General features: G+C 65.1%; 53 protein-coding genes and 2 pseudogenes (2 of these 55 only partly in view). 29 read left to right on the forward strand and 26 right to left on the reverse strand.

Features of this window, described 5'->3' with window-relative positions:
• The 4 genes in view from IEX88_RS15585 to IEX88_RS15600 are tightly spaced (each overlapping or abutting the next) and all read right to left on the reverse strand, a layout consistent with a single transcriptional unit that may run on beyond the window.
• Nucleotides 1-950 carry the 5' portion of a GcrA family cell cycle regulator gene (locus IEX88_RS15585; protein WP_188852318.1) on the reverse strand. The gene continues 1 nt to the left of window position 1, outside the view, so only the first 950 of its 951 coding nucleotides appear in the window; its start codon is at nucleotides 948-950; the stop codon is cut by the window's left edge — 2 of its three bases fall inside, at nucleotides 1-2.
• Nucleotides 947-1312 (reverse strand): hypothetical protein, encoded by a 366-nt coding sequence (locus tag IEX88_RS15590; protein ID WP_188852320.1) that lies wholly within the window; start codon nucleotides 1310-1312, stop codon nucleotides 947-949. The genes IEX88_RS15585 and IEX88_RS15590 overlap by 4 nt, the downstream gene beginning before the upstream one ends.
• Nucleotides 1309-1596, reverse strand: coding sequence for a hypothetical protein (locus IEX88_RS15595; protein WP_188852322.1), 288 nt, complete (start codon nucleotides 1594-1596; stop codon nucleotides 1309-1311). The genes IEX88_RS15590 and IEX88_RS15595 overlap by 4 nt, the downstream gene beginning before the upstream one ends.
• The gene (locus IEX88_RS15600) at nucleotides 1593-1943 is read right to left on the reverse strand and encodes a helix-turn-helix domain-containing protein (RefSeq protein ID WP_188852324.1); all 351 of its coding nucleotides are present in this window, start codon (nucleotides 1941-1943) and stop codon (nucleotides 1593-1595) included. Before IEX88_RS15600 ends, IEX88_RS15595 begins: the two co-directional genes overlap by 4 nt.
• Before the next feature lie 200 nt (nucleotides 1944-2143).
• Between IEX88_RS15600 and IEX88_RS15605 the strand changes: the two genes are divergently transcribed.
• Both IEX88_RS15605 and IEX88_RS15610 read left to right on the forward strand, forming a co-directional pair.
• Complete coding sequence (locus IEX88_RS15605) at nucleotides 2144-2761, forward strand: hypothetical protein (protein ID WP_188852327.1); 618 nt, start codon at nucleotides 2144-2146, stop codon at nucleotides 2759-2761.
• 315 nt (nucleotides 2762-3076) lie between these two features.
• Complete coding sequence (locus tag IEX88_RS15610) at nucleotides 3077-3829, forward strand: hypothetical protein (RefSeq protein ID WP_188852329.1); 753 nt, start codon at nucleotides 3077-3079, stop codon at nucleotides 3827-3829.
• A 952-nt stretch (nucleotides 3830-4781) separates the two neighbouring features.
• Here IEX88_RS15610 and IEX88_RS15615 read toward each other — a convergent pair.
• Nucleotides 4782-5210 (reverse strand): hypothetical protein, encoded by a 429-nt coding sequence (locus IEX88_RS15615; RefSeq protein ID WP_188852331.1) that lies wholly within the window; start codon nucleotides 5208-5210, stop codon nucleotides 4782-4784.
• 96 nt (nucleotides 5211-5306) lie between these two features.
• Here IEX88_RS15615 and IEX88_RS15620 point away from each other — a divergent pair, with 96 nt between their 5' ends.
• The 3 genes from IEX88_RS15620 to IEX88_RS15630 all read left to right on the forward strand — a co-directional run bounded on the left by IEX88_RS15620 (nucleotide 5307) and on the right by IEX88_RS15630 (nucleotide 7861).
• Nucleotides 5307-5723, forward strand: coding sequence for a hypothetical protein (locus tag IEX88_RS15620; protein ID WP_188852333.1), 417 nt, complete (start codon nucleotides 5307-5309; stop codon nucleotides 5721-5723).
• Nucleotides 5724-5897: 174 nt separating this feature from the next.
• Nucleotides 5898-6770 carry a hypothetical protein gene (locus IEX88_RS15625; protein ID WP_188852335.1) on the forward strand — a complete coding sequence of 291 codons (873 nt, stop codon included), beginning with the start codon at nucleotides 5898-5900 and terminating at the stop codon, nucleotides 6768-6770.
• 503 nt (nucleotides 6771-7273) lie between these two features.
• A complete protein-coding gene (locus tag IEX88_RS15630; protein WP_188852337.1) occupies nucleotides 7274-7861 on the forward strand; it encodes a hypothetical protein in 588 nt (195 codons plus the stop codon).
• Nucleotides 7862-8142: 281 nt separating this feature from the next.
• Here IEX88_RS15630 and IEX88_RS15635 read toward each other — a convergent pair whose 3' ends face one another.
• The 4 genes from IEX88_RS15635 to IEX88_RS15650 all read right to left on the reverse strand — a co-directional run bounded on the left by IEX88_RS15635 (nucleotide 8143) and on the right by IEX88_RS15650 (nucleotide 15315).
• Nucleotides 8143-11352 carry a bifunctional DNA primase/polymerase gene (locus IEX88_RS15635; protein ID WP_188852339.1) on the reverse strand — a complete coding sequence of 1070 codons (3210 nt, stop codon included), beginning with the start codon at nucleotides 11350-11352 and terminating at the stop codon, nucleotides 8143-8145.
• Nucleotides 11353-12125: 773 nt separating this feature from the next.
• Complete coding sequence (locus tag IEX88_RS15640) at nucleotides 12126-13100, reverse strand: quinone oxidoreductase family protein (RefSeq protein ID WP_188852341.1); 975 nt, start codon at nucleotides 13098-13100, stop codon at nucleotides 12126-12128.
• Nucleotides 13101-13130: 30 nt separating this feature from the next.
• Nucleotides 13131-14405, reverse strand: coding sequence for an epoxide hydrolase family protein (locus IEX88_RS15645; protein WP_244640219.1), 1275 nt, complete (start codon nucleotides 14403-14405; stop codon nucleotides 13131-13133).
• 79 nt (nucleotides 14406-14484) lie between these two features.
• A complete protein-coding gene (locus IEX88_RS15650) occupies nucleotides 14485-15315 on the reverse strand; it encodes an NADPH-dependent F420 reductase (protein WP_188852472.1) in 831 nt (276 codons plus the stop codon).
• 21 nt (nucleotides 15316-15336) lie between these two features.
• On the opposite strand from IEX88_RS15650, the gene IEX88_RS15655 reads away from it, so the two are divergent.
• The 4 genes from IEX88_RS15655 (at nucleotide 15337) to IEX88_RS15670 (ending at nucleotide 19912) form a co-directional block, all read left to right on the forward strand.
• Nucleotides 15337-15714 (forward strand): winged helix-turn-helix transcriptional regulator, encoded by a 378-nt coding sequence (locus IEX88_RS15655; protein ID WP_188852343.1) that lies wholly within the window; start codon nucleotides 15337-15339, stop codon nucleotides 15712-15714.
• A 107-nt stretch (nucleotides 15715-15821) separates the two neighbouring features.
• Complete coding sequence (locus tag IEX88_RS15660; RefSeq protein WP_188852345.1) at nucleotides 15822-16568, forward strand: NADPH-dependent F420 reductase; 747 nt, start codon at nucleotides 15822-15824, stop codon at nucleotides 16566-16568.
• A gap of 98 nt (nucleotides 16569-16666) precedes the next feature.
• Nucleotides 16667-17989: an NtaA/DmoA family FMN-dependent monooxygenase gene (locus IEX88_RS15665; protein WP_188852347.1), complete on the forward strand. Its 1323-nt coding sequence runs from the start codon at nucleotides 16667-16669 to the stop codon at nucleotides 17987-17989.
• Nucleotides 17990-18121: 132 nt separating this feature from the next.
• Nucleotides 18122-19912 carry a tannase/feruloyl esterase family alpha/beta hydrolase gene (locus tag IEX88_RS15670; protein WP_210319285.1) on the forward strand — a complete coding sequence of 597 codons (1791 nt, stop codon included), beginning with the start codon at nucleotides 18122-18124 and terminating at the stop codon, nucleotides 19910-19912.
• 396 nt (nucleotides 19913-20308) lie between these two features.
• Here IEX88_RS15670 and IEX88_RS15675 read toward each other — a convergent pair whose 3' ends face one another.
• From IEX88_RS15675 to IEX88_RS15685, 3 genes are all read right to left on the reverse strand, one after another.
• A complete protein-coding gene (locus IEX88_RS15675; protein ID WP_188852351.1) occupies nucleotides 20309-21229 on the reverse strand; it encodes an EthD domain-containing protein in 921 nt (306 codons plus the stop codon).
• Nucleotides 21230-21345: 116 nt separating this feature from the next.
• Nucleotides 21346-22347: an LLM class oxidoreductase gene (locus IEX88_RS15680; RefSeq protein ID WP_244640223.1), complete on the reverse strand. Its 1002-nt coding sequence runs from the start codon at nucleotides 22345-22347 to the stop codon at nucleotides 21346-21348.
• The gene (locus tag IEX88_RS15685) at nucleotides 22337-23545 is read right to left on the reverse strand and encodes an MFS transporter (protein WP_188852353.1); all 1209 of its coding nucleotides are present in this window, start codon (nucleotides 23543-23545) and stop codon (nucleotides 22337-22339) included. Before IEX88_RS15685 ends, IEX88_RS15680 begins: the two co-directional genes overlap by 11 nt.
• 187 nt (nucleotides 23546-23732) lie before the next feature.
• Between IEX88_RS15685 and IEX88_RS15690 the strand changes: the two genes are divergently transcribed.
• Nucleotides 23733-24629: a LysR family transcriptional regulator gene (locus IEX88_RS15690; protein WP_188852355.1), complete on the forward strand. Its 897-nt coding sequence runs from the start codon at nucleotides 23733-23735 to the stop codon at nucleotides 24627-24629.
• Nucleotides 24630-24960: 331 nt separating this feature from the next.
• Here the strand turns inward: IEX88_RS15690 and IEX88_RS15695 are convergent, their stop codons facing one another.
• The 7 genes from IEX88_RS15695 to pcaDC form a co-directional block, all read right to left on the reverse strand.
• Nucleotides 24961-26037 (reverse strand): 3-carboxy-cis,cis-muconate cycloisomerase, encoded by a 1077-nt coding sequence (locus IEX88_RS15695; RefSeq protein ID WP_188852357.1) that lies wholly within the window; start codon nucleotides 26035-26037, stop codon nucleotides 24961-24963.
• Nucleotide 26038: 1 nt separating this feature from the next.
• On the reverse strand, nucleotides 26039-27244 hold the full coding sequence (pcaF, locus tag IEX88_RS15700) for a 3-oxoadipyl-CoA thiolase (RefSeq protein WP_188852359.1): 1206 nt from the start codon (nucleotides 27242-27244) through the stop codon (nucleotides 26039-26041).
• A 1-nt stretch (nucleotide 27245) separates the two neighbouring features.
• A complete protein-coding gene (locus IEX88_RS15705; RefSeq protein ID WP_188852361.1) occupies nucleotides 27246-27917 on the reverse strand; it encodes a 3-oxoacid CoA-transferase subunit B in 672 nt (223 codons plus the stop codon).
• Nucleotides 27914-28648, reverse strand: coding sequence for a 3-oxoacid CoA-transferase subunit A (locus tag IEX88_RS15710; protein ID WP_188852363.1), 735 nt, complete (start codon nucleotides 28646-28648; stop codon nucleotides 27914-27916). Before IEX88_RS15710 ends, IEX88_RS15705 begins: the two co-directional genes overlap by 4 nt.
• Before the next feature lie 83 nt (nucleotides 28649-28731).
• A complete protein-coding gene (gene pcaG, locus IEX88_RS15715; protein WP_188852366.1) occupies nucleotides 28732-29358 on the reverse strand; it encodes a protocatechuate 3,4-dioxygenase subunit alpha in 627 nt (208 codons plus the stop codon).
• Nucleotides 29358-30074, reverse strand: coding sequence for a protocatechuate 3,4-dioxygenase subunit beta (gene pcaH, locus IEX88_RS15720; protein ID WP_188852368.1), 717 nt, complete (start codon nucleotides 30072-30074; stop codon nucleotides 29358-29360). Before pcaH ends, pcaG begins: the two co-directional genes overlap by 1 nt.
• The gene (gene pcaDC / locus IEX88_RS15725; RefSeq protein ID WP_188852371.1) at nucleotides 30071-31264 is read right to left on the reverse strand and encodes a bifunctional 3-oxoadipate enol-lactonase/4-carboxymuconolactone decarboxylase PcaDC; all 1194 of its coding nucleotides are present in this window, start codon (nucleotides 31262-31264) and stop codon (nucleotides 30071-30073) included. Before pcaDC ends, pcaH begins: the two co-directional genes overlap by 4 nt.
• Before the next feature lie 102 nt (nucleotides 31265-31366).
• On the opposite strand from pcaDC, the gene pcaQ reads away from it, so the two are divergent.
• The 3 genes from pcaQ to IEX88_RS15740 all read left to right on the forward strand — a co-directional run bounded on the left by pcaQ (nucleotide 31367) and on the right by IEX88_RS15740 (nucleotide 35204).
• Nucleotides 31367-32287, forward strand: a complete 921-nt coding sequence (gene pcaQ / locus IEX88_RS15730; protein WP_188852373.1) for a pca operon transcription factor PcaQ — start codon at nucleotides 31367-31369, stop codon at nucleotides 32285-32287.
• A 113-nt stretch (nucleotides 32288-32400) separates the two neighbouring features.
• Nucleotides 32401-33240 (forward strand): cyclase family protein, encoded by an 840-nt coding sequence (locus IEX88_RS15735; RefSeq protein ID WP_188852375.1) that lies wholly within the window; start codon nucleotides 32401-32403, stop codon nucleotides 33238-33240.
• A gap of 71 nt (nucleotides 33241-33311) precedes the next feature.
• Complete coding sequence (locus IEX88_RS15740) at nucleotides 33312-35204, forward strand: bifunctional sugar phosphate isomerase/epimerase/4-hydroxyphenylpyruvate dioxygenase family protein (protein WP_188852377.1); 1893 nt, start codon at nucleotides 33312-33314, stop codon at nucleotides 35202-35204.
• A 51-nt stretch (nucleotides 35205-35255) separates the two neighbouring features.
• Here IEX88_RS15740 and IEX88_RS15745 read toward each other — a convergent pair whose 3' ends face one another.
• Nucleotides 35256-35921, reverse strand: coding sequence for a TetR/AcrR family transcriptional regulator (locus IEX88_RS15745; RefSeq protein ID WP_373289603.1), 666 nt, complete (start codon nucleotides 35919-35921; stop codon nucleotides 35256-35258).
• A gap of 330 nt (nucleotides 35922-36251) precedes the next feature.
• Between IEX88_RS15745 and IEX88_RS15750 the strand changes: the two genes are divergently transcribed.
• The 4 genes from IEX88_RS15750 (at nucleotide 36252) to IEX88_RS15765 (ending at nucleotide 40161) form a co-directional block, all read left to right on the forward strand.
• Nucleotides 36252-36818 carry a TRAP transporter small permease gene (locus tag IEX88_RS15750; protein ID WP_188852379.1) on the forward strand — a complete coding sequence of 189 codons (567 nt, stop codon included), beginning with the start codon at nucleotides 36252-36254 and terminating at the stop codon, nucleotides 36816-36818.
• Between the two features lie 13 nt (nucleotides 36819-36831).
• Nucleotides 36832-38115: a TRAP transporter large permease subunit gene (locus tag IEX88_RS15755; RefSeq protein WP_188852382.1), complete on the forward strand. Its 1284-nt coding sequence runs from the start codon at nucleotides 36832-36834 to the stop codon at nucleotides 38113-38115.
• Nucleotides 38116-38221: 106 nt separating this feature from the next.
• Nucleotides 38222-39232 carry a TRAP transporter substrate-binding protein gene (locus tag IEX88_RS15760; protein WP_188852384.1) on the forward strand — a complete coding sequence of 337 codons (1011 nt, stop codon included), beginning with the start codon at nucleotides 38222-38224 and terminating at the stop codon, nucleotides 39230-39232.
• A gap of 68 nt (nucleotides 39233-39300) precedes the next feature.
• On the forward strand, nucleotides 39301-40161 hold the full coding sequence (locus IEX88_RS15765) for a shikimate dehydrogenase (protein ID WP_188852386.1): 861 nt from the start codon (nucleotides 39301-39303) through the stop codon (nucleotides 40159-40161).
• Here the strand turns inward: IEX88_RS15765 and IEX88_RS15770 are convergent.
• Nucleotides 40122-40313: a hypothetical protein gene (locus IEX88_RS15770; protein ID WP_188852388.1), complete on the reverse strand. Its 192-nt coding sequence runs from the start codon at nucleotides 40311-40313 to the stop codon at nucleotides 40122-40124. The two genes, IEX88_RS15765 and IEX88_RS15770, sit on opposite strands and share 40 nt — an antisense overlap.
• A 269-nt stretch (nucleotides 40314-40582) precedes the next feature.
• Here IEX88_RS15770 and IEX88_RS15775 point away from each other — a divergent pair, with 269 nt between their 5' ends.
• Both IEX88_RS15775 and IEX88_RS15780 read left to right on the forward strand, forming a co-directional pair.
• On the forward strand, nucleotides 40583-41488 hold the full coding sequence (locus IEX88_RS15775; protein WP_188852390.1) for a tyrosine-type recombinase/integrase: 906 nt from the start codon (nucleotides 40583-40585) through the stop codon (nucleotides 41486-41488).
• A gap of 3 nt (nucleotides 41489-41491) precedes the next feature.
• A pseudogene (locus IEX88_RS15780) lies at nucleotides 41492-42520 on the forward strand (IS91 family transposase); the annotation flags it as partial.
• 76 nt (nucleotides 42521-42596) lie between these two features.
• On the opposite strand, the pseudogene IEX88_RS15785 reads toward IEX88_RS15780, so the two are convergent.
• Nucleotides 42597-42746, reverse strand: a pseudogene (locus IEX88_RS15785) (SDR family NAD(P)-dependent oxidoreductase); the annotation flags it as partial.
• 227 nt (nucleotides 42747-42973) lie between these two features.
• On the opposite strand from IEX88_RS15785, the gene IEX88_RS15790 reads away from it, so the two are divergent.
• From IEX88_RS15790 to IEX88_RS15830, 9 genes are all read left to right on the forward strand, one after another.
• The gene (locus tag IEX88_RS15790) at nucleotides 42974-43906 is read left to right on the forward strand and encodes a helix-turn-helix domain-containing protein (protein ID WP_188852393.1); all 933 of its coding nucleotides are present in this window, start codon (nucleotides 42974-42976) and stop codon (nucleotides 43904-43906) included.
• Between the two features lie 284 nt (nucleotides 43907-44190).
• Entirely contained in the window at nucleotides 44191-44553 is a 363-nt protein-coding gene (locus IEX88_RS15795; RefSeq protein ID WP_244640226.1) for a nuclear transport factor 2 family protein, read from the forward strand.
• A 28-nt stretch (nucleotides 44554-44581) separates the two neighbouring features.
• On the forward strand, nucleotides 44582-45235 hold the full coding sequence (locus IEX88_RS15800; RefSeq protein WP_188852395.1) for a hydrolase: 654 nt from the start codon (nucleotides 44582-44584) through the stop codon (nucleotides 45233-45235).
• Between the two features lie 5 nt (nucleotides 45236-45240).
• Complete coding sequence (locus IEX88_RS15805) at nucleotides 45241-46380, forward strand: amino acid ABC transporter substrate-binding protein (RefSeq protein WP_188852397.1); 1140 nt, start codon at nucleotides 45241-45243, stop codon at nucleotides 46378-46380.
• A gap of 362 nt (nucleotides 46381-46742) precedes the next feature.
• Complete coding sequence (locus tag IEX88_RS27295) at nucleotides 46743-47003, forward strand: DUF1127 domain-containing protein (protein WP_188852399.1); 261 nt, start codon at nucleotides 46743-46745, stop codon at nucleotides 47001-47003.
• Entirely contained in the window at nucleotides 47000-47515 is a 516-nt protein-coding gene (locus IEX88_RS15815; RefSeq protein ID WP_188852401.1) for a cupin domain-containing protein, read from the forward strand. The genes IEX88_RS27295 and IEX88_RS15815 overlap by 4 nt, the downstream gene beginning before the upstream one ends.
• An 11-nt stretch (nucleotides 47516-47526) precedes the next feature.
• On the forward strand, nucleotides 47527-47901 hold the full coding sequence (locus IEX88_RS15820) for a DoxX family protein (RefSeq protein ID WP_188852403.1): 375 nt from the start codon (nucleotides 47527-47529) through the stop codon (nucleotides 47899-47901).
• Between the two features lie 133 nt (nucleotides 47902-48034).
• Complete coding sequence (locus tag IEX88_RS15825; protein WP_188852405.1) at nucleotides 48035-48985, forward strand: helix-turn-helix domain-containing protein; 951 nt, start codon at nucleotides 48035-48037, stop codon at nucleotides 48983-48985.
• Nucleotides 48986-49387: 402 nt separating this feature from the next.
• Entirely contained in the window at nucleotides 49388-50509 is a 1122-nt protein-coding gene (locus IEX88_RS15830; protein WP_188852407.1) for an FAD-dependent monooxygenase, read from the forward strand.
• A gap of 676 nt (nucleotides 50510-51185) precedes the next feature.
• Here IEX88_RS15830 and IEX88_RS15840 read toward each other — a convergent pair.
• Both IEX88_RS15840 and IEX88_RS15845 read right to left on the reverse strand, forming a co-directional pair.
• A complete protein-coding gene (locus IEX88_RS15840; protein WP_244640228.1) occupies nucleotides 51186-52286 on the reverse strand; it encodes an FAD binding domain-containing protein in 1101 nt (366 codons plus the stop codon).
• A gap of 2 nt (nucleotides 52287-52288) precedes the next feature.
• On the reverse strand, nucleotides 52289-53476 hold the full coding sequence (locus tag IEX88_RS15845; protein ID WP_244640230.1) for an MFS transporter: 1188 nt from the start codon (nucleotides 53474-53476) through the stop codon (nucleotides 52289-52291).
• A gap of 314 nt (nucleotides 53477-53790) precedes the next feature.
• Between IEX88_RS15845 and IEX88_RS15850 the strand changes: the two genes are divergently transcribed.
• Nucleotides 53791-54318: a Dps family protein gene (locus IEX88_RS15850; RefSeq protein ID WP_373289600.1), complete on the forward strand. Its 528-nt coding sequence runs from the start codon at nucleotides 53791-53793 to the stop codon at nucleotides 54316-54318.
• A 271-nt stretch (nucleotides 54319-54589) separates the two neighbouring features.
• Here IEX88_RS15850 and IEX88_RS15855 read toward each other — a convergent pair whose 3' ends face one another.
• Together IEX88_RS15855 and IEX88_RS15860 are read right to left on the reverse strand one after the other, a co-directional pair.
• Nucleotides 54590-54928 carry a response regulator transcription factor gene (locus IEX88_RS15855; protein WP_210319286.1) on the reverse strand — a complete coding sequence of 113 codons (339 nt, stop codon included), beginning with the start codon at nucleotides 54926-54928 and terminating at the stop codon, nucleotides 54590-54592.
• A 109-nt stretch (nucleotides 54929-55037) separates the two neighbouring features.
• Nucleotides 55038-55513, reverse strand: the 3' portion of a protein-coding gene (locus IEX88_RS15860; protein ID WP_188852414.1) for a response regulator transcription factor. It continues 172 nt past the right edge of the window; 476 of the gene's 648 nt are visible here — the last part of the coding sequence; its start codon lies off the right edge, out of view; the stop codon is at nucleotides 55038-55040.

The raw sequence follows: 55513 nt of genomic DNA on the forward strand, positions 1-55513 counted from the left end.
CATGCGGCTCTCCTCGCGCTGGTTCGGTAAGCAAGCGCGACATGATGCGCGCAGTAAGTCTGAGACCCGCAGGACACGCCGCAGACCCGCTTGTCGTCCAACTTGTCGTCGGCGGACCACATGGGCCACCGGCATCCGGAGGCGCCGGCGAATGGGATGAGATCGAACGTCATCGCGGCCGAGACAACCGGTGTCGGCTCGGACGGCAGGCGGGCGAGCATGATGCGTGGCCGGACCGTTGTCGGACGAGGCTTCCGAACCCTCGGCTTCGGCGGCGCCTTCTCCGCGACCGGCTTCTTCTCCCTCGGAGGCCGCTCGACCCCTTTCAGATGACGGGCCACAAGACCGGCGATCGCATTCCTCGTCGTGCCGAGGCCGGCGCCGATCTGGCTATATGACAGGCCCGCCTCTATCCCACGCCGGACCTCCGCGACCGCCGACGGCTCGGCGGTCTTCCGTGGCTGGTTCAACACGACGATGCGCTTCGGGCGCTCCAGCACCCCGATGTGTCGGGCAACGGTCCATTGAACGGTGCCTGCGGACAGACCGAGCCGCTCACCGATTTGCGGATACGTCAGGCCCTGAGCGACGGCCAGTTTGATCGCGTCGAGCCGCTCTTGGGTGACGGGCCTGACCCGACGGAGGTCCGGGCAATGCCTGCAAGCGATGTCGGTGACCCTCGACAGGGTCTCGCCAAGCTCGAAGGCGATTTCCTTGAATAGCTTTCCGGCTTCGAGACCTTCACGGACCTTGCGGATCACGTCGGCGGGTATCGAGTGTTTCGAAGCGTACGGCGACCGAGGCAGGTCAGCGAAACGCTTCCGGACGATCCTAGCGACGGAGTGTCGGTGAAACCCGATCTGTGCGGCGATCTCCGAGGTCGTCAGGCCTGCGACGACGCCAACCCGGATCCGATCGAGCTGTTCGGCGGTGGCGGGAGGGCGTCTCATGCCGCGTCTCCTTCCGCCAGCTTCCTTATCTCCTCTAGAAGACCGGCCCGGCCGGCGCGCTTTCCAAAATCGAAAGCGGAACCGCGATCGCGCTCGCCGACACTCATCTGCTTGACGACGGCGCATGGCAGGCAGCGGACTGACCGCTTTGCTCCGTCTACCTGCCCACCGCAGTCCGCGCACGAACCGCCCGTGTAGTGACCGGGAGCCCACCCGCAGATCGGGAACTTCACGCCGCGTGCTATGAGTAAGGCTTCCATGGCGTCATGCTGGGCGTACTGGACTGGATCCCTCTTTGGCGGACTTACCTGCGGCATCGGCGTCGTGAACGGACTGGAGGGGAGAATGGATATCCTGCTCATGCCGCCTCTCCCGATGCTTCGAGAAACCGCCGGTCCTCCTCCTCGTCCGCCAACACCTTCTCAGTGATCTCTTCGACTGACATCTGGCAGTCCAGCTCGTCATACCCGTGTCGGGTCACGCCCGCCGCGAATGAAGGAGGACACCAATTATTCTCTGGGTCGTCAGGCCCTCCGTCCGGCCGGTCGCCGTAGAGATGGTCGATCAACGCGGTCATAGGAACCCATCCGTGGCGGGCGATCAGATTGACCAGTCTCTGTTGCTGAGTGAGCGGAGCTGTGGTCATGCCGCCCTCCGGTCGAGGATGGACGCGATGCCGCTCAGGTCCTCGTCCGTGAGGTGATGCAGATCGACGAGAAGCCGGGCGACGATACGGCGGCTCGCCGCATCCTCGATCTCGATACGGAACCTCCTGTTGTCTGCGGACCATGCGTCGGTGAGGCCCATCCGCTCTGCCGCCGTCATCGGTATCGAGGCCCCTAGGCCCTGAAGCGTGGCCACGGTCGCCGGGGCGCGGCCGCACTCCAGAGCATACAGATGAGCGACTGAGACACCGAGGCGACGCGCAACCTCGGCTTGATCAAGCCCGGCCTGCTTCCGCAACTCCCTCAGTCGCTTCCCGAACTGGGACATGTCGGCCTCTCCGATAGCGAGACCGTCACTCCGATCTCCGTTAAGTCCTATTTACCATGTCTAATTTATCCTGTATATATGTACGTACGATTTTTCTTCGACTTCCGACTTTCCGGAAGCCAGGCGAGGATCGGGAACCGGAAAAGGAGAAGACGATGTGGAATTCAATTAAACGGCTACTCGCGGCCCTTCGCGCCTCGATGTCGGCGATCGCGGGGTTCGGCCAGTCGCTGTTCGAGGAATTTATGGCGCGTATCGCCGAGCTACGGGCGATGCCGATGCGTGCGGTCCGCAACGGGGTGCCTCGCGTGACGGCCGCTCAGGACGCTACAAGGCAGATCATCGCCGAACCGGCGCAGGCCCCGGCGATGGCCCCGGCGATGGCCCCTGTCGAGGAGCCGGAACCGCCGGAGAGGTCGACGGAGCGGGTCACGGAACTCGGCGCCCTCGTTCGCCTCGCTTGTGAGCGGTTGCTCGTAGACATGCCGATCCGAGACCTTCGCCTCGACGGACCAGTAGAGCTATTCCTGCTCTCGATGTCGACGGAGGAGCTGCGGCGCCTGCACAAGGCCTCCGACCTCGACGTCGGCCGCCACGTTCTCGGAACCCCTATGATACAGGCGGTTTGCGGGGCAATGATGCGGACGCCGGACGCCGAGCGAGACGGACCGAGGGCGGAGGATATGGCAGCGATCCGAGCCGACAGGGTCGAACGGCGCCAGGCGGCCTACGTCGACAATCTCGTCCAAGCGGAGATCGATGCTTACTACGAGCGGGAGGGAGCCGACGAGCTGGAGCCGTCGGCACCTAGGCCGTGACGTCTAGCGGTTCCGGATCCGATCAAGCCGGAGCCGCGTCACCTCTGCCGCAAGGCGATCCGCCCTCGCCTTCTCCCGAGCCGCGTCGGCCTTCGCAACCCTGAGAGCGTCGACGAGCATCAGATAAGCGGCCACTTCATCGTCCGCGACCCGGTCGGCGTGGACCTCTGCTTCGTAAGCACGGCGCCGGTTCTGAGCGATCACCCGGCCGTTATGAAGCGTGTGAAGCAAGCTGGAAAACTGCGACGTAACGACTGTCATCGGACCCATGAGAAACCCTTGCAATTCGTGTCTAAATCACACTGAGGTACAGAGATGAACAATTCGCTAACGACAGAACGAGAGGGGCCTCTCTCCCCGGCCGAGCGGCAAGCCCGGCGACGGATCCGACGCGCCGAGGAGCGGGCCATCCAAGAGGCACTGGAGGCCCAGGCAGAGGCCGAACGGATCGTTGCCGAGGAGGTCGAGCGGGTTCGGGTCGATCAAGCCAAGCATGATCAGGAGATGACGCTACATGTCGCGGCGACGCTGGCCGACGTCCTGTGCCACCCGAAATATTCGCCGAGTAGGAAGGTTCAAAACGAGGCGTTCGAGGAGATTCGCCGTCGACTGGAAGAGACGATGTCCGAAGAGGAGGTCGAGGAGCGTCTTCGATCCCGTTTTGCGATCATCAAAGCCGATCGCATCCGTCGCCGGACCGCGACTGAGAGCGGGTCCAACGGTCACGCCGGATCGACCCCCTCCGACACCTGCGTTACTCCGCAAGTCCGAATCGCTGTCACGTCACAGAGAATCGCCGATCCGTCTCGTGACGGTCACGACGGCGCTCTGGACGACGGCACCCTCGGCGGCACCGTCACCACCCCTTCCGCGACTTCCCAGGCGTCCGTCGGCACCCCCGCATTTTTGCGTTCACCAGCGAACCAGAACGGCGACGGCGACGACGAGGAAGGAGGCCTTGCGGACTACCTCGCTGGAGAAGCTTGGCGCGCTCACGACCCGGACCCGGACTACGAGCGGATGATAGCAGAGGAGCTTGGGGCCGACCGAAACGGCTACATCCGCTGACACCCTCACGAGACTACCGAGATAGGCCGCCCGAAAACCCGTGGCGGCCTTCTTCGTTCCTGCCGACACCGATTAGTCAAGACGACCGTAGCCGTCACGAGCCTCCCAGATCGATCCAGGCCAGCCGGAGCCAATGGTTTGGATACGGCGCATATTTGCGCAGGACATCGAAACAGCCGACGATACAGGGGTTTCGAGCGTGACTGTCACGCCGGTAGCCGGAAATGGACCGTGACTGTCACGAATTGGGGGCGAGATGGCTAGGCGACGGTCGTTGTGGCCGAGGCGGACGTTGGCGGTGACATGGAGGTTGGCGGGGCGAGGCAGGCCAGGGGCGCCCGGGGAGCGTCGGAGAGGCCGAAAAGTTAACACCTCAAGCCACTGGATACATTGACCGATGGGCCGATTACGGACCGAAAAGTTAACACCCCCTCAGGCCGATTATAGTTGACGGTCGAGGAGGGTGACGGGCCTCGGGCATGTGGCGAGCGTGGAGGGTCAGCGGGTCAGATGGAGGAGACCATGGCCTTTCCCTTCCTTCTTCGATTCGTGACGTCAGAACGAATTCTGGTCGGTTCGATAGAAACCCTCTTGACAGCCTGTCCGTCGAGGTGCGTATAATCTGCCTAGAGCTAACCTTGAACCGTAAGCGGAGCTGAAGGTTCTGAACAATAGATATCATACTTCACCTTCGGTTCAGTATGGTACGTACCTCAGAGATTCGAGTTGGTGGACACGTCACGAATCGAAGAAGGAAAGGGGATGACGATGGATGATCACTCCGGAAGGGTATGCACCAAGCTTCGTCTCATCCTTCATCGACGGTCGAGCCATCCAGACAGACCGTAGACTATAATCGGCCCTCTCAGGCTTCCGGAGACGACCCCCGCTCCCTGCCCTCGCCACCGGTCCTCAAGACCCATTCATGAAGGACCGTCACATGTCTCAGCCCTCACCAGCCTCTTCCTCTCCTTCCCCTTGGCTTGCCGTCTCCGGTGCCGATCTGATGCCTGGAGACGCAATCCTCGTCATGCACAAGCGCAGGATAGCCTCCGGCCTCCGGTACCCGAAGTGGGTTATGGAGCCTGTCGGCAAGGGCCGCTACCCTGGCAAGCCGATGGCAAAGCTCGTCGACGTCCGCATGGCCGGTCGGGTCGTAGAGATCCAGGACCGTCCGCCGACACCTACCCGTCCGGCCGGTCGATATGCCGTCGTCGAGTTCACCGACGTGGGCAACAAGGCATCGATCCCAGGAGACACCGATGTCGCGTCTCTCTATGTCCGCCATGACTACGCCGTCGGTGATCTGGACGTTTCTGTCGTCCAGCTCCGCCGCCATGTCGGTCACGGCCCGGCTACGCGAACCGTGGAGGCCGGTCATGCGTATCTCCGCTCTCTCCTCGTCTCCGCCGCCGAAGCCCGTGGGCTCGATCCCGTCGAGGCTCTGGCGTCAACGGTAGACCCTCGGGAGGAAAGGATGCGCCTGCCCGGTCGTCGATACGAAGGAGCGTCGCTCTTCGACCTCGGCTCCATCCATGCTCGTGCCGTTCTGGAGGGCACGCTGCCCTACCACGAATGGATGCTGCGCCAGATCGACGAGCGGCTCCCCACACCTGCCTCTCTGCGCCGCGACGACTACGACCCCGAGGAGATCGAGGCTCACCTCGCATCCGGTGAGAACGAAGAAGGTCTTGCCGAGGTCGAGGCGATCCTGGAGGCCTTCCCTGGCTCCCGTGTCACGGATGTCCGTCGTTCTGGCCCCGTCCTCGTCGTGGACAACGCCCCTACCCCGGCGGCTCCGGAAGCACCCGAGCGGACCTCCGGCGTCTCGCCTATCAAGAAGCTTCCCCCGGTCGTCTACGACGGCGACGACGATGACGATTTCGCCGCCTAATCCTCTGACTCCTATGCGATTTCGGCCCTTCTGCCCTTGTCGGTAAATCATGCCTGCGGTATATTGTCGGCATGTCCTGAGGGTCTCGGCCCTGGCATAGCGAGCTTCAAACTTAAGGCCGGCGAGGTGCCCCCTCGACCGGCCATTTTTCTATCCAGGTCGGGGGACACGGGGATGGCTAGAGACGGACTGGTCGGCATCGATGCGGGGGAGCTGAGACGCTTCCAGAGGGGCTTCGAGCGCGCCGGCGCCGATTTCCCAGACGTCGTCCGTCGGTCTCTGAATGACGTCGCCCGTGATGCCAGTGAGCGGATGAAGACCGTCTTCGAGAGGGAGATCGAGGGCGGGCCGTCCAGGTTCTCGCAGGTCAAGCCTGGCGCCCGGTCCGGCTCGGTGATCTCCAACTTCGCTCGCAAGGGAGGCTCGCTCGGCGATCTGGAGTCGTCGATCGCGGTGAATAGGCTCCAAAGCACGTATCTGAAATACTCGCTTGGCGAAGAGACGGTCCGCGAGCTTGGTGATGCCGGCGCGGCGAGCGAGTTCAATTTCCTCTTCTCCGGTACCCGCCGCCAGGCCAACTCGTTCGGCCTCTCACCGGACGCGCATGGCAACCTTCCCCGGAATAGCCTCAGGAAGCTGGTCCGCGCCGCCCAATCTCAGAGGGCCAGGGATAAGGCGAACGTCGCCAAGAAGGCCCAGAAGCAAGGCCGGGACGTCCAGGAAGGTGAGTTCGAGGCACTGCGGGCGGGACGGAAGGCGAAGGGGAAGACGAGGCGGGTCGATCAGCGTGTCGGTGCGGCTCAAGGGAGCAACGTCTTCTTCGGCACCCTCCGTCGGGGTCGGGGCGCCGTTGGCTTCTGGCAGCGACCGGACGACCGGAAAGACAAGCCCACGCTCCTCGTCCTGGGCGTCAAGCGATCCACGTACCGGTCCGACAAGCTCCTCAGAGGCTGGAACAGGGCGGTGTTGGCGGCGTCGGAGGAGCTGCCCCGGTCTCTCCAGAAGCGCCTGGCGGCCGCCCTCGCAGGGCGTGGCACCACGCCGTAAATACAGATCTGTATGCACGGGCACGATGCGACGTCTCATGTCGCACGTCGATATAGAAGGCCCGTGACGGCCAAGGTCGCGTAAGACGTTGGGGATGCCGCCGAGGGCGAAGGAGGCACCTCACGCGCCTCCAGGATCGACGGCGGCGAAGGCGGGGGCCGGGGGACCCCACGGGAAAACGACGGTAGGTGGGTAGTTCGCGCTTGCCGGCTTCGCGTACTTACGAGATTTTCGGAATCGACCCACCAACCCGGCAGGTAAGGCCCCTGTGGTGGCCCGCCAGTACCCGGCTTCGATCGCCGGTTCTCTTCTGACTCCGCCTTCGGCATATGGCTTCCTGGCCCATCTGTCGGCCTCGTCTTCTCGTTCTCACTTCCAAGAGACCTGCCGGAAATGCCGGGTAACTTTCAATAACGGACCCATCAGGTTTGGGTCGAGACACCACTGGCGAGCTAGGACTCCGACCAGGGAAACCTGTCGGGTCTTCACCTGATGGGTTCCATATGTCCGACCTCGACTATCACGACCCGATCCGCGACGCCGCCGACCGAGCCGAGCGGCTCATGTCGATTTCCAAGGCCGCCCAACTCATCGGCAGGAACCGGGGGACCCTTCAGGACTGGATCAAAAAAGGCATGCCCGTCGCTCGCAAGGGCGAGACCGGATCCGCCCACATGGTGGATCTGAAAGAAGTAATCGTCTGGCGAGAGGAGCAAATCCGCCGCGAAGAGCGGTCCCGGTTTCCAGAGTCGGAGGACACCGTCTTCGGTGGCGTGAAGCTGTCGCCGGGCGACCTTCTCAAGCTTGAGAACCTCAAGCTCACGCGTCTCAAGGTTGGGCAGGCTGCGGATGTCCTAGTCGTCCGATCGATCCCCGAGGCGGCGTGGGAGCGCGCCTTCGGCATTCTTCGCCAGTCCATAATTTCTCTGCCCGACCGTATCACGAGAGAGATGGCCGGTTTCCCGGAAGACCGTAAGCTCGCGTGGCGCACCAAGGCGCAGGGATACTGCCGGGACGGCCTCAAGCAGGCGGCCAAGGTGGTCTCCGACGCTATGTCGACGGTTCCGATAAGGCCCGAAGATGCGTCATGAAGCTTCTTGCTCACTGCATCGACCTGACATCATCCAGACTTCTCGGACGAGGTGAAGGGGTCGTCTGCGGTGCCGTTACGGTTCACGTTGGACCCGCCCGTCCCGCTGGTCACCAAGGTCATCGCAGGCCAGACCCAGCGGGCTCGAAACGAGTCGATCGTACAGATGAGCGGCAGGACGGCGATCTGTGGAAGATCGTCGTTTGCCGTGGCCGAGCTGGATGAAACCGGCAGCTACGTTCAGGTTGGGCCGGACGAAGAGCCGGCAATCGACGAGGGGTTCTAGGCGACCGCTCTGATTCCAGGCTTGAACCGGGCCGGCCTCTCCGTCGTCACGGTTTCGACTACCGGTTTCGGCGTCGCAGCAAGCACCCGCTCAGGCGTCGTCACGACATCCACGATCGTGCCGACCGGGACGTAATCCCCGACGACATAGACGCTGACCGGCTCCTGCCGATGCACCTGCCGCGAGCGGGCAACGCACTGCACGAGGTCCTCGTCACGCGTCTGCGTGAGCATCCTCTTGTGCCACTCGCCCGAGGTCGACGGCGCCTCGAATGCCACGTCACCGCCATCCCGCATCGGCACCGTCACCATCTCCCGCGTCCACGCCGGACGGCCATCCCGCCCGACCAGAGACAGCTCCGGATAGGCGTCATCGTACGACAACGCTGCGGCGAGCGAGTCGAGCTGATCGGGCGACGGGAACACGCTCCCGATCATGACGACGGCCTCGACCCGAGCATAATCGTTGAGCCCTTTCAAGCCGTTATGATGCCCCCAGTGAATCCGTGACGGCCACTCGCGCATGCCCCGCATCGCCGCTTCGGCGACACCACGGACGACCACCAGGATTTCGCCCGGGTGCTGCTGAGACACCCGCTCCACGATGCCAGCAAGCTCGTCGAGGAGGTCCGACGGGCGGCCGGCGGAGCGCTCGGTGACTGCGTTTCGGAGCCGGGTTTGAGAGACGCCGGTGTGCCGGACGAGAGCGACGTGCTGACGGAGGGGGGCCGACACGTGGGTCGTCTTAATGCGGCATCCGAGGATGCGCTCGTTGATGTCGTTGTCGGCGGATCCGTCGAGAAGGAGCCAAGGAACCGATCGAAAATTCAGGTCGTCGCGCCAAGCGAGGTGAATGGTCTCGCCAGCGAGGCGAATCCGTGGATCATGCGACGGAACGACGAAATCGGGGTCGGCGCGGCTAGCGAGGATGAGACGCCTCCTCTCGTCGACGATCTTCCAGAAACGCGTCTCTTCGCGACCGTGGTACTCATCGATTCCGAGGATGCTCTGCAACCCCGCTTCGTCGGTATATGGGTGCACTCGTGCCGAACGGCTGTCCCCGCGAGACGATACGGCGATCGCCCCGGAGACGAGCGCCTCGCCATCCTTCCGGTCCGCGAAAACAGTCGCGAGATCGGCCCCGGCTTTGAGCGCGGACACGGCAAGTCGGCAAGCTCGAATGCGATTGTCGAGAAGCGTGTCGGCGGTTCGTCCGACGGCCTGGTCTCCGGGCGAGACCGGAGGAGCCCTCCGAACTCGAGCAAGCGTATCGACCGGGAATGTCGCGCTCTGGAGCACGACGCCGTGGAAAGCTTCATCGACGACGACCGCTCGCACCGCAGCTTTCAGCCCTGGGTCGATCTTTGGCATCGTGAGAAAAGCATGCGGCGCGAGAATCAAGTCTGCTGTTTCGAGGCCGGTGTATTGATCGAAAGCCGGACAACCGTCACGGCGAGGGCAGACTACGGTGACGAGTGCGCCGGAGGAGCTTCGGACCCGTGACTCGCATGCGCCGGCGGGCGAGATGCCTCTAGCTTCGAGCAACGGCACGATTGGATTATCGCATAGCGATGACCGGCCTCGTAGGATCCGAACTTCTAGACCGGAAGCGCGTGCGTCGGCCGCGATCTGATCGATGTTGCGATGAGCCGGCGGGGCCATGAGGTATCCCAGCGGTCCGGTGCCGAAGTCGCTCTTCGCTGCATCGAGCGCGGTGACCAGAGACGTTGTTTTGCCAGTCCCTGGCAGGCCTCGAAGACACGAGACCGGCGGCACTGAACCGTCGGTCGGCGACCAGGACAGCATGTCGATGACCCCCTGCTCGATTGCCGTTTTCGTCTCCTTCCCTACCCGCTCCGACGTTTCCCCGACCGTTGACGGGAACGAGCGACCGGCAGCCAGAGTAGCGTCATCCTTCGTCATCGTCACACCAGCGACCGACCCCGTCTGGCCAAGCCATGCGAATGCTCCATCCGACCGGTATGCCTCGGTCTGTTTCGCCGACGCTGGGCGCCGAGGTGCTAGGACGACCTTGCGGTCCGGACGGCCGACGGCGCCGGAGCGGGTTCCATAAGCTTTCCCGTTCTGGATCGGCGGGATCCGCCCGGACGCGACTTCACGAGCGACACGAACGACCTTGTCCCTGACGTCCTTCATGATGTCATCGTCGGATTCGAATTTCCCCGACGGTGTCGTCACGTGCGTCACCGCTCGCCGGACGAACTCGCCGTACACGGTCGACTCGAGTTCGTGGATGCCCTCCTCGCTCGTCGCCAGGTCGTGCCGCGTCCTGACGATCGAGCGGACCAGATCGAACAGAAAACCCTCGCGGCCATCCTCGACCCTGCCCTGGTCGTCGAGCACGACGCTCGACCGCATGATGATCGGGTAGTCGCCAGACGGGGCATTCGAGACGACGAGACGTGGCATCGACGGCTCGCCATGGCCGACGATGCCGAACTCGCGGTCGATGGCGTCGAGAATGGCCTCGATCTGCTCGGCGGTGACGAGAGGAGCGCGACCTGGACCGGCCGTCGTCGGCTGCGTCACCTCGAAGTGCCCGTTGGCATGCAGCGTGGGGAGCCATTCGTACGAGGGGCAGTAACCCTCATGACGATAGCCATACGCCATCACATGCTGGCCGTCTTTGAGAAGCTCGATTTTCGATGTCGATGGCGACCCGTCCTCGTTTCGGAGAACGAACGCCGTGCGCCGGGGCAAATCGTCTGGATGTGCTCGATAGAGAAGCGCCTCGTGCGGGCTGCCGGGGCGCGTACGGATGAACGGCGTCGGTCCGGCGATCTCAGCGAATATCTCTCGGACCCGACACGACCGGAGCGCGTCGTTGATGTCGAGATCGGCGCAGAACACGCTCTGGCTCGGAGCGCCTAGCAGGATCGCGGTGTTGGCGCCTGGGGCACGGGGCACCCAAGTCTCCACTTCGGCGAGCGTCGGGCCCGAAGGCTGGCCAATCCAGCGGCGCCACTCCAGCGGCTTCCTCGGCGTCGTCTCGTCAAACTGGTAGTCGCCGACCAAGGCGGGGGATCGGTCGACGAGGCATGGAAGGACTGCCCAACCGAACGCGGCCATGATCGGTCCGGCGTGCTTGAAGCGGGTCGGTTGGCGACGCTCTTGCCAGTCGACCTGCGGCGGGGGCGTCGGCAGGTCCTCGGCCAGGGGCGCGAAGGCACGGATTTCGGGCTTCATGATGCGTAGTCCGGAATGAATGCAAGGAGCTTGCGGGCGATCTTCGTCGCCTCGTCTCTATAAGCATGTGACCGATTCGATCCGCCGTCTACAGCTCACCGAAAATAAATTGGAGGTTCACCCACTCTGGGGCGAAGTTCCCCCAATCCTCCCCCCACACTTTCGAAATAACGTCGGCACACTCCTGTTTAAGAAATTCCTGACCGCCTGAACGCGCGTTCGCGCCTCCGGACATTAACGATTCGGTATCACCTCCCGTTAAGTAGCTAAAATACCCTCGAAAAATCCTTCCAGCCCCTTCCCACTTGCACCGAAACAAGCATGCTAGATTCGTGGGACGGCGGGGCTTTTCCAAGAGACTATTCTTCAGCGATTCCGTCCGTTGCTTCGGTCGGATCGTGCGAAAATTCGAGTAATGGGCTAGCCACGGCTAGGCCGAAACGGCTTCGCGCACTGATTCGTTCGTCGAGGGGAATGGACTGGTATGAACGAAGCCGAGGAGGAGTAGGTCTAAGCGAACGTTCTCGAGGAACGGCCGCTCAGACCTTCAAACGTGTGATGAAAAATGCGAAGGGCGATTCCGCTATCGACCCACTGCTGCCCTACCCGAGTAAGTTGGCAACGATCATAGGCGGACATACCTGTTGGCCAACCGATCGATGCCAGAGAAGGTCCGTGTCCTCGACAACGAGATCGACGTGACCGACAGGGCCGACCTGGGCGTCGCACCTGACTTTCGGTCCTGCCCCTCAACCGTCAGTGACCGAGATCCACTACGGAACGAGGACGATCGGGCCGTTCGACGTGCCGCTGTCCATCGCCTCGTGCGCCTGCGCGACCTGCTCGAGGGGATAGGTCTTCCAGATCTCCGGCTTGATGATCCCAGCCGCGGCGGCCTCGTATACGTCGCGCGCCCGTTCCCTGTATTCGGCGAGATCGGCCGCGTAGGCGGCGATCGAGGGACGTGTCAGGTAGAGCGACCCCTTCGCCTGAAGTGTAGCGACGGAGACCGGGTCCGGCAGGCCGCTCGAGGCACCGAGCGAGACCATCAGTCCCCTCGGCCGCAGGCTGTCGACGGAGGCCGCGAACGTCTCGCGCCCGATCCCGTCGTAGACGACGTCCGCCTTGCGTCCGTCGGTGAGACGGGACACCTCCCCGGCCAGGTCACACGAACCCCAGACGAGGACGGCGTCGCAGCCCCTCGACTTGGCGATGGCCACGCTCGCCTCCTTCGACACCACGCCGATCACGAAGGCGCCGAGCCGCTTGGCCCAGGGTGCCATGACCTGCCCGAGCGCGCCGGCCACGCCGTAGAGCACGACGACGGTGCCGGGACCGACAGGGTACGTGTTCTTCAGGAGGTACTGGGCGGTGATGCCCTTGAACGTGATCGCCGCGGCCTCCTCGAAGCTCAACCCCTCGGGCAATCGGACCAGTCGTTCGGCTGGATAGGCACGCACTGCGGCGTAAGCTCCGACGGGACCGAGCGCGTAGGCAACGCGATCGCCGACGGCGACGTCGCTGACCCCGCTGCCGACCGCGACCACGGTCCCCGCTGCCTCAAGTCCGATGCCCCCGGGGACGGGGATCGGAACGGCGCCCTTGCGGTGCATGGCGTCGAGGTAGTTCACGCCGACGGCACGCTGCTCGACGATCGCCTCGCCCGGGCCGGGCGACGGAACCTCGACTTCATGGGGCACCAGGACGTCGGGGCCGCCTGTCTGCGTCAGTTGGATCGCGATGGTCATCGGTCGTGCCTCCTCTCGGGGTTAAATGCACTAGCGCAGGCCGCGGAACGTCCTTCGGACCTCGTTGACGAACGCCGTCGGCTGTTCCCACGCGGCAAAGTGACCGCCCTCGGCCACTTCGTTGAAGTGGACCAGATTGGCGAACCGCGGCTCCGCCCAGCGCTTCGACAGGCGCAGCTTCTCGCCCGGGAACATGCTGATGCCCGTGGGCGTCGGCATCGGCTCGTCGATCGTCGCGATGCGAGGGGTCTCGCGGGCCGTCTCCCAGTAGAGACGCGCAGAGCTCGCTCCGGCGTTCGACAACCAGTAGAGCATGACGTTGTCGATCATGCCATCGAGCGTGAAGACGCGCTCCGGATGGCCATCGCTGTCCGACACGTCCTGAAGCATCTGGTAGATCCAGGCCGCCAGCCCTGCGGGCGAGTCCGCCAAGCCATAGGCAACGGACTGCGGATGCCTGCTGTGGATCTGGGCGTAGCCGGAAAGCCGATCCACGTAGAACTGGAGGTCCTCCAGCATCTTGCGCTCGTCGGGCGTCGCGCTGGCCTTCTCGGCATCAGTCAGCTCGAACTCGACGAGGTTGAGGTGGATCCCGATCAAGCCGGGCGGCTTCATGAAGCCGAGCCTCGTGGCGATCTGCGCACCGCGGTCGCCACCCTGCGCCGCCCATCGTTCGTAGCCGAGCCGCTCCATCAGGACGATCCAGGCCTTGGCGATGCGCTCGTTGTTCCAGCCCACCCCGGTCGGCTTCTCGGAGAAGCCATGGCCGGGTAGCGACGGCACCACGACGTGGAAGGCATCCGATGCCTGGCCACCATGAGCGACCGGATCGGTCAGCGGACCGATGACATGCCGGAACTCGAGCACCGATCCCGGCCAGCCGTGGGTGAGAAGCAGCGGCACGGCATTGGGCTCGGGGGAGCGAACATGCAGGAAGTGGATGTCGAGGCCGTCGATCTCGGTGACATGCTGGCCGGAGCTGTTGAGCAGCCGTTCGCAGGCCCGCCAGTCGTAGCCGTCCCTCCAGCGTTCGACCAACGCCCGAACGTCTTCCAAGGGCGGCCCCTGGCTCGTGTCGTCGACCGTCTCCCGGTCCGGCCACCGCGTCCGCGCAAGCCGAGACTGGAGGTCGTCGAGATCGGCTTGGGGAACGGCCAACCTGAAAGGGCGCACGAGAGTGCCCTTCGCACCGGATGCGCCGATCGCAGGCGAAGCGGGCTCCCTCGATGCCGCGCGGGCCATACCCGGCACCAAGGCGATGCCCGCAGCGGTGGCGAGCGAGTGGATGAACTGTCGGCGGTCCATGGCAACTTTCCTCGGACGGTGTCGGCGCGGCGCTAAGCCCTTCGGTTCGGCAGGCGATGATCCGGTCGCGATAGGACCGCTACATGTTGATCGCGCGAACCAGACGGACGCCCCAGTCCTCGTCCGGGTTCGTGGTGCCGTCCCCAAGACGCTCCTGCATGACGGCGACGCCTAGGTCGCGGCGCTTGGGCAGGCGAGGCCTGTCGGCAGCCGCCAGGGCCGGCCCCATCTCCTCCCGCGTCAGGTCGGTGCAGTAGGCCGGGGCACCCGGCTGCTGGCGCCACGAGTCCGCGAGCGTGCCGGCATCGAAGCCGGCGAACCCGGTATCCTGAACGAGCGCCATCGCGACCTCCCGGTCCCGGTCCCGGTCCGCCGCGACGGGGATGGCGATGCGGCCAGGAGCTCCCGCTGGCTGGCCCTTCTTGGCGAGCGAAGCGGAGCCGATGGCGTTCCAGGCCTTGGCGATGGGACGGCCCAACTGCTCGGCGACCCAGAGGCTCTCGACCTCGCCTTGATCGATCGCCTCGATCCGCTCGTCGCGGAACGGGTAGTAGTTGGACGTGTCGATCACGACCGTTTCGGTTGGGAGGTTCGCGATCCGGGGCGAGATATCGGGCAGTCGGTTGAGGGGAATGGAGAGAATGACGACTTCGACGTCGACGAGCGCTTCCTGCTGCGTAACCGCACGGGCGCCGGACGACAGGAGTTCGGCAGCAATCGTTTCCGGCCCGCGGGAGTTGGCGACCTTCACGTCGTGCCCGGCGGCACTGAGTTTCTGGACCAGCGTCTTGCCGATGTGGCCCGTACCGAGAATGCCGATCTTCATGGTGTTCGTCCTGCTAGCTGTTGCGTCGCCGTCATAACTACGAGTAGGTAGAGGTGTCGGCAAGAACCGACCAAAAACTGACATACACACCAAAAGGTAACTGCAATGGTGGATCGTGACTGGCGATGCGAGGACCCGAAGGCACAGCTCGTTTGGGCGGCAGCGACGAGCGAGGCGATGCGCGTGCTCGAGGGCAAGTGGAAGATCGTCATCATCTTCCAGCTCTTCGCCGCCAAGGAACCCCTGCGGTTCTCGGAGCTGGGACGCCGTGTCGAGGGCGTGAACCAGAAGATGCTGATCCAGCAACTGAAGGAGCTGGAGAAGGACGGGATCATCGTCCGGACGATCTACCCGCAGGTGCCGCCGAAGGTGGAGTATGCGCTCAGCGAGATGGGTCTCGCCCTTGGCCCGGCCATCGAGGCCCTGATCGACTGGACGTTCATGCGCCGCAGCGCGTCGGAGGAAACGACTAAGGCCGCCTGACCGACGCGGTTACCTTTTGGTGCGTATAACACCAATCGGTGTGTTCTTGCCGATGCGTCAGCATCCGCTTAGCTTCGCCCCGTGGCATCAGCCTACGGGAGCGGAACATGAAGATCGGCATCATCGGCATCGGCAACATCGGCGGCACCCTTGCTCGCAAGCTCGTTGCGGCAAGCCACCAGGTTCGCGTGGCGAACTCCAAGGGAGCCGAAGCCGTACGACCCTTCGCTGACGAGATCGGGGCCACCGCCACCGACGCCCAGGGAGCCGTCGACGGCGTCGACCTCGTCATCCTCTCGATCCCCTTTCCCGCAGTGGCCAACTTGCCGAAGGACCTCTTCGACGGCCTTCCCGACTCGGTCTCCGTAGTGGACACGGGCAACTACTATCCAGGCCTGCGTGATCCGCAGATCGCCGAGCTCGACGCGGGCAAGACCGAGAGCGTCTGGGTCACCGAACAGATCGGCCGACCCGTCATCAAGGCGTTCAACAACATCCTGGCGCACTCGCTCGCCGAGCTCGGCCGTCCCGCAGGATCGCCGGAACGCCTGGCCGTGGCCGTCGCGGGCGACGACGCCGCCGCGAAGCAGACAGTGATGGGCATCGCGAACGACGTCGGTTTCGATGCCGTCGACGGAGGGACGTTGCAGGAGTCGTGGCGCCAGCAGCCGGGAACGCCGGGCTACTGCTGCGACTACGATGCCGCGACTATGCGGAAGGCCCTGGCGGCCGCGGTGCCGGGCGAGGCCCCCGCCATCCGCGACAGGCTTCTCGAGAACATGAGCACGTCCGGTCCGCGGCTGACGCATGACGACATGATCGCCATGAACCGCTCGGCCAATCCCCTGAACTGAGGGTCGCCGAAAGGCATCCGGCCGCTCGATCGCGGTCGCCAACGGCGGACCGAGCGGGCGACTTTACCCCGCCTGCCAACTCGCACCCGAGGACTGTCATGACAAAGCCGAAGATGATCGTCGGGATGCATCTCGGGAACGGCTACGGCACGCATGGGGCATGGCGCATGCCCTGGGTCGATCCGACGAGCTACACGAGCTTCGACGCCAAGGTTCGCCATGCTCAGGCAGCCGAACGCGGCAAGCTCCAGTTCTTGTTCCTGCCGGACGGGCCGAGCTACGTCGCCGACGTCGACAACGAGCCTCCGCACTACAATCTCGACGTGATGCTTACCCTTGCGGCGGTCGCCCGCGAGACCAGTCGCATCGGCCTAGTCGCGACGGGCTCCACCACCTTCAACGAACCCTTCAACCTCGCACGGCAGTTCAAGGCGCTCGACGTCATGAGCCATGGCCGGGCCGGATGGAACGCGGTCACCTCGAGCGGCGAGGACGTGGCGGCGAACTACGGAAAGCGCGTACCCGCCCGTCCGGAGCGCTACGCCCGGGCGCACGAGAGCATCCAGCTCGTGCAGGCCCTGTGGGGTAGCTGGGGCCGGGACGCATGGGTGCACGACCAGGCGTCCGGCCAGTTCGCGAGGGGTGACGAGGTCGTGCCGATCAACCTCAGCGGCGAGTTCGTCGCCTCCCGCGGTCCCCTCTACATCCCGCCGTCCGAACAGGGTCAGCCGATCATCTTCCAGGCAGGCGGCGGTGGGAACGGCCTCGAGCTGGCAGGCCGCTACGCCAGCGGCGTCGTCGGGGCGACCTTCAGCATCGAGGACGCCCGCAGCCAGCGGGCCGCCATCCGCGAGGCGGCGGAGCGCGCCGGGCGCGATCCGGACGAGGTGAAGTTCTTCGCCGGCCTGATGACGACGATCGCCGACGACAAGCGCTCGGGCCTTGATCGCCGGATCAAGCTGACCGAGCACACCTTCGCGCAACGTATCCCTTATCTCGGCCAGATGCTCGGACTGCATCTCGACCCTGCTCGCCTCGACGAGCCGCTGACGCAGGAGCAGTTGGCGGCCGCGAGTCCCTCGCCGAGGGATCCTCGTTCCGCGCTGGCCCTGAAGGTTGCCCGGGAGGGTTGGAACCTTCGCGACATCCTGGCCCACGGCGTGATCGACTACCATCCGGTGATCGCAGGCCCGCCTGTCGAAGCTGCGGACCACATGCAGGAATGGTTCGAGGCCGAGGCCGTCGACGGGTTCTGGGTATCCCCGGACGTCTACGACGACGGGATCGATGCCTTCGTCGATGGCGTGATCCCGATCTTACAGGACCGCGGCCTGTTCCATCGCGAGTACGAGGGCACGACCCTCCGCGACCATCTCGGGGTGCCCGCGCAGTACGGGCTCGATCCCCGCATCGCCGGCTGAGCCGACAACAACATCAAGGAGGAGGAAACAACCATGACCCAGCGCATTACCAACATCGGAAACCGCGGAAACGAAGCCTTCGCTCATCACCGCAAGCTCGCGACGCTTCTGGCATCTGGAGCCATGCTGGGCATGGCGCTCACCGGGCCGGCAGCGTTTGCCCAAGCCGCCGACAACGGAGGGCCGACCCCTTCCGCCCCGCTGGCCTGCGACGACGGATTGAAGACCGCCCTGAGCGGCTCTGCCGACACCACTGTCCTGCTCGTGAAGGCGTTCAAACAGGGAGAGCCTCTGCTTCTCGAGGGAGCCGCGAACGGAGCGGCTTCCAGCAGCACCGTCGAGGGCGCCGCGGGCGCTCCCCCTCCGACGGTCGGAACGGACATGTGCCTCGTGAAGCTGTTGGTTGGTCCCGGTAACCCGGGTCCCGCTGAAGCGCGATCGACCTCGGCGGGCATCGGGATCGAGGTGCTGCTCCCCAGCCACGACGGGTGGAACGGACGCATCCGGGCCTACGGCAACAGCGGCTGGTCGGGAACTCCGCAGGCGAGCGAGACTCAGATCGCCAGCGACGATCTCCATTCGGCTGCCGCGGCGAAGGGCTTCGTGGTGGCAACGTCCGACAACGGGCATATGGGTTCGCCGATCGATCCCTCCTTCGCCATGAACCCGGACGGCAGCGTCAACACGGTCGGCTGGAAGGACTTCTCCGAGCGGAGCCTGCACGAGGTGGCCGAGAAGACGAAGGCGCTGACAAAGCTCTACTACGGTCGCCCGCACGAGTTCGCATACTGGGACGGCTTCTCCACCGGGGGCCGTCAGGGCCTCAAGATCGCGCAAGCGTTTCCCGGCGACTTCGACGGGATCCTGGTCGGCGCGCCTGCCATCAACTGGAGCCGCTACCACACGGCGGGGCTCTACGCCCAGGTTGCCATGAAGCAAGACCTCGGCAGGCTCGTCGCGCCGGAGAAGCTCGCCACTGTCACCAAGGCGGCGATCGCAGCTTGCGGCGGTGCCGAGCTCGGTTTCCTGATCGACCCGCTGTCATGCCGATACGATCCCACGCAGGACGCCGCGGCCCTCTGCAAGGAGCCGTCCGGCCAAGCTGGCAGTGGCGCGGCGGGCGATCCACAGGCTTGCCTCACCAAGGAGGAAGCGACCGTCGTCAACAAGATCTGGTACGGCCAGACCGTCGACGGTTCGGCGCCCGCTCCCCAGAGCGACAACGGCAGTGCGAACGTGCTGTCAGACCAGACGCGGCTGTGGTTCGGCTGGACGCGCGGCACCGACCTGAAGGCCACGCCCGCAGGCGGCGCGCCGGGCATCTTTCTCGCGGCGGATCAGGCTGCCCTCGAGATGCAGGACCCCACGTTGGGGAGCCAGTTCTTCGTGAACGCCACGGGCAAGGGCGCGAACCGCTGGCTGGAGACGCTGGACTACGCGGGCCTTGCCGCCGCGCAGGCTCGGGGCGTCGAGCTCCAACCGCAGTTCAGTGCCATCAACACCGACGATCCCGACCTGTCGGCCTTGGACGCCGCGGGAGGCAAGGTGGTGATGTACCAGGGCCTGGCGGACGAGTACATCCCGGCCCAGGGATCGATCGGCTACTATGAGAGCGTCCTGTCCCGCATGGGCGGCGCCGAGGCGGTCCAGGGGTTCTTCCGTTCCTACCTCATCCCCGGTTTCACCCACAGCGGGCGCTCCGAGGGGCTGCCGAACGTGCCCGTGCCCCAGCCCGTGTCCGGTCGCGACGAGATGTTCACGGCACTTCAGGACTGGGTCGAGAACGGCAAGGCGCCGGGAACGATCAAAGTCACTTCGAGCGACGGCAGCGTCTCCCTGCCGCTCTGCGTCTATCCGATGAAGACGACCTACAAGGGCGCGGGTTCGGTGAAGTCAGCAACGAGCTACGCCTGCGAGTTATGACGTTATGGAACGTACGCTGAAGTAGGAACCCGTAAGCCGTCGCTTCTTCACCAACGGATGGCGACGGAAACCCTTGCCGACTTCTGAGTTCGCGAAGGTCCGCTTCTTCAGTCTCCACGCTCGAAGCTGAATGGCTCCTTTCCACCCCGTCCGGTCTCAAGCGGCTATTGAAGCAGCCGTCCGGAAGCGGTCGGACGGCTCTCGACCCGGTGCAGCCGTCCGGCGTCGTTGTTAGGCTGCTCGGAAGCGGTCATGCGCTGATACCGTCGCTTCTACGGGGGCCCTCGTGCGTATGGCGCTGTGCCATCAGTGGATGCAGCGTACAGCGGTCGACCAGCACTTAATTTAGCCGATCCGAAATGGAGATCTTGGCACCCGACTGTTCTTCAGGCCGTCTCAATCTTGTAACCGCCCTGTCAGCAGGAGACGGCGCACGTCCTCCTTGACCTGGTTGAGGGCGCCGATCTGCTCGATCAACTGGGCGGGTCGGCTGCCGCGCAGACCTGCCAGCGTCAGCGTCCTGTCACGCACGTAGGTGTAGACACCACTGACCGCGAAGCCCGTAGCGTAGGCGACATAGGCCTCCAGTCCCGCAACCGCGGTGCCGAACGCGTTGGACGCGAAGTAGGTCCGGCGCTCCAGCGGGGATGCGAAGGCCAGTTCTAGCACCGCCACCAAGCGCCGTTCGGGAGGGACCTGGTGATCGACGTTCGGGGCTGGCGGCGCAGGCTTGGCATTGTCGTAGGCCTCCGGAAGATGGACGCGCACCTTGAGGACGGCCTCCTCGGTGGCGAGCGAACGGGCCAGCGTGGTCATGCGCTCGCCGAACGCCGCGGCGTCGTCGTGCCTGGCGCCGAAGTGGACGTGGATCCTGTCGAGGCCGTCGTCCCCGTTCGGCGAGGGCTCGGCCGAGTAATCGACCAGCGTCGTCGACCCCTTCGGCAACGCGTAGGCGACGGTGGCGGCAAACATGTTCTGCTCGTCCGCGAAGAGGATCGGGCAGGCCTCGTTGAACAGGACCTGATCCTCGGCAGACTGGAAGCCGATCTCGACGCCCCCGTCCAGCTCGTAGTCGGGGAACGGCTCGATACCCTCGATCACGGGCCACAGATGGGCGTCCTGCTCGCGGTCGAAATGGTTCTGCACGTACCAGCCTAGACCGGGAATGCGCGAGCACAGCGGCCCGTGCACGTCCCGCCAGTAGGTCGCGAACAGCTCGTGCGGCACCCGCGGGCGTCGCAGGACGGTCGTGTAGGAGTTGATGGCAATAGCGGTATCGCGTTCGGCATGGTCGATGGCGGTCGAGATCTTGGGCATGGGCTTGTCCTTGGTGACGGGTGAAGCATTGGCTTGATCGCCTGGTAAGGCGAGCTCGTCAGTGGCCAATGCCTTTGAAAGGAAACGGGCAGGTCTGAGCGGCCTGCTGACGAAAGTCAGTCCTGCGAGAAGACAGGCAGAACGTGATCGGCGAGCTCGGCGACCGCGTCCTCGAAGGGGCGCCGCAGCGGCTTCATGTTGAGCGCGACGTGGTTCACGCCCTCGTCGCGCTGCCGCTTCCAATGCTCGACGAGCGCCTTTCGGCCACCTCGCATCGCGCCGCCCTGGAACCCGAGCGGTGCATCCGGATCGGCGAGGAGGTCGAACATCGTTCCGTAGCCGTAGGGCCGGAACCGTCCTTCGCTGCCCAGACGCCATTCGGCGACGACCGACGCCAACATCTTCGGATTGCTGAGGTGCCAGATCCAGCCGTCGGTGTTGGCGCCCAGCCAGTCGAAGTCCTGTCCTGCCCGACCGATGGCGACGATCGGAAGGCTGGGCGCCACGGGTTTCGGCAGCATGTCCAGTGACCCGTCCATCACCCCGTAGTGACGTGAGTGGTGCTGCGGGAAGGACCCTTCGGTCGCAGCCCGGATCACCGCCAGCGCGTCCCGATAGCGCTCGACGCGGTTGTCGATGTCGCTCCCGAATGCCGCGAACTCCGACGGTCGGTCACCTGTGGCAAGGCCAAGGATGAAGCGACCGCCGCTCAATCGATCAATGCTCGCTGCCTGCTTGGCGACGATCAACGGGTCGCGCAACGGCGACACGATGCCGGCGGTGCCGATCGCGATCCGCCTCGTCTGCGCGGCGAGCCAGCCTGCGTAGACCATCGGCTCGACGACCTGCCCCGTGTCGCCGAAGCTGGGATCGTAGAACGGAACGTCGCGAAGCCAGATCGCGGCAAAGTCGATGCCGTCGACGAGACTCAGGGCGTCCGCATGGCGTTCGAGCGTCGGCCACGGCGAATCCGGATAGGCCTCGAGCGGCGCGATCAGCCCGAAGGTCAGGTGTCCTTCGCGGAAGACCCGAGCGTAGCCGGGGTGCTCTCCGAGCGAGGGGACGTAAGGCATCCCCGCGATCGGGTTGCCCCGGACGATGGTGGACTCAATCGGCATGGGAGACCTCCGTTCTGCTCAGGCGTGCGACGAACGGAACCATAAGGACCCCGACGACGGCGATCGCGGCGGCAAGGTAGCCGAGGCTCCCGACGCCGAAGGTACCGATCGTCGCGGCGCCGATGAGCGCGCCGAAGCCAATCCCTGCGTTGGCCATCGAGACGTTGAGCGTGCCCGCGAGGGCCTGAGCATGACTCGCCACGCCAATCACGCGAACCTGGCAGATCGGGTAGAGGGCGGTATTGGCAAAGCCCCAGACGGCGAGCGCGATCGCCAGCCAGAGGTGGTTGCCGGCCAGCGGCACCGCGGCGGCCATGCCGATTGCAAGGACGGCGAGGGCGGCGAGCGTCGCGCGGAAGGGGTCGCGCCCGACCATGTGCCCACCGACCCAGTTGCCAGCGAGACCCACGACACCGAAGCCCATCAGCCACCATCCGACGGCGCCGGGTGCAATCCCCGCCACCTGCTCAAGGAGATCGGCGAGGTAGGTGTAGGACGTGAACATCGCGGTGAAGACCACGACGGAGAGCGCCAGGTTGGCAACGAAGGCACGGTCTCGGAAGATGTGGAGCTGCTCGCCCAGCCGCATGCGCGGCGTCCGGGCGATGGGCGGCATGACCACGGCGAGGAGGACGGCCATCGCGAGCGAGAGAAGCGCAAGCCCCCAGAAGGTGCCCCGCCAACCGAAAGCGTCGCCGGCAAGGGTTCCGAGCGGGATGCCGAGGACCATCGCGCCGGCGATGCCCATGTAGACGTTCGAAACGGCCTTGGCCGCGCGTTCTGGGCCGGCGATCGCCCCGGCCGTCTCGCTGGCGGTCCCCCAGAAGACCGGAAGCGCCAAGGCCGGAAGGAATCGGCCGAGCCCAAGTACCCAGATGTTGGGTGCCGCGGCCGCCAGCGCGTTCGACGCGGCGAAGATCAGGAGGATGACAACGAACAGCCGCTTGCGGTCGAAATGGGACAGCAACGCGGTGAGGACGGGCCCGAACAGCATCACGGTGAACCCGAACAGGGTCACGAGCCAACCCGCAGTGGAGACGGCGATCCCGAGATCGCGGGCGAGGCTCGGCAGTAGGCCGACGATGATGAACTCGGTCGTGACGATGACGAAGGCCGAGACGGCCAGGAGAGCCACGGCGAGCGCGGTGCCGGCGGGCTTCGCCGCACCGACAGGCGCGGCGTTCAGGACGGCACTCATCGATGGGCACCGATCGTGGTCGCCGGTCCCCCTGTGTGAGTTGCGTTTGGCGCATGCGCCAAGGAAGGACGGTGAGAATTGGCCACGAGTGGCTCCTAGATGCAATTGCTCCGACGCCTCATCTAGCGACGACCGCTCACTCCACCTACAGTCCCTAATTCCGATCATAACGGAGCAAAGGTTCTCAATGACCGAACCTGTCGACAGCCTGGCCTCGCTGCGGGCGTTCGTGGCCGCCGCCGACACCCGGAGCTTTAAGGCGGCGGGCCAGGGGCTCGGCATCTCGTCGTCCGCGATCGGGAAGGCCATCGGACGCCTCGAGACCCAGTTGTCGACTAGCCTCTTCCACCGCACGACGCGCACCATCTCGCTGACCGACGCCGGCAAGCTGTTCCTCGTCCGCGCCCGGCGCATGCTCGACGAGCTCCGCGAGGGAGAGGCGGAGCTGGCGGAAGCATCGGGCAGTCCGCGTGGCAGGCTGCGCGTCAGCCTGCCTCTGACGGGAACGCTGTTCACGAAGGCGCTTGCCGCATACGTCGAAGCGTATCCCAATGTCGAACTGGAGCTCGACTACAGCGACCGCCTCGTGGACGTCATCGATGAAGGATTCGATGTCGTAATCCGGACGGGCGAGACCGGCGACACGCGCCTGCTCCACAAGACGCTCGTCAGGTTCGGCTGGCGGCTTGTGGCCTCCCCCGCCTACGTTGCGCGACGCGGTGTCCCGGCCACGGTGGAGGAGCTCTCCGACCATGTATGCCTCCGGCAGCGCCTCTCGTCAGGGCGGATGGCTCAGTGGCCTGTGCGGACCGCGCCGGGCGTGCAGATCTCCGCCAGCCTTGTGACGAGTGTGATCGACCCGTTGCTCGACCTAACCCTGGCGGGAGCGGGCATCGCGGCTTTCCCCGAATTCCTTGTGCGGGATGCCCTGGCACGGGGTGCGCTCGTGCCGATCCTGGAAGTGGCATCCGACGAGGCGAGCGTCCTCACGATACTGTGGCCTGCCAGTCGCTTCCGGGTCCCGAAGGTGAGGGAGTTAGTCGACTGCATCGCGCAGCACGTCCGAACTGAGGCGAAACTGTAAGAGCGGTTTCTCCGGTCGCACTGCCGGATCCGGCGGCCACTTCATGAGACAGCATGGAGTCCTCTGCTACGGACACAGAAGAACTGGCAGTCATCGACCCTCTCAAGACATTCCGCAGCCACTTGGACCGCCCCGACAGCGGACGTTGATATCCGCCAGGCGTCCTTGTTGACGCGGCCCGGGGATCGTGAACCCTCCGTCGACGAGGAGAGACTGCCCCGTGACGAAGCACGCTTCGTCCGAGCATAGCTAAGCGGCCACTTCGGCGATTTCCTCAGGCGTGCCAAGGCGCTTCAAGGCAGCACGCTCAGCGAGCGGCGGAATGATCTCGCTACTTTGGGCACGCAGCATAATCGAAGGCGCCACGAAGCGCCTTGAACTCGGCATGAGACACGAGGCCCTCCGCCACAGCGATGGCCCGACCGGTGGTCTCCGCCATTTGAGGCAGGAGCATCCACTCCAGGGTCCAAGCGGCGCCCGAGCGTTCGTTCTCGTGGATCATGGACTGGCCGAGAAGGCCGAGAAGGCCGGCATTGAAGCGGCCGATGGCCACAAGCACCTCGGCGCCGACCGGGTTCTCCTTGTGCGCCATGGCGGAGGAGCCTCCGCCGCCGGCCAGCCGCACGGCATTGATGCCGGTCTGCGCCATGAGGGCGAAATCCTGTCCAATCTTGGCCGTCGTTCCCGCCAGTAGCGCCAGGGCCTGCGCGATGTCGAGGATCTCCGTCCGGTCGGACTGCCAGGACGGCGCGTCGCCGAGGCCGAGCCGCAGAGCCAGCGCCCTGCGGATGTCTTCGTATTGGTCGCCAAAGCTTTCGCCCGTGCCGATCGGCCCGCCGAGCTGGACGGGAAGTCCGGCGCGCAGCGACGACAGGCGTGCGGCGTGCTTCTCCAGCGGGCGCTGCCAGGTGGCGAGCTTATCGGCGAGCGTGAACGGTAGGGCGGCCTGCATGCGCGTCTGCGCCATCAGCGTCCGGGATCCCTGCTCGCGAACGAGCCGGCCCATCTCTTCCATCAGCCGCTCCAGGCGCACGACCAGAAGGTCGAGAACCGCCCTCAGCCGCAGCATCAGCCCAGTATCAATGGCATCCTGGCTTGTCGCGCCGAGATGGACGAAGGCGGCATGCGGCTCCCCCACGGCACGGCGCAATTCCTGGACGAGATGCGGAACGCTGACGCCGTCTCGCGCCATGGCCCGCCCGAGTTCGGCAGGGTCCGGTCGCAGCGTTTCGGCGACCGAGGCGATGCGATCCGCCGACGCTTGCGGAACGAGCCCGAACGCGACCTGTGCCCGTGCCAGCTCGGCCTCGAAGCGCAGGATCATCGCGACCTCTGCATCCCCCGAGAAATGCGCCGAAATCTCGGCGTCACCGCAGAGGGCGGTCACCAAAGGGGGCTCGGCCACCATGTCAGACCCTTTCGAGCGCCACGGAAATGCCCTGGCCGACGCCGATGCACATGGTGGCGAGTGCCAGGCGCTTGCCCGTCAGCGAGAGCTCCAGCGCGGCCGAGCCGGTGATGCGGGCGCCGGACATGCCCAAGGGGTGCCCGAGCGCGATCGCGCCGCCGTTGGCGTTGACCCGGATGTCGTCGTCGGCGAGCCCGAGATCGCGCAGCGTCGCGAGGCCCTGGCTGGCAAACGCCTCGTTCAACTCGATCACGTCGAAATCGTCCGGCTTCAGCCCGAGCCGCTTGCAGAGCTTGCGCGTCGAGAGCGCCGGGCCGAAGCCCATGATCCGCGGGGCGAGACCTGCCGTGGCGCCGCCGAGGACGCGGGCGATCGGCGTCAGGCCGTGGCGGCGGGCGGCTGCCTCGCTGGCGACGATCAGGGCCGCCGCGCCATCGTTGACGCCCGAGGCATTGCCCGCGGTGACCGTGCCGCCCTTGCGAAACGGCGTCTTCAGCGCCGCCAGTCCTTCGAGCGTCGTGTCGGCACGCGGATGTTCGTCGTGCTCCACGAGCCTCGGCTCGCCGCGCTTCTGCGCGACGGGAACCGCAACGATCTCCCGGGCGAGGCGTCCATTGGCCTGGGCGGCGACGGCCTTCTCTTGCGAACGCAGGGCGAAAAGATCCTGGTCCTCGCGCGAGACGGAAAAATCCGCAGCGACGTTTTCGCCGGTCTCCGGCATGGAATCGACGCCGTAGGCCGCCTTCATCAAGGGATTGACGAAGCGCCAGCCGATCGTCGTGTCGAAAATCTCCGCCTGGCGGGAGAAGGCGCTCTCGGCCTTCGGCATGACGAAGGGGGCGCGGCTCATGCTCTCGACGCCGCCGGCGATGATGAGGTCCGCCTCGCCGGCCTTGATCGCGCGGGCCGCCGTGATCACCGCATCCATGCCGGAGCCGCAGAGGCGGTTGATCGTCGTTCCCGGCACGCTGTCGGGAAGACCGGCGAGCAGCAGCGCCATGCGCGCGACGTTGCGGTTGTCCTCGCCCGCCTGGTTGGCGCAGCCGTAGATCACCTCGTCGACACCGGCGAAATCCACCGAGGGATAACGCTCCATCAAGGCCTTCAGCGGAATGGCGCCGAGATCGTCGGCGCGCACGGAGGACAGGGCACCGCCGAAACGGCCGATGGGCGTGCGCACATAGGCGCAGATGAAGGCGTCTGGCATGTCAGATCTCCGGCACGACAAGGTTGGCGACGGTGCCCTCCACGTGAAGCTGCGCACCCGTGGCGGCCTGAAGCTCTTCCAGCGACAGCGACGGCAGTTTCTCGCGCAGGACGAAGCGCCCTGCCTCGATATCGACGACGGCAAGGCTCGTATAGACCCGCGTGACGCAGACGACGCCCGTCAGCGGCAGGCTGCAGCGCTGAACCAGCTTCGGCCGGCCGTCTTTCGTCACATGGTCGGTGATGACCGCGACGCGCTTGGCGCCGTGCACCAGGTCCATCGCGCCGCCGACCGCGGGCACGCCCTTCGGCCCCGTCGACCAGTTGGCGAGATCGCCTGTTTCGGCGACCTCGTAGGCGCCGAGAATGGCGACGTCGAGATGGCCGCCACGGACCATGGCAAAGGAGTCGGCGTGGTGGAAGAAGGCCGTGCCGGGCTTCAGCGTCACCGCCTTCTTGCCGGCATTGATGAGGTCCCAGTCCTCCTCGCCGGCGGCCGGCGCCTCGCCGAAGCCGAGGATGCCGTTTTCGGTGTGGAAGATCGCTTGCCGGCCCGGCGGCTGGAAGCGCGCGACCATTTCGGGAAAGCCGATGCCGAGATTGACGTAGTCGCCGTCGGCGATGTCCTGCGCGGCACGCCATGCCATCTGGGTCGCGGTCAGTCTGGCGGTCATTGCGCGATCTCCGGATACACCGCATCGGCGCGGTTCAGGTCTTCCTCCTGGGCGGGATCGATCACCTCGACCAGCCCCTGCACGAAAATGCCGGGCGTCACGACATGCTCGGGATCGATCGCGCCGGGCGCCACGATCTTCGAGACCTGGACGATGGTGACGGAGGCCGCCATGCACATCAGCGGATTGAAGTTCCGCGCCGCCTTGTTGAAGGTGAGGTTGCCGTGGGTATCGCCGAGATGCGCCTTCACCAGCGCAAAGTTGGCCTTCAGCCAGCGCTCGCGGATATAGGGGCGCCCGTCGAATTCCTCGACGGGCTTGCCCTTGGCGAGGTCCGTGCCGAAGCCGGTCGGGGTGTAGAAGGCGGGAATGCCGGCGCCGCCCGCCCGGATGCGCTCGGCGAGCGTGCCCTGCGGCACCAGTTCCAGCTCGATCTCGCCGGCAAGGTATTTTTCCGTAAAGATCCGCGGATCGGCCGAGCGCGGGAAGGAGCAGATCAGCTTCGCCACCATGCCCTGCCCGATCAGGGCCGCAAGCCCGACGCCGCCATTGCCGGCATTGTTGTTGACGACGGTCAGACCCGTCGGATGGCCTGTGGCGCGGAACCGATCAATGAGCGCGTGGATTAGTTCGATCGGCGCGCCGGAGCCGCCGAACCCGCCGATCATCACTGTCGCGCCGTCGGCAATCTCGGCCACGGCCTGCGAGAGGCTGGAAAGCGTCTTGTCCATGTCAAATCCTAGCAAGGCCTGCCCGAACACATCTGCTGGCCGAACCTGGCTCCCGTCCGGGTGCCCGCGCAGCCTGCAAATCCTCAGATGTCCAGAAAGACCGTCTCCCGCTCCCCCTGGAGGCGGATGTCGAAGGTGAAGACCGGCAGCCCGTCGCGCTCGGTCCGCGGTGCGATCAGCGTCTGGCGCCGTTCGGGCGAGGGAATGCGCTGGAGCAGCGGATCAGTCGCATTGGCTGCCGCCTCGTCGGCGAAATAAAGCCGGGTATGGAGCCCGAGATTGATGCCGCGCGCGACGATCCAGACCGTGATGTGCGGCGCCTGCGGGCGACCGTCCGGCATCGGCACGGATCCCGGACGGACGGTCTCGAAACGGAACGAGCCGTCGACGCCGGAGACGGGCTGGCGTCCCCAGCCGGCAAAGGCCGGGTCGGCCTTGCCGCGTGTCTCGGCCGGCGAGTTGTGGAGCCCCGCGGCATCGGCCTGCCAGATCTCGACCAGCGCGTCGCGCACCGGCTCCCCCAGTCCGTCGAAGAGGCGCCCCTCGACGAGGATGCGTTCGCCCCTGGTCTGCGGCCCGACCAGGACAAGCCCGAGATCGGCCTTCCAGACGCCTGTGATTTCGACCCAGTTCGGGTTCGTGCCGATGTGGACGTAGGGCCCCGCGGTCTGCGAGGGGGATTCTTTCAGATAATCGAGGGACTGGACCATCAATTGCCCTCCATCCGGTTCTCGAACATCGTCGAGCGCCGTCCACGCAGGACGATGTCGAACTTGTAGGCGAGACTGTCCATGGGGATCGTCGCCTGCCGGTCGAGCGCCGCGACGAGCTGTTCGACCGCGGAGCGGTCCGGAATAGTGCGCACGATGGGGCACTGCCAGATCATCGGATCGCCCTCGAAATACATCTGCGTGACGAGACGCTGCGCGAAGGCATGGCCGAAGACGGAGAAATGGATGTGCGCCGGGCGCCAGTCGTTGACGCCGTTCGGCCAGGGATAGGCGCCGGGCTTGACCGTCCGGAAGTGGTAAGCGCCGCGCTCGTCGGTGATGGTGCGCCCGCAGCCGCCGAAATTCGGATCGAGGGCGGCGCGATAGCCTTCGTTCTTGTGGCGGTAGCGCCCGCCGGCATTGGCCTGCCAGAATTCGAGCAGCGTGCCCGGCACCGGACGTCCGGTCTCGTCGAGGACGCGGCCATAGACCACGATGCGCTGTCCGATCGCCTCTCCGCCCGCTCTGCGGAAATTGCGGATGAGGTCGTTGTCGTCAGGGCCGAGAAGGTCGTGGCCAAAGACGGGCCCGGTTTCCTCCGACGCCGTCGTCGGCATGGACAGAAGCGCCTGCTGCGGCGCGCGCAGGACCGAGGTCTTGTAGGAGGGCGTCAGGGCCGGCGGATGCCAGGCCCGGTCACGCGGGAAATAGCTCATCGTGCCGCCTCCCCAGACGTCATTCCCGACAGCGTCGTCTTGGCGATCTTGATCGCGTGATTGGCGGCCGGCACGCCGGCATAGATCGCGACATGCATCAGAGCCTCGGCGATGTCGTCGGCCGTGGCGCCGGTGTTGCGGGTGGCGCGGACATGCATGGCCACCTCATCGTCTTGTCCCAGCGCAGCCAGCAGCGCGATGGTGACGATGGAACGCTCGCGCCGCGTCAGCCGCGGGCTCGACCAGACCGTGCCCCAGGCGCTTTCCGTGATGAGGCGCTGGAAAGCTGCATCGAAGCCGGTGATCGCGGAAGTGGCGCGCTCGACGTGCTCGCCGCCGAGCACCGCCCGGCGCACCGCCATGCCGCGGTCGAAGGCCGAGGCCCCCTCACCGGCCGTCGCTGCGGAGGACGCCTCGAGGTGCTGCGCGATAGCGCCCGCGATCTCCGCCGGTCGCTCCAGGCACGGCAGATGGCCGGCGCCCGCGACGCGCTCGAAGCGGGCGCCGGGGATCAGCCGCGCGGTCGCCTCGACGAGGTCCGGGGGCGTCGCCAAATCGCCGTCGCCGACCAGCACGAGCGTCGGGACCGAAATAGCCCCGGCGGCCTTGGTGAGATCGGCGTCGCGTAGGGCGGCGCAGGTGCCGGCATAGCCGGCGGTGCTCGTCTGCGCGAGCATGGTGCGCCAGCCAAAGAGCGACGCCGGCTGCTCCTTTGCAAAGGCCGGCGAGAACCAGCGCGAAACAACGGCATCGGCGACCGACGCCACGCCGCCCGCCTCCACGGCGGCGATGCGCTCGTTCCAGCTCTCGGCTGTGCCGATCTTCGCCGCCGTGTCCATGAGGACGAGCGCGTCGAACCGGCCGGGATCGCGCGCAACCATCCCCTGCGCGACGAGCCCGCCGACGGAGAGGCCGACGAGCGTCCCTGCCGGCCAGCCGAGCGCGTCGAGAAGGCCGAGGGCATCGTCGACGAGGAGATCGAGCGTGTAGGGCGCGGGCGAGACCTGCGTCAGCCCGTGGCCGCGCATGTCATAGGTGAGGATTTCGCATCGGGATCCCAGTTCCACCGCGACCGCCTCCCAGATCCGGAGATCAGAGCCCAGCGAGTTCAAGAACAGGACGCGACGCCCTCCCGGAGTACCGCTTCGGCGATAGTGGACGGCATTGCCGTTGACCGTGACGAAGGACATGCCGTCTCCCCATGCGCCAAACCTTGCCCTCTCCAGTAATCCCGCCATGCGGTGATGTAAAATGAACATTGAAGGCGGTTTCATAACCCGGTAGTTATGATCATGCCGTCAGCCTCGATCCGTCTCCGACATGTCAGAACCTTCGTTGCCGTGGCGCGGGAAGGCAGCATCGTCCGGGCCGCCGACGTCCTGGCGGTGACGCAGCCGGCGGTCTCGAAGTCGATCAAGGAACTGGAGACGATCCTCGGCACCGAACTCCTCGACCGCACCCGCCGCGGCGGCTTTCTCCTGCCCGCGGGCGAGATCTTTCTGCGCCACGCGGAGTCTAGCCTCTCGGCGCTTCGCCAGGGAGTGGAGCAGTTGGATAAGCTCAACGCGCCCGACGCCCTGCCGGTGCGCATCGGCGCGCTGCCGACGGTGTCGGCCCGTCTTCTCCCAGAGGCCATCCAGCGCTACCGTTCCCAAGGCCTCGGCGCGACGCCGCGCATCGTCACGGGGCCCACCGCTTTTCTCATGACACAGTTGCGGCAGGGCGACCTCGATCTCGTCATCGGTCGGATGGGCGCCGCCGAGGAGATGACGGGCCTTCTGTTCGAGCACCTCTATTCCGAGCCGATCGTCTTCGCCGCCCGGGCCGGCCACCCGCTGGCGGGGCTGGCTTCACCGGCCGCCGATCTGGCCCGTTTCGAGTGCCTGATGCCGCCGCCGGGTTCGGTCATCCGCCCGACGGTCGACCGGCTCTTCCTAGCCGCGAACCTGCCCCGCCCCGCAGCTGTCGTCGAGACCGTCTCGCTCGCCTTCGGCCGCGCCTATATCAGGGCGACGGATGCCATCTGGATCATCTCAGAGGGCGTCGTCCTCGAAGACTTGCGCGCCGGCATCCTCACCCGCCTCGCCATCCCGACAGCGGACACGCAAGGCCCGGTCGGCATCTCGACACGCGCCGGCCTCGCTTTGCCCCCAGCCGCCGAGACGCTGCTCGGAAGCCTCAGGCTGGTCGCTGCCCTGATCCGGGCCGGATAGAGTTCCGGCGTCCGATCGATGCCAGCACGATCGCCTTGCAATCACGAACTAGTTCGTACACTTTCCCCTGACTGCCGGAAACAGGCAGGTTTTTTCTGGGAGGAAAGAAACCCATGTGTCCCCCGAACTGCCTTCACTCCATCTGCGAGAACGCCTCGCGCCGCGGCCTGCTCAAGGCCGGCTTCGGCATCGGCCTGGCCGCCGTCTCCGCAGGCCTCGGACTGCAGCCGGCCAGGGCCGCGGCCCCGGCACAAGAGCACCGCTTCTCGAAAGTCCACGACCTCACCCACACCCTGTTCGAAGGCTTTCCGACCTTCAGCGGCGAGAAATGGTTCACCGTGGAGAAGCCGGTGACCTGGGAAAAGGACAAGGTGAACCTGCATCGCTGGACGCTGATGGAGCACACCGGCACCCACATGGACGCGCCGCTGCACTTCTCCGAGAACGGCATGAGCGTCGACATGATCGACATCGCCGATCTCGTCGTGCCGCTGGCAGTCATCGACATCCGCGAACGCGCCGCGAGCGACCCCGATGCCGCCCTGACGCCGGACGACATCAAGGCCTGGGAAGCCGTCAACGGGCCTCTGCCCGAGGGCTGCTGCGTTGCCATGAATTCCGGCTGGCACGCCCTCCTCGACTCGCCGAAATTCACCGGCCGTGATGCCGAGGGCAAAAACCACACGCCCGGCTTTCACGCGGAAACGGCGGAGTTCCTGATCAAGGAGCGCAGCGTCAAGGGCATTGCCGTCGACACGCTTTCGCTCGATCGCGGCCTGGCGTCCTCCGGCGACTTTCCGGTCCACTACCAGTGGCTCGGCAGCGGGCGCTGGGGCGTCGAGGCGATCGCAGGGCTCGATGATCTGCCCGCCAAGGGCGCCATGCTGGTCGTCGCGGGACCGAAAGTCCGCGGCGCCACCGGCGGCCCGAGCCGCATCATCGCGCTCGTCTGAGAGCACAGCCAGACTGCCGGCCCGGCGCGCCCCGCCCCGGGCCGGATCTTCGACCGAAGCGGAGCCGCGCCATGAAAACGTCCATCGCCACCGTCTCCCTGTCGGGCAATCTTGCCGACAAGCTGAACGCGACAGCCGCGGCGGGCTTCAACGCGGTCGAGATCTTCGAAAACGATTTTCTCGCTTCCGACCTCGGCGCCCGCGAGGTCGGGCAGATGGTCCGCGATGCCGGCCTCGAGATCTCGCTGTTCCAGCCGTTCCGCGACTTCGAGGGCCTGCCCGAGCCGCAGCGCGCCAAGGCGTTCGATCGTGCCAAGCACAAGTTCGAGACGATGAACGAGCTCGGCACCGACCTCATCCTGATCTGCTCCACGGTGTCGCCGCTGGCCCTCGGCGGCATCGACCGGGCCGCCGACGATCTGCGTGAACTCGGCGAAATCGCTCGGGCCGCCGGCGTGCGCGTCGGCTACGAGGCGCTCGCCTGGGGCCGCTTCGTCAGTGATCACCGCGACGCCTGGGAGATCGTGCGGCGCGCCGATCACCCGAATGTCGGCCTGATCCTCGACAGTTTCCATACGCTGGCGCGCGGCATCGACCCCTCTTCGATCCGCTCGATCCCGAAGGACAAGATTTTCATCGTGCAGATGGCGGACGCGCCGAAACTCAACCTGGACCTCCTGTCCTGGAGCCGGCACTACCGCAACATGCCGGGACAGGGCGACCTGCCCGTCGCCGACTTCATGGCGGCGGTCGAGGCGACGGGCTATGACGGCTACTATTCCCTGGAAATTTTCAACGACCAGTTCCGGGCTGGCTCGGCGCGCCAGACCGCGGTGGACGGGCGGCGCTCGCTGTTCTTCCTGATGGACCGGCTGAAGGCGGAGGGTCGCGCCATGAACGGTCCATCCGAAAGCGAGCCCCTGCCCGCCCCGGCGAAGACGACCGGCGTCTCCTTCATCGAATTCGCCACCGACGGCGCGTCGGCCGGCGCGCTCTCGGCGCTTCTCGTCTCGATCGGCTTTCGCCATGCCGGGCGTCACCGTTCCAAGGACGTCGATCTCTACACGCAAGGGGCGCTGCGCGTCGTCGTGAACAAGGAGACGGAGGGTCTCGCCCACTCCGCCTACGTCGTCCACGGCACCAATGTCTGCGCCCTCGGCCTGCGCATGGCCGACGCCGCAGCAGCCCTGAAGCGGGCGGAGGGCCTGCTCGCGGCCCCGTTCCGCCAGCCGGTCGGCCCCGGCGAACGGGAACTTGCCGCGATCCGCGGCGTCGGCGGGAGCCTTCTCTACCTCGTCGCCGAAGAGGCGGCGCTGGAACGGCAGTGGGAGGTCGACTTCGACCTCGAACCCGGTTGGAACGTCCATGCCGGCGCTGGGCTCGGCGTGGTCGATCATGTCGCCCAGACCGTGCGCTACGAGGACATGCTATCCTGGACGCTGTTCTACCATTCGATCTTCGATCTGAAGGTCATGCCTCCGCTCGAGGTGCCCGATCCCGGCGGTCTCGTGCTCAGCCAGGTCCTGGAAAACGCCGAAGGCAGCCTTCGTGTCGTCCTCAACGGCTCGCAATCGGTCCGCACCCTGTCGGCGCGCTTCGTGACGCAGTTCGTCGGCCCGGGCGTGCAGCACGTCGCCTTCCGCACCGACGACATCCTCAGGACGGTCGAGACCCTCCACGCCAGTGGCGTCGACCTCTTGCCGATCCCGCAGAACTACTACGACGATCTCGACGCGAAATTCGATCTGGCGCCGGACCTTCTCGGCGCCATGCGCCGCTTCGGCATCCTCTACGATCGCGACGACAGCGGCGAATACTTCCAGATCTATCTGACGGCGCTGAACGGCGGCTTCTTCATCGAGATCGTCGAGCGCCGCGGCTATGCCGGGCTCGGCGCCGCAAATGCGGCGATCCGGCTGGCGACGCAGTCCCGCTTCGCCCCCGAAGGCATGCCGACGCGCTAGCGGCTTGCGGCGCGGCGGGGCGCAAGCCAAACATCACGGTGTCTTCCGCTGTCAGGTCGCCTGAAGAAGCGCCACCACCGCATCCTGCAGCAGCGCCTTTTGGCGCGCGCGCGTCGTCGGATCGGCGAGGTCGTGGCCAAAGATCGTGCCGAACGTGTGCTGGTTCGAGACGCGGAAGAAGCAGAAGGAAGAGATCAGCATGTGAAGGTCGATGGGATCGACCGTCCGGCGAAAAATGCCGCTGTCCTTTCCGCGCTGCAGGATCGTCTCGATCGTCGCGATGACCGAGACGTTCAACCGGCTGAGCGTGGTCGACTGGCGCATGTGCTCGGCCCGGTGGATGTTCTCGATCGTCACCAGCCGGATGAACTCGGGATGGGCCTCGTCATAGTCGAAGGTGAAGTCGATCAGCCGGCGCATCGCCTCGACAGGATCGAGCTCCGCGAGCCGCAGTTCGTCCTCGACCTTGCGGATGGCCGCATAGGCATCCTCCAGGACGGCGAGATAGAGACCTTCTTTGGAGCCGAAATGATAGTAGATCATCCGCTTCGACGTGCGGGTGCGGGCGGCGATCGCGTCGACGCGGGCGCCGGACAGACCATTGGCGGCAAATTCCGCACGCGCGACGAGCAGGATATCGCTGCGCGTTTGCTCGGTGCGGTCGCGCTGCCCGACGCGCCGGGTCCCCACAGGCCCGGGCTCACCGCCATCTGGCATCGCGAGAGCCTCGTCCGGCGCGCCGTCTCCTCGTTCAATGCTCATGTCACCCTTACGTCGCTTCCGGTCCCGAACCGAGACAGACACTGCCGATCTACTGATACCAGCCCTTTGCCAAACTGCACCTGGGAACAGCGAATTCTCCATTTGACCTAACGAACCAGTTCGTACATATTTTGGCAAGATCACGGCGGGAGGCTGGCGGTCGGTCTTAAGCATCGCTGCGTCGTCGCAGCGCGCCATGCGGGCGGAAAGCTCGCACAGGCAAGAGTCCGGTACGGCTTGAGAACGAGCGCGAATGCGCCGGTGGTTTCGGGAGGACATCAAGTGATGAAGACAATCGTAGATGCCTACTTCACGCTGCTGAAGGTTGCGATCGCGCTCCTTCTGGCGGCGATGGCTGCTCTCGTCTTCGGCAATGTCGTCCTCCGCTACGGGTTCAACAGCGGCATCACCGTGTCGGAGGAGCTGTCCCGGCTGGCCTTCGTCTGGCTGATCTTCCTCGGCGCGGCACTGGCGTTGCGCGACCACGCTCACATCGGCATCGATACCGTCATCCGCGCGCTGCCGCCCAAGGCGGCCAAGTTCTGCCTTCTCCTGGGCTACCTGCTGATGCTGATCGCCTGCGCCCTTCTCATCCAGGGCGGCCTGAAGCAGGCGATGCTCACCTGGAGTGCGGTCACGCCCGCCGCCGGCGTCTCGATGAGCTGGTTTATGATACCCGTCGTCGTGTTCGCCATCACCGCCCTCCTACTCCTCGGCTACGAGGCCTTTGCCATTCTCACCGGCCGGATCGACGTCACGACGGCCGTCCTCGTCACGGAATCGGAGGATCACCTGCCGCCCGAGGCGACGCGGCCGGCCATGCCGCCGGTCGCCGCCGGCCTCGGCCGCTAGGAGGGATCCCGCGATGGTCGTCGGAATTTTCCTGGGCTCGCTTCTCGGCACCATGGCGCTCGGCATGCCCATCGCCTTCGCCCTCATCCTGTCGGGCGTCGCGCTGATGATCCACATGGATCTGTTCGATGGGCAGATCGTCGCGCAGACCGTACTGCAGGGTGCCGACAGTTTCACGCTGATCGCCGTGCCGTTCTTCATGCTCGCCGGCGAGATCATGAACCAGGGCGGCCTGTCGAAGCGCATCGTCGACCTCGCCGTCGCGCTGGTCGGCCATCGCCGCGGCGGCCTCGGCTTCGTCTGCATCCTGGCGGCCTGCGTCCTGTCCAGCCTGTCCGGCTCGGCCGTGGCGGATGCCGCCGCGCTGGCCGCGCTCTTGATGCCGATGATGATCAAGTCCGGGCACGATCCGGCCCAGTCCGGCGGCCTCATCGCCTCCTCGGCGATCATCGGACCGATCATTCCGCCCTCGATCGGCTTCATTCTCTATGGCGTCGTCGGCGGCGTCTCGATCACCAAGCTGTTCCTCGCCGGCATCGCGCCCGGCCTGATGATCGGCGCGGCGCTGTGCATCACCTGGCTCATCGTCATCCGCAAGCAAACGTTCGAGCTGCCGGTCCGGGCCAGCGGGCCCGAGCGCCGGCATGCCCTGGCGTCCAGCCTCTGGGCGCTGATGCTCCCGGTCATCATCATCTTCGGCCTGAAGTTCGGCATCTTCACCCCGACGGAGGCCGGTGTCGTCGCCGCCGTCTACTCGCTCTTCGTGGCCATGGTCGTCTACCGCGAACTGACGCCCCGCATGCTCTTCGGCGTCTTCGCCGCCGCGGCCAAGACCACGGCCGTCGTGATGTTCCTGGTCGCCGCCGCCTCGGTCTCGGCCTGGCTGATCACCGTCGCCGACCTGCCGGGCGCCATGGTCGCCATGCTCGAACCGCTGATGGACAACCAGACGCTGCTGCTTCTGGCGATCATGGTGCTCATCGTCGCCGTCGGCACCGCCATGGACATGACGCCGACCATCCTGATCCTGACGCCGGTGCTGATCCCGGTGATCAAGGAGGCCGGCATCGACCCTGTCTATTTCGGCGTCCTCTTCATCATCAACAACTCGATCGGCCTCATCACCCCGCCGGTCGGCACGGTGCTCAATGTCGTCTGCGGCGTCGGGCGCATCCCGATGGAAAAGCTCATCCGCGGCGTCTGGCCCTTCATGGTCGCCCAGCTGATCGTGCTGATGCTGCTCGTCTTCTTCCCGGCGCTGGTGACGGTGCCGGCGGCCTTTTTCTCCGGCCGCTGAGGCGGACGGCCCACCATCCATCGCCCCTGCTGGGAGGCAGGGGCATCCACGAGCCTTCGGGCGCAATCGGGGCGGCAGGGCCGTCCCACAGGGAGGAACAGACCACATGCGCATCATCACAGGCATCGCCGCCGCACTCGGGCTCGCCACCATCATCGGCTCGGCGAGTCTCGCTCAGGCCGAGATCCAGGAGCGCACCATCAAGTTCGCCGCGCAGAACTCCAAGGGTCACCCGCAGGTGACCGGCATGGAGCGCTTTGCCGAGCTCGTGAGCGAGAAGAGCGGCGGCAAGATCGAGGTCAAGCTCTTCCCCGGCGGCACGCTCGGCGGCGACGTCCAGACGCTCGCCTCGATCCAGGGCGGCACGGTGGAAATGAGCGTCATGAACGCCGGCATCTTGTCGGGCACGGTGAAGGAATTCGGCGTCGTGGACCTGCCCTTCCTGTTCGGCACGCCCGAAGAGGCCGACGCCGTGATGGACGGCGAAATCGGCACGGGCCTGATGGACCGCCTGCCCGAACAGCGTCTCGTCGGCCTCGGCTTCTGGGAGCTTGGCTTTCGTCACCTCACCAACAACAGCCGCGCGGTGGAAAGCGTCGAGGACGTCAAGGGCCTGAAGATCCGCACCGTCCAGTCCGCCGTCCCGCTCGCCACCTTCAACGCCCTCGGCGCCAATGCCGTGCCGCTGCCCTATCCCGAGCTCTACAGCGCGCTCGAGACCGGCACCGTCGACGGCCAGGAGAACCCGCTCTCGAATATTGTGAATGCCAAGTTCACCGAGGTGCAGAAGTATCTGACCCTGACGGGCCACCAGTACAATCCGCAGATCGTCCTCGTCTCCAAGGTCTTCTGGGACAAGCTCGATCCGGAGGAGCAGGCGCTGCTGCAGGCCGCTGCGACCGAGGCGCGCGACTACCAGCGCAAGGTCTCGCGCGACTCCAATGCCGGCTTCCTCGACGAGATCAAGAAGACCGACATGGCGGTCGTCGAACTTTCACCGGAGAAGCTCGACGCCTTCCGCAAGGCTGTCGAGCCCGTCGTCGCCGAGTTCCGCGAGACGATCGGCGCGGAGACGGTCGACGCCGTTCTCGCTCAGCTGAAGTCCCTTCGCCAGTAGAACGCACCCTGTGGCGGCCGGCCATCGTCGGCCGCCACGACACGCTCCCTTCCCCCAAAGGCGCCTTCATGCTCGACATTTCCGCCCGTACGATCCAGGTCGGCCTGATCGGCAGCGGCATCCAGCTGTCCCGTTCCCCGGCCCTCCACGTGGCGGAGGGCCGGGCAAACGGTCTGTCCCTCTCCTACGAGCTGATCGACCTCGACCTGCGCCGCGTCGGCCTGTCCGCCCTCCCCGCTTTGCTCCGGGAAGTCGAGGAACGCGGCTTTGCCGGCGTCAACGTCACCTATCCCGCCAAGCAGGCCGTCATGGCCGAGATCGACGTCCTGTCGCCGGAAGCCAAGGCGCTGGGCGCCGTCAACACCGTGGTTCTGAAGGACGGGCGCCGCACGGGACACAACACCGACTGCTCCGGCTTTGCCGAGAGCTTTCGCCGCGGCCTGCCGGATGCCGATCTGGCGTCCGCCGTGCAGCTCGGCGCCGGCGGTGCCGGGGCTGCGGTCGCCCGCGCCATGCTGCAGCTGGGAACGCGGCATCTGACGATCTTCGACCGGGACGCCGCCCGGGCGGAGCATCTGGCCGAAAAACTCGCGCAGCAGTTTCCCGGTGCCGCGGTCGACGTCGGCACCGATCTCCGCACAGCCATGAAAGAGGCGACCGGTCTCGTCCATGCCACCCCGACCGGCACCGCCGCCCATCCCGGCCTGCCCCTCGACCCCACCTGGATCGAGCCCCGCCATTTCGTCGCCGAGATCGTGTATTTTCCGCTCGAGACCGAGCTCCTGAAGGTCGCCCGCGCCAAAGGCTGTCGTACGGTCGACGGCGGCGGCATGGCGGTCTTCCAGGCTGTCGGCGCCTTCCAGCACTTCACCGGCCTCACCCCTGACCCTCAGCGGATGCTCGCCCATTTCGCGGCCATGGGCGCCTGAAGCCAGCAAGACGGCAGGCTCGGAACCGGCGCGCTGTTGTTCGCGTGCAATTTTGGATCGGACGCCATCTCGATGACCATCATGGCGAGCGGGCGGGCTTCCATGGCGAGCGGGCGGGCTTCGAGGAGGTCGAGCTTAGCGTCGTCGTACATCTGGCGCTTGACGGGGCTTCAGGCGGTTGACGTGACCTTCGGTCTAGCCGTTCGACCAGGTCTTAGTGACGGCAGCGCGTCCTGCGTCGAGGTCATTGATGATGCCGCAAAGCGGCCGGACAGGTTTCGACCCATGCACGAACCCGCTCTCGCGGGATGGGCGGCAGCGTTGCGGTTGGCGAGTATAGGCACAGGCTTGGTCGGCGGTTGAACGGGCGCGGCGATCGCCATGAGCATGAGGGGTTCCCCTCGTCTCATGGAGAGATCCGATGTCGCATCCTTCCGTCGAACGCCCCGCCAGCGCGCTGCGCCTGCGCATGCTGGAGGACATGGCCATGCGCGGCCTGCGCGAGGCCACGCAGCGTGACTACATCCGTTTCGTCAGCGCCTTTGCCGCTTTCCTTGGTCGCTCACCCGACACCGCGAGCGCCGAGGATCTGCGCCGCTTCCAGGTCCACCAGACCGAAACCGGCGTGCAAGCGCCGACGATCAACGGTTCGGTCTCGGCGCTGCGCTTCCTGTTCACCGTCACGCTCGACCGCCCCGATCTGGCGCGGCGCCTCGTTCTCGCCCGCTACGGGCGCAAGCTGCCGACGGTGCTGAGCGTCGAGGAGGTCGGACGGCTCCTGGAGGCGGCGCCGGGGCCGAAGTATCGCGCCGCGCTCGGCACCGCCTATGGCGCGGGGTTGCGGGTCTCGGAGGTCGCGACGCTGAAGATCGACGACATCGACTCCACCCGGATGCTCATCCGGATCGAAGAGGGCAAGGGGCGCAAGGACCGCAACGCCATGCTCTCCCCGCAGCTTCTGGAACTCCTGCGCCTGTGGTGGCGCGAGGGGCGGCGGCGCGGCGTGATGCTGCCGCACGGCTGGTTGTTTCCCGGACGCAGCCGTCTGGAGCCCAGCTCCACCCGTCAGCTCAACCGTGCCGTCCACGAGGCGGCCGAGGCCGCCGGCATCACCAAGCGCGTCAGCCCGCACACGCTGCGCCATTCCTTCGCGACGCATCTGCTCGAGCAGAACGTCGACATCCGCGTCATCCAAGTGTTGCTCGGCCATTCCAAGCTCGACACCACCGCCCTCTACGCCCGGGTCGCCACACGCACGATCCGCGCCGTGACGAGCCCGATCGAACAGCTCAAAATCCTGATGGAGGGAGATAACGCCCGGGAGTGAGGGGTGGTGGCGCCGCCCATCGAACTCGCCGACATCTTCCGTGACCATGGCCCGGCCTACCGGGCGAGCCGCGCCGGGCATCTGTGCCTGGCCGAACTGAAGGTCATGTCGGCGATTGAGCATTGCCGCACCGCCACTCTCGGCGGCCATGTCGAGGGCTGCGACGAGTGCGGCCATCTGCGGGTCGCCTACAACTCCTGCCGCAACCGGCACTGTCCGAGGTGCCAGGGCGCGGCGGCACGCGACTGGCTGAATGACCGCGAGGCCGACCTTCTGCCGGTCGGATACTTCCACGTCGTCTTCACGCTGCCCGCCGAGGTCGCAGCCGTCGCCTTCCAGAACAAGGCTGCCGTCTACGACCTCCTGTTCCGGGCGTCGGTCGAGACTATGACCAGGATCGCTGCCGACCCAAAACACCTCGGCGCCCGCATCGGCCTCACCGCAGTCCTCCACACCTGGGGCTCGGCCATGACCCACCATCCCCACGTCCACATGATCGTGCCGGGCGGCGGCCTCTCGCCGGACGGGGTGCGGTGGATCTCGTCGCGTCCCGCGTTCCTTCTGCCAGTGCGGGTGCTCGGCGCCCTGTTCCGCCGCCTCTTTCTCGAAGGGCTCGTCGCTCTCCACCGTGCCGGCAAGCTCACCTTCTACGGCCCGCTGGCCCATCTGGCGGATGCCAAAACCTTCGTCCGCCATCTCGCTCCGGTGCGCCGCAAGCGCTGGGTCGTCTACACCAAGCCGCCCTTCGCGGAGCCGCAGGCGGTTCTCGCCTACCTGTCCCGCTATACTCACCGCGTCGCCATCTCGTCACGCCGCATCACCGCCTTCGACGGCCGCACCGTCACCTTCCGCGTCAAGGACTACCGCCAGGACGGTGCTGCCCGTCACCGCACCCTCACGCTCGAAGCGGACGAGTTCATCCGCCGCTTCCTCCTCCACGTCCTGCCGCGCGGCTTCCACCGCATCCGGCACTACGGGTTCCTGACCGGGCCGAACCGCAAGGCCGGCATCGAACGGCTCCGCAGACTGATCGGTGAACCCGGGACAGCAATGAGCCGGGAGCATTCGACGGGTGCGACATCCACCGAGACATCAGGATGTTGGTCTCGATGGATGCAACGACGGCATCCGCCCCGGTCTTGCTGGAGGCGTAGTTGACAACGACGGTGGCTCCCTCGGCACCCATTGCCCTAGCGATGCCGGCGCCGATGCCGCTCGACGCCCCGGTGACGACGGCGATCTTTCCGTTGAGTTTCATGTACGTATCCTCGCGGTTGCCGAACTGCCTGAGCGAAGCCTCGGGCTCGTCGACAACCGTGCTCTAAGCGCTGGCACGTCCCACCGCGTGCCGGTTCCTCGCACATCCTTGCCCATTCTTGTCATTCGCTTGCGGTGGCCGTCGAGCCGAGCCACATGCGGGTGCCGACGTATTGCTGTAATGGTGGTATGCATGTTCGACCGAACCGAAGCCGAAAACCGGATGCCATGACACCCAGGCTCGACAAAGCGGCCAACCGAGGGGAGCTTCACGGCGCCACCCTTGGCGCTTACCTCGGCATCGCCGCCCAACCGATCCTGAGGCTCTCCGAACAGGGACGGAGCAGGTTAGCCGTCACGCACCTGACACTGACAGATCCGCGCGGCTACGACCGAACGGCACCGACCGAGCCAGAGGACGCCTACAGCCTGACCTACAAGTTGCAGCCCATCGAGCGGCTCGAGGTTTGGCAGAACGGACGCTACATCCAGAATGGCGCGGTCGCAGCCGAAACGGCGAGAATGATCGATCTTACGGAGCCGTCTCAAAGTCGCATTACAGGACCGTCCGACTCCGTCCACGTCTACATCGGCAAGTTCGCGCTCAACGACCTTACTGCCCAGATCGGCGCGGGAAAGATGGACCGCCTTCGGATGCCGTCCAACGAGGCAGATCCCATTCTTGGCCGGTTCTGCCGTTTCATGCTGGCGTCGCCTCTGGCGGCAGAGCCCGCCAGTCCTCTCTTTGCCGATCAGCTCGCACTGAGCCTGCTCACGTATCTAGCCGAGCGCTACGGCGGCCTGCGCCTGCCTTCGAAGGCCTCCGGAGGCGGCCTGGCGCCTTGGCAAGAATGTCGTGCCAAGGAGATCATGCAGTCTCAGTTGGCGGCACACGTCAGCATCGCGGGCGTGGCTGGCGAATGCGGGCTCAGTCCCAGCTACTTCGCACGGGCCTTCCGGCAGACCACAGGCCTCAGCCCCCATCGCTACCTGACCGATCTCCGGATCACCGAGGCGAAATCCTATCTGGTCGGCTCCGGGCTAACCCTGGCGGACATCGCCATTCTTTGCGGCTTCGGCGACCAGAGCTACTTCACCAGGGTGTTCACCGCCGCGGTTGGCGCGAGTCCCGGTGCATGGCGGCGCGCGATGAGATGCTAGAACGGACGGTCTGTCCCGCCATTCGCCAAGAACGAGATGCGAGCGGCGCCTGTACCAACAAGTGGTAGCGATAGTTCCCGTTCAAGCCTGCTATCGCGACACTGGCGGTTCATGCACCCGTGCTTACAGGTTGATTCTGAAAAATACGGCGGCTTGCGCAAATCTGTCCAATAATTGGCAAACCTCACAAGAAACGCCGACCGAGGCTCGATAGCTTGCCAAGCCTGAGGGACCTGCACCGGGTCCCATTGCTTGCCGCGCTCGCGCCGTTGATCGGACCTTCCATGGACTTTGACCGCCTGTTGCAGACCAACCTGCTGCGCGTTTTCGGAGAGCGCGACGCCGAACAGCGCATCCAGATCATACGGGAACTCTACGTGGCGGACGCCGTGCTTTACGAGCCAGGATCGTCGGCGACGGGGCATGCCGAAATCAATCGAGCGGTGGATGCGCTGCTGTCGAGCTTGCCTCCGGGCTTCGCCTTCTCCGCCCTCGGTCCAGCCGTCGGCCACCACGGCATGGCACGGCTGCGCTGGCAGTTAGGGCTGCCCGGCGGTCCCGTCGCGGTTTCCGGCACCGATGTCGCCTGTTTTGACGGCGACCTGATCCAGACGCTCCACGTCTTCATCGACCCCGACGTCGCCTGAACCATTCTCGATACGTAAAGGAATCGCCATGACCGCCAAGAACGGCCTTGAGGCGCTGCTCCGCCCAGAAGACAGCATCCTCGTCTTGATCGATCACCAGCCCTACCAGTTCACCAACCTCAACAGCCACGAACCGACGATGATCGTCAACAATGTCGTGGGCCTTGCCAAGACAGCAAAGGCCTTCGACGTCCCGACGGTCCTGACGACGGTGCTCGAGGAGCGTGGCGGCTACCTGATCAAGGGGCTTCAGGACGTGTTTCCGGACCAGAAGCCGATCGATAGGACCTTCATCAATACTTGGCAGGACCCGAAGGTCACCGACGTGGTGAAGGCAAGCGGCCGCAAGCAGCTCATCCTCGCCGCGCTGTACACCGAGATCTGCCTCGCAATGCCAACGATCCAGGCTCTCGCCGAGGGATACGACGTGTTCATCGTCACCGCCGCGTCCGGCGGCGTTTCGCTTGAGGCTCACGACATGGCGGTCCGCCGGATGGTTGCGGCCGGAGCCGTTCCCATCACCTGGATGGCGGTGCTGGCCGAATGGCAGCGCAACTGGGCGCGGGAAGAGACCGCAGCCGGGGTTGCCGGGGTCATCCTGGAACACGGCGGCGCCAGTGGCGTCGCGTTCGCCTGGGAGATGCAGCTTCTGGCGTCGCGTATCGCCTCCACGGGACTCTGACTGTCATGCCGGCGCCGATCCGCATCGGATACTGCCTGTCCCTCACGGGTCCTGTCGGGGGCAATGCCGCGTCGGCAAGACTGGCTCACGAGATCTGGCGGGACGACGTCAACGAGCGGGGCGGCCTTCTCGGGCGCCGCGTCGAACTGGTCTGCTACGACGACAAGGCCGACGCCTCGTCGGTGGACGGCCTCTACCGACGGCTGGTCGACGTGGACAAGGTCGATCTCGTCATCGGCGGCTATGGCACCAACACCATTCTCCCGGCAATGCCCTTCGTCATGGAACGGCAGCGCTTCTTCATCGGACTGATGGGGCTCGGGGTCAACGGCGAGCTGGCCTATCCCGGCTACTTCGCGATGATCCCGACCGGACCCAATCCTAACGCGGCATTGACTGAGGGGTTCTTCTCGGTGGCGGCTCGGCAATCCCCGAAGCCGACCAGGGTCGCACTGCTATCGGCGGACGCCGAGTTCTCGCGCAACCCAATTGTCGGAGCAAAGGAGAACGCGACCACGTACGGCTTCGACATCGTCCACGACGCCACCTACCCTCTGTCGACGACGGATTTCCGTCCCCTCATCGACGCCGTCGGGGAGAGCTCCTGCGACCTCCTCTTCATCTGCTCGTATCTCGAGGACTCAATCGGCCTCGTCCGTGCCCTGCACGACCATCCCTATCGTCCCAAGATGATCGGACCTCAGAACACGGCCGTGAAGGTTGCCCTCGGGCCACTGCTCAACGGTCTTGTGAACTACGAGTACTGGGCACCCGTCCCGTCCATGATGTTCCCAGGAACACGAGAGTTCCTCGACGCATATCAAGCGAGAGCCTTGGGTGTTGGGGTGGATTCATTGGGCCATTATGTAGCCCCGCTGGCCTACGCGCAGATGCAGGTGGTCGCCGAGGCAGTAACGGCGACGGGATTACTCGAAGACGCAGCGTTATCGGCTTACGCCCGGAAGTCGACCTTCGAGACGGTGATGGGACCCGTCGCGTTCGGGCTTAACGGTGAGTGGCGAGAGCCCCGTGTGCTACAGGTCCAGTTTCAGGGGATCACCGGAAACGACGTCGAGCAGTTGCAAGCGGGAACGCGTCAGGTCGTGTTGTCTCCCAACAGCTTTGCCTCCGGGGCACTTACCTAGGCGGCTGTCCACAGGGAGAATATCGCCCTGCGCTTGCAGGTGTCTTGGGTATCCTGACAGGGATCCCTTCAACGTTTCTGTACCGGGTCTCCGTCAATTGCGTCGTTCGGCGACAAAGCCCACGCCCGGGCATGGTGTTCGCAATCACGGCTTTCGACAGCGATTTCCGCAGGATCGAACTATGCAAGGCAGTTTCGATCAATATCGAGAGGCTGCGCGGCGGCTAAGGAGCTCGCGAAACCGACGGCGGCTGTGATCTCGAAAGATCGTGGTTTGTCGTTCAAAGGGCTTCAAGCTCCAGGACAGAGTGAATGCGGCCGCGATGACGCCGCCGCACCACTTGAAAACATACGAGTATTCAAATGACCGACCGATCCAGTCTCCGGCCCTCGACGGCCGGTCAGCGCCCATTTCTTTCCACAGGAACCGCAACCGCTTGGATAGGGAGAATCTATGCCAGCCCCGGCAACCTCTTATCGCGGTTCTGCCGCGGCCTTAGGGCCCGGCAGGCTGTGAGGGAACTTGCCGCGCTCGACGACCACATGCTGCGCGACATCGGGCTTCTTCGCACCGACATCGAGCACGTCGTTCAAACCGGGCGTTTTCCGGGAGAATGCTCATGAGCGGATCGAACACAGGGATGGTCAGCTTCTCGACGGCGCCAAAAGATGAACGCTCCGTCTCCAAAGGACTGGCAGTGGCCGCAATCATAGAACGCGACAATGCCCAGAGCTTCGACGGCATCCCTGGCGAGAGGGTTTCCATACGTATTTACGGAAGCCAAATCGACAATCGATTTTCCATGCTGGAATCGGTTGCCGCACCCGGCTGCGCGGCCCCCCTCCACACACATGCAGAGGACGAATTGTTCTACGTCATCGCCGGGACCCCGACCTTTCGCCTCGGCGAACAAGTCCGCGACGTTTCCCCCGGGAGCATCGTGTTCATTCCCGCCGGCACGCCGCACTCCTGGATCAACAAGACCAGCTCCGAACTGCGCATGCTGGCGATCTTCGCCCCGGGCGGCGTGGAGCACCTGTTCACGCGGATCGCAGGAATACCACTCGATCAGATCGCGACATTGGCATCCGAGTACGGAACGGCCGTCGTGGGCCCTCCCATGGACCTTGGCTGAAGGAGTTTACGATGACAAAGAACGTTTCCCAGTATGGCGAGTGGGTCCTTCGAGGACTGATGGTGTTGCTGTTCACCCTCGCCGGCTCCATGAAACTCACCGCACACCCTTTCGAGATCCATGCCTTTGCGCATTTCGGATACGATGAGTGGTTCATGTATGCCATCGGCGCTATTGAACTGGCGGGCGGGTTTGCCCTTCTCCAGCGTCGTCTCATGATCGGCGCCGTCGCACTGCTATCGGCTGTCCTTGTGGGAGCGATTGCCAGTCACCAAATGGCTGGTGATCCGATCGTAGCGGCGGTTCCCGCCATGTTTGCCCTGGCACTTATGGCGGGTCTAGCGGTAATCCACTGGCCTCCCCATTCCGCCAAACTGGTGGATTGAGGACGGACGGAGGTTGAAGGATCAATGATCCCTTTCAAAGCGAGAGGCAGACAACGGTCAGCGGAACTTCAACATCCACGACACCTGGCGGCGATAAAGTCTTCACGCCCGCCCCGTCATATCGGAAAGATCGATGCAGACACAGAAGCTCTTCGATGGATCTGCCGCCACCGTATGTCCGATCTCTGTACCGACACGACATTCGCAAATCGGCATCTTTCGCCATCGTTCTGGCGCCGGCGACGTGACAGCCACATCACCGGAGCAGGACGCGCACCTCGTCATCATGCAACTGGTCGACCATCCAGCACACAGCTTTTGGGCTGGTGGGGATCACGTCCCCATGCCCGCGTCGCAAGTCGGGGACCTTTCCATCGTAGGCCTGAGGCATGAGGCGGTAGCCCGATTCTCGGCGCCAGTGGACAGCCTCCATATCCACCTTCCGCATGTTGCCCTTGACGACTTGACCGACGGTTCCTTGAACGGGAGATTTTCGGACCTTCGTACCAACTGCATCTGGGAGAGAAGCGACGTCACCATGCGACGTCTCCAGCCGATCCTCGTCGACGCGCTGGAGAACGCGGGCCGGGGAAGTGAACTCTTCATCGAACACATGGTCACTGCCGCGGCCGCACATGTTCTGTCGACCTACGGGTCTATAGATCCTGCGCATGCGACAGACGGCTCTGTCCTTGCGCCCTGGCAGGTCAGACGTGCCAAGGAGATGATGACCGCCGATCTCGGGCGAAGTTCTACGGTGTCTGCCATCGCCGAGGCCTGTGGCCTTTCGTCTTCGCACTTTGCCCGAGCGTTCAAGAACACGACAGGAACCACTCCGGTGGGGTGGCTGCAAGGTTACCGGATAGATCGAGCACGGGATCTCTTGCTCGACAAGCGAATGCCTCTGTCGGAGGTCGCGCTTCGCTGTGGCTTCGCCGACCAGAGCCACTTCACACGGATGTTCAAGCGCGCAACGGGGATCGGACCCGGCGCGTGGCGTCGGTCGGTATCAATAGCAGCTCTGCCTTCGCCGAGCTCGCAGCTCGTGAGCTGCCCATTGGAACTATCGCGGATAGATAGCTAGACGGGCGACACTGCCCCTGGTCTGCGGTTGGCCAATCGACGCCTTACACTCGTGCTCCGCGGAACCAAGGAGCTGCATTTTCCACGCGAGGGCGACGCCGCTCGCACCACCGTGCTCAAGGAATACGTCGGAAAGAGTCTCCGCGGTCGTTCCTCTTGCTCAGTCCCGCTGCCATTCCGCGACAACCGCCATCCAAGTGATCGGCACGGCTCCTACGGCGACCATGCGGCGGAGGGCCAGGAAGCTATCGGAGCGCTTTTAGGCAACCTGCACGAACGAGCGCTTTTGAGAAAGTGCGTCCGGCCGGAGCGGCCTTGTCCGGTATTCGAAAATTCAACTCTGGAAGAAATTCCGGTTAACCATCGCCCGAGTTTATGAACTCCGGCAGAAAGGGAACTCGCGATGGATGACACTCTGGATGTGTTTGTTGCCGGAGCTGGCATCGCAGGCCTCGCGCTAATGCGCGAACTTCATCGGAGGAACATTCGGGCGCTGGCCGTGGATCAACGAGCGGGCCCGGCTGACGCGGGTCTTGCCGTCAATCTCCCCGGCAATGCCATCGCCGCACTTCGGCGACTTGGTCTCGGCGACGCTATGGCTGGGCACGGGCGGTCCGTCGAGCGCCGCGAGTATCGGTCCGCTGCCGGCGGTCTCCTCTTCGCCGTCGATGAGAGAAAGTTTTGGGGTTCCGATCTGACGCCGCGTTGCATGCGACGAGGTGATCTGGCGTCTCTGCTGGCAGGAGGCCTGCCCGAGCAGGCCGTGCGATGGGGCACGCAGGTCACTTCGGTCTCGGAATCGTCAGGGCGAGTTGTAATCGGAACGCTTGCTGATCGCCGATACGCGTCGAAGTTTCTCGTCGGCGCAGACGGGATACACTCGACCGTTCGTCGGCTGCGGTTCGAAAGTACCGGGACGCTCTCGGCGCGTTTGGCATCCGCCAGTTGGCGGTTCATGGCACCGGATCCGGGTGTGGACTGCTGGACGATATGGGCCAGCGCAGATGCCCTGGTTCTCCTAATCCCGGTGGATCATGGAGAGGTCTATGGCTGGGCCGCGGCGACCAAAGACCGGGGTAAGCTCGACGACCCAGCCATTCTCCGAAATCTCTTGCGCAGCTTTCCCGTCCTAGTCCGGGAGACCGTCGAGGCAGCACTCTCCTCGACGGGGCGGATGCATTATTCGCCGCTTGAGGAGGTACGGGCCTCGAAGTGGAGCAGCGGCCGCACGCTCCTCATCGGAGATGCCGCACACGCCACCGGGCCAGTTTGGGCTCAAGGCGCGGCACTCGGACTCGAAGATGCCCTCGTTCTAGCCGAACTCGTCGGCTCGCGTTCCGACTGGACCCTGATTGGCGAAGATTTCGAGCGACTCCGGCGGCACCGGGTGGACCATGTGCAGGCTATGACTGATCGCATGTCGAGGGTTGCTCAAATGCCCGTTCAACTTCGCAACACGCTGATGCGCTTTATTGGATCGCGAAGCTACAAGATGACATATGAGCCGCTGAAGGCTCCTCTGTAGATCCGACCGTCTTGTCGGCGTCGGTGGCTACGAGCCACTCGGCGGCGCCGTTCTGTTGTGCTCGACGGTCGTCGCTCCGGAGCGACGCGGCGAAATCAACGGAAGGCATATAGCCGAAGTGCTGATGCCTCGGGCAGCCGACGCAGGTGCCTGCGAGACTACGCTCTGACGGCGGGACGGAGACGTCCCTGGTGACGCTAGGCGCCAAGCGTCGGAAGAAGATTGGCGGGTAGCGATCTTGGCTGCCATCATCCTCTTTCTAGTTCAGGCCCGAACTAAAGGGTACGAACGAAGATGTTTCAGTCCCCCGGCGGAGCGCGCCTCCAGGGCGGGAGAGGTGACCTCCGAGAGGCTTCTCGAAGCAAGAACCACCGGGGGGTATTCCACTCTCCTCAGGTGCAGGCCTAGCCGAAAGGATGGCCATTGCCGCGACGATCGAATCATGCCGTTCCAATTTTACGAAGGCGGCCGCCATCCTGAGAGCATCAAGGATGACGCTTTAGGGGAGAAAGAGAAAATACCCGATTTCCATCGACGGGCGCGTCTTCAGGGGATAGTCGGACCAGAATTGAGTTGTAATGCCGAGAGCGGTTTCTTCCGCTTATGAAATTTACGGCGGCCACAATGACGCATTGCCTCCGTCATTCGGGGTGCCTCATTTCGGCGGCCTCTGGTTTCACTCGAGAGATGCGCCGAGCCTTCTCCCGAGTTGAACAACTGAACGTCCTAGCTGTAACCTGTGATCCTCGAACTGCCTTCCCCCTTCGGCCGTCCAGCCGTCGTTGACGGCATTAGCAAGAGCCAGCGCATCTCCAGCGGCCTTCGCCACGCCCATCGCCGTATGCGGCCTTGCAACAAAGGCAGCGTCGCCAAGCAGAACTATGCGCCCGTCGATCATGCGGGGTGTCTCCATGTCGAAGATCGCCTGCACGAACGGCGCGCCCCCTGCTTCGAACACGGATGCAAAAGCTGGAGGCAGATCCCGCACGGCGGCTTCGAGCAAGGCGCGTTCGGCTTGCGGTTTCAGGCTCCCGGGCGGCAACGAGAACGGATGCGTTCGCCCGTCCTTGTCGGCCAATGTCGACTGTAGGTCATCGTCGCGGCGGTACCAGACGGCGTTGTAGCGTCTCAGCCCAGGCTCGAGTTCGCCCTTGGCACCGGGCACGGTGTATCCGAGCGCCTGGCCTCCAGGCATGTGGTAGAATGCGAAGCGATCGGACAGCGCCTCTGCCGCAGGCAAAGGAAGCAGTCGTTCTGGCACGATGGCGCGCCAGGCGACATATCCGGCATAGATCGGGCCTCGATCATCAGGGACCACCGAGGCACGAACGGCTGATCCGATGCCGTCCGCGCCCACAATCAGGTCCGCCTCGATGCGTGCCCCATCATCCAACTCGAGCCATGCCGACCTGGCATCCTGTCCGGCGGCCACCACGGCCCGGCCGACATGGTGGTCCTGGCTTGCGATCACTTGGCGGACCGCAAGGTAGAGCCGATCCCACGAGATCTGCATCTGCGGTCTTGGATCTCGCTGGAGGACTTCTCCAGACCGACCGAGAACGATGCGCTCGCGTGCAACAACGCCAACGCGTGCCGCCTCGTGAAGCCCGAGGGTCTGGAGGAGATCGAAGACCTCCTGCTGAGGCACAAGGCCCGCGCCCCGTCCTTCCAGCCCCGAGCGCGAGCGCTCGAACACCTGGACCCCATGACCAGTCCGGGACAGCAAGGCCGCAGCGAACAAGCCAGCCATTGATCCGCCTGCGATCGCGATCCGCATGGTCATGCCCTCCGCAGGAGGCTGATGACTTGCAGGGCGGTCGCCAAGGCAGCGAAGATGGCGCCGAGGGCAGCAACCGCGCCCCATCCTCCAACGGCCCAAGCCTTGATGGCGGCAGCCGAGCCAAGGGCTCCACCGAGGAACATCGCGCACATGAAGATGGTGTTCAGGCGTCCACGGGCCTCCGGACGAAGCGCATAAACGAGGTGCTGGTTGGAGACGAGCGCTCCCTGCATGCCGAAGTCGAGGATCACCACGCCGACGACGAGGCCCGGGATCGAGGTCCAGAACCCGAAGAGGATCCACGACAGGAAGACCAGCGCGGCGCCGAGTACGATCACCTCGTGCGGTCCGCGACGGTCGGCAATGCGTCCGGCGATCGGCGCCGCCAGGATTCCGACGGCACCGACGATCCCGAACAGGCCGGCAATATCGGCTCCGAGGCCGAAGGGTGGCTCCTGAAGACGGAGCGCGAGGATGGTCCAGAAGGCGCTGAAGGCGGCGAACAGGAGGCCCTGCGTGATGGCCGCCAACCTCAAGGCACCGAACTCGAGCCAGAGGCCGACGAGCGAACGCATGGCGGCGAGGTAGCTCAACGCGGCGGCAGGGACGCTGCGGGGAAGCCGTGCCGCCATCAGCGCTCCGGCGGCCAGCGCCATGGGAACGCCGAGCCAGAACATGGCGCGCCAGCCCAGGTTGGTGGCGACGAAGCCCGCCAGGGTCCGGCTGAGGAGAATGCCGCAGAGAAGGCCCGCCATCACGGTGCCAACCGTCGCACCCCGACGCTCCGGTGCCGCCAGATGGGCGGCGAAGGGAACGATCTGCTGTGCAGCGGTGGCGGCCGCTCCTACCAGCACGGATGCCAGCACGATGGTGATCGCGCTTGGAGCGACCGCAGCCATCGCAAGGGCAGCGGCGAGCGCCAGGAACTGCACGACGATGAGGCGCCGGCGCTCCAAGATGTCGCCGAGGGGAACGAGCAGGAACAAGCCGGCGGCGTAGCCGAGCTGCGTCGCCGTCGGCACAAGGGTGGTGGCGGTGCCTGGAAGATCGCGCTCCATCACGCCTAGCATCGGCTGATTGTAATAGATGTTCGCGATGGCGATGCCCGCAGCCGCCGCCATGGCGAAGGTCAGGCCTCGTCCCATCGCAGTGCTGGGCGCGTCCGTTTGCGTCGATACCGTTGTCATGTGAACCTCCGAGGGCCGTTCGTTCCGTTGCAATTCGAAGCATCCGCAGGTCACGCCGAGCCGCCGCATGCGATTGCCAAACGAGATCGCGGCCGGGGTGGAGAGCGATGGGTCGGAAACACTTGCAGACTTCGTACGACTCGTGCAGCCAAGTCTGAATGCTTCTGTCCGGCGACGAACTTGCGCCTCGTGAAGGATCGAGCACACCCATACTTAGATATGCAAATCTTCGTATAGATTGGAGCTCGAGCTCATCGGCGTATCTCCTTGGACATCGGACGGCCTATCGCCGTTCCCTGGCAAAGGAGACCGACATGGACACGAACACCACATCCCTCACGATGGCGCACCGCGAGCTCGGCACCCCCACGGATCTGGGATCAATGTCGACCGGGGAGATCGGAGCGGGGCTGAAGGGACTTTTGGCGGACGTGTTCGCCCTCTACCTCAAGACCAAGAACTTCCACTGGCACATGAGCGGTCCGCACTTTCGCAACTACCACCTGATGCTCGACGAACAGGGCGACCAGATCTTCGCCATGACCGACCCCATCGCCGAACGGGCTCGCAAGATCGGCCGGACCACGATCCATTCGATCTCCGACATCGGCACCCGCCAGCGCATCCTGGACAACAATGCCGAGTACGTGGAGCCCAAGGACATGCTGGCCGAACTCCACGGCGACAACAAGCAGCTCGTCGCGGAACTACGTGCCGTTCACGCCCTTTGTGACGAGTACAATGATGTCGCAACGGCCAGCCTGATCGAGGTCTGGATCGACGAGACCGAACGGCGCGCGTGGTTTCTCTACGAAAGCTGCCGCTCCCCCGCCACCACGTAAACGACAGGCACGCAGCAGGCTTGCAAGGTTCCAGCACATCACCCGTTCCGGCCCTCCAGGCCCGGGGCGGGTGATGTGCTGAGAGCGCGATGCTTCGTGAAAGAGTTACAGCGCCGAAGGAAGCCGCCTGTCGACGTGCCGTCGATACCGCCGGAGGCGCAGGTCTCGCGCTGGATCGCACCGACTGCCAGGACTGCGCGGATACAAAGAGTTAGAGCGTCCCTTGTGCGTCCGACAAGATCCTCTCAGGCGAACGCCGCTGACGGCTCGATCAGTGGATCGCGTCTTCGATCGCGTCAAGCAGAGCATCCGGATCGATCGGCTTTGTCAGAAACGCCCGTGCCCCGGCGCCGAGGGCTTGGTCGCGGGCGGCGGCGGTCGGGAAGGCGGTCATGACGATGAGGGGTTGCTTGCAGCCAAGTCGTGCCATCTCAGCCTGAAGTTCGAGCCCCGTCATGCCCGGCATGTGCAGGTCCGTGACGATGCATGCGAGTTCGTCCAGCGCATCGCATGAGAGCAGGTCCGCGGCCCCCGAGAAGCTTATCGCGATCATCCCTGCCGAACGCAGGAGGCTGTCGATGCTGCCGCGGACACCTGGGTCGTCGTCCACGACTGCTATCAAAGGGGAAGGGGTCAAAGGTCTCGCTCCGGTGGTCGTCGCAGCAAGCCGCTGAACACTCGATACAAATGTGCCCAAGCGAGCCCGAGCACCACCATACTCAGGTGTTATAGCGATGGATTGACTCGTCCCGGACGCCCAGGACCTCGGCCATCCGCACGAGATCGGCCAGGGACTGTGCGTCCATCTTGCGCATCACGTTGCCACGATGGATCTTCACCGTAATCTCGGACAGCTCAAGCCGGGCGGCGACCTGCTTGTTCATGAGGCCCGTGACGACGAGGCCCATCACGTCACGCTCGCGTGGTGTCAGCCGATCGTAGGAAGCCCGGAACACGGCGTTGCCTGCGTCCTCGGTCCGGCGCAGGCGATCGGCCTCGACCGCCGCCCCCACCGCGTCGAGGAGCTGATCGTCGCCGAAGGGTTTGGGCAGGAAGTCGATGGCGCCAGCGCGCATGCCCCGCACCGTCATCGGAATGTCTCCGTGCCCGGTGATGAGCACGACGGGCACACGGATTCCGGACATCACCAGTTGCTCTTGAAAGTCGAGACCGCTTTCCCCGGAGAGCCGCACGT

The organism is Aureimonas glaciei (genome assembly GCF_014643375.1).
In the GTDB taxonomy this organism is placed as follows: Bacteria; Pseudomonadota; Alphaproteobacteria; order Rhizobiales; family Rhizobiaceae; genus Plantimonas; species Plantimonas glaciei.

Bases quoted from the DNA above. Each gene is read 5' to 3' on its own strand.
- IEX88_RS15590 (WP_188852320.1), bottom strand. From the start codon at position 1,312: ATGAGCAGGATATCCATTCTCCCCTCCAGTCCGTTCACGACGCCGATG.
- IEX88_RS15595 (WP_188852322.1), bottom strand. From the start codon at position 1,596: ATGACCACAGCTCCGCTCACTCAGCAACAGAGACTGGTCAATCTGATC.
- IEX88_RS15600 (WP_188852324.1), bottom strand. From the start codon at position 1,943: ATGTCCCAGTTCGGGAAGCGACTGAGGGAGTTGCGGAAGCAGGCCGGG.
- IEX88_RS15605 (WP_188852327.1), top strand. From the start codon at position 2,144: ATGTCGGCGATCGCGGGGTTCGGCCAGTCGCTGTTCGAGGAATTTATG.
- IEX88_RS15610 (WP_188852329.1), top strand. From the start codon at position 3,077: ATGAACAATTCGCTAACGACAGAACGAGAGGGGCCTCTCTCCCCGGCC.
- IEX88_RS15615 (WP_188852331.1), bottom strand. From the start codon at position 5,210: ATGACCGGCCTCCACGGTTCGCGTAGCCGGGCCGTGACCGACATGGCG.
- IEX88_RS15620 (WP_188852333.1), top strand. From the start codon at position 5,307: ATGCGCCTGCCCGGTCGTCGATACGAAGGAGCGTCGCTCTTCGACCTC.
- IEX88_RS15625 (WP_188852335.1), top strand. From the start codon at position 5,898: ATGGCTAGAGACGGACTGGTCGGCATCGATGCGGGGGAGCTGAGACGC.
- IEX88_RS15630 (WP_188852337.1), top strand. From the start codon at position 7,274: ATGTCCGACCTCGACTATCACGACCCGATCCGCGACGCCGCCGACCGA.
- IEX88_RS15635 (WP_188852339.1), bottom strand. From the start codon at position 11,352: ATGAAGCCCGAAATCCGTGCCTTCGCGCCCCTGGCCGAGGACCTGCCG.
- IEX88_RS15640 (WP_188852341.1), bottom strand. From the start codon at position 13,100: ATGACCATCGCGATCCAACTGACGCAGACAGGCGGCCCCGACGTCCTG.
- IEX88_RS15645 (WP_244640219.1), bottom strand. From the start codon at position 14,405: ATGGACCGCCGACAGTTCATCCACTCGCTCGCCACCGCTGCGGGCATC.
- IEX88_RS15650 (WP_188852472.1), bottom strand. From the start codon at position 15,315: ATGTCAGTTTTTGGTCGGTTCTTGCCGACACCTCTACCTACTCGTAGT.
- IEX88_RS15655 (WP_188852343.1), top strand. From the start codon at position 15,337: ATGGTGGATCGTGACTGGCGATGCGAGGACCCGAAGGCACAGCTCGTT.
- IEX88_RS15660 (WP_188852345.1), top strand. From the start codon at position 15,822: ATGAAGATCGGCATCATCGGCATCGGCAACATCGGCGGCACCCTTGCT.
- IEX88_RS15665 (WP_188852347.1), top strand. From the start codon at position 16,667: ATGACAAAGCCGAAGATGATCGTCGGGATGCATCTCGGGAACGGCTAC.
- IEX88_RS15670 (WP_210319285.1), top strand. From the start codon at position 18,122: ATGGCGCTCACCGGGCCGGCAGCGTTTGCCCAAGCCGCCGACAACGGA.
- IEX88_RS15675 (WP_188852351.1), bottom strand. From the start codon at position 21,229: ATGCCCAAGATCTCGACCGCCATCGACCATGCCGAACGCGATACCGCT.
- IEX88_RS15680 (WP_244640223.1), bottom strand. From the start codon at position 22,347: ATGCCGATTGAGTCCACCATCGTCCGGGGCAACCCGATCGCGGGGATG.
- IEX88_RS15685 (WP_188852353.1), bottom strand. From the start codon at position 23,545: ATGAGTGCCGTCCTGAACGCCGCGCCTGTCGGTGCGGCGAAGCCCGCC.
- IEX88_RS15690 (WP_188852355.1), top strand. From the start codon at position 23,733: ATGACCGAACCTGTCGACAGCCTGGCCTCGCTGCGGGCGTTCGTGGCC.
- IEX88_RS15695 (WP_188852357.1), bottom strand. From the start codon at position 26,037: ATGGTGGCCGAGCCCCCTTTGGTGACCGCCCTCTGCGGTGACGCCGAG.
- pcaF (WP_188852359.1), bottom strand. From the start codon at position 27,244: ATGCCAGACGCCTTCATCTGCGCCTATGTGCGCACGCCCATCGGCCGT.
- IEX88_RS15705 (WP_188852361.1), bottom strand. From the start codon at position 27,917: ATGACCGCCAGACTGACCGCGACCCAGATGGCATGGCGTGCCGCGCAG.
- IEX88_RS15710 (WP_188852363.1), bottom strand. From the start codon at position 28,648: ATGGACAAGACGCTTTCCAGCCTCTCGCAGGCCGTGGCCGAGATTGCC.
- pcaG (WP_188852366.1), bottom strand. From the start codon at position 29,358: ATGGTCCAGTCCCTCGATTATCTGAAAGAATCCCCCTCGCAGACCGCG.
- pcaH (WP_188852368.1), bottom strand. From the start codon at position 30,074: ATGAGCTATTTCCCGCGTGACCGGGCCTGGCATCCGCCGGCCCTGACG.
- pcaDC (WP_188852371.1), bottom strand. From the start codon at position 31,264: ATGTCCTTCGTCACGGTCAACGGCAATGCCGTCCACTATCGCCGAAGC.
- pcaQ (WP_188852373.1), top strand. From the start codon at position 31,367: ATGCCGTCAGCCTCGATCCGTCTCCGACATGTCAGAACCTTCGTTGCC.
- IEX88_RS15735 (WP_188852375.1), top strand. From the start codon at position 32,401: ATGTGTCCCCCGAACTGCCTTCACTCCATCTGCGAGAACGCCTCGCGC.
- IEX88_RS15740 (WP_188852377.1), top strand. From the start codon at position 33,312: ATGAAAACGTCCATCGCCACCGTCTCCCTGTCGGGCAATCTTGCCGAC.
- IEX88_RS15745 (WP_373289603.1), bottom strand. From the start codon at position 35,921: ATGCCAGATGGCGGTGAGCCCGGGCCTGTGGGGACCCGGCGCGTCGGG.
- IEX88_RS15750 (WP_188852379.1), top strand. From the start codon at position 36,252: ATGAAGACAATCGTAGATGCCTACTTCACGCTGCTGAAGGTTGCGATC.
- IEX88_RS15755 (WP_188852382.1), top strand. From the start codon at position 36,832: ATGGTCGTCGGAATTTTCCTGGGCTCGCTTCTCGGCACCATGGCGCTC.
- IEX88_RS15760 (WP_188852384.1), top strand. From the start codon at position 38,222: ATGCGCATCATCACAGGCATCGCCGCCGCACTCGGGCTCGCCACCATC.
- IEX88_RS15765 (WP_188852386.1), top strand. From the start codon at position 39,301: ATGCTCGACATTTCCGCCCGTACGATCCAGGTCGGCCTGATCGGCAGC.
- IEX88_RS15770 (WP_188852388.1), bottom strand. From the start codon at position 40,313: ATGTACGACGACGCTAAGCTCGACCTCCTCGAAGCCCGCCCGCTCGCC.
- IEX88_RS15775 (WP_188852390.1), top strand. From the start codon at position 40,583: ATGTCGCATCCTTCCGTCGAACGCCCCGCCAGCGCGCTGCGCCTGCGC.
- IEX88_RS15790 (WP_188852393.1), top strand. From the start codon at position 42,974: ATGACACCCAGGCTCGACAAAGCGGCCAACCGAGGGGAGCTTCACGGC.
- IEX88_RS15795 (WP_244640226.1), top strand. From the start codon at position 44,191: ATGGACTTTGACCGCCTGTTGCAGACCAACCTGCTGCGCGTTTTCGGA.
- IEX88_RS15800 (WP_188852395.1), top strand. From the start codon at position 44,582: ATGACCGCCAAGAACGGCCTTGAGGCGCTGCTCCGCCCAGAAGACAGC.
- IEX88_RS15805 (WP_188852397.1), top strand. From the start codon at position 45,241: ATGCCGGCGCCGATCCGCATCGGATACTGCCTGTCCCTCACGGGTCCT.
- IEX88_RS27295 (WP_188852399.1), top strand. From the start codon at position 46,743: ATGACCGACCGATCCAGTCTCCGGCCCTCGACGGCCGGTCAGCGCCCA.
- IEX88_RS15815 (WP_188852401.1), top strand. From the start codon at position 47,000: ATGAGCGGATCGAACACAGGGATGGTCAGCTTCTCGACGGCGCCAAAA.
- IEX88_RS15820 (WP_188852403.1), top strand. From the start codon at position 47,527: ATGACAAAGAACGTTTCCCAGTATGGCGAGTGGGTCCTTCGAGGACTG.
- IEX88_RS15825 (WP_188852405.1), top strand. From the start codon at position 48,035: ATGCAGACACAGAAGCTCTTCGATGGATCTGCCGCCACCGTATGTCCG.
- IEX88_RS15830 (WP_188852407.1), top strand. From the start codon at position 49,388: ATGGATGACACTCTGGATGTGTTTGTTGCCGGAGCTGGCATCGCAGGC.
- IEX88_RS15840 (WP_244640228.1), bottom strand. From the start codon at position 52,286: ATGCGGATCGCGATCGCAGGCGGATCAATGGCTGGCTTGTTCGCTGCG.
- IEX88_RS15845 (WP_244640230.1), bottom strand. From the start codon at position 53,476: ATGACAACGGTATCGACGCAAACGGACGCGCCCAGCACTGCGATGGGA.
- IEX88_RS15850 (WP_373289600.1), top strand. From the start codon at position 53,791: ATGGACACGAACACCACATCCCTCACGATGGCGCACCGCGAGCTCGGC.